Origin of the sequence: Streptomyces sp. ISL-11, from assembly GCF_018614525.1 — a bacterium.
Lineage (GTDB): Bacteria > Actinomycetota > Actinomycetes > Streptomycetales > Streptomycetaceae > Streptomyces.
In genome coordinates, this window is record NZ_JAGGOL010000080.1 from 1 (window position 1) to 55,199 (window position 55,199).

Annotated in this window: 45 protein-coding genes, 8 tRNA genes and 1 pseudogene; 23 read left to right on the forward strand and 31 right to left on the reverse strand. The window is 71.9% G+C overall.

The window, feature by feature from the left end; all coding sequences use genetic code 11:
- Positions 1 to 265, reverse strand: a pseudogene (locus tag J7E86_RS17750) (hypothetical protein); the annotation flags it as partial.
- Positions 266 to 430: 165 nt separating this feature from the next.
- On the reverse strand, positions 431 to 781 hold the full coding sequence (locus J7E86_RS17755) for a metallopeptidase family protein (protein ID WP_215082678.1): 351 nt from the start codon (positions 779 to 781) through the stop codon (positions 431 to 433).
- 197 nt (positions 782 to 978) lie between these two features.
- On the opposite strand from J7E86_RS17755, the gene J7E86_RS17760 reads away from it, so the two are divergent.
- The 3 genes from J7E86_RS17760 (at position 979) to J7E86_RS17770 (ending at position 1,296) form a co-directional block, all read left to right on the forward strand.
- Positions 979 to 1,051 (forward strand) — tRNA-Glu (locus J7E86_RS17760).
- Between the two features lie 39 nt (positions 1,052 to 1,090).
- Positions 1,091 to 1,165: transfer RNA gene (locus tag J7E86_RS17765), tRNA-Asp, on the forward strand.
- Positions 1,166 to 1,222: 57 nt separating this feature from the next.
- A tRNA-Phe gene (locus J7E86_RS17770) sits at positions 1,223 to 1,296 on the forward strand.
- 56 nt (positions 1,297 to 1,352) lie between these two features.
- On the opposite strand, the gene J7E86_RS17775 is transcribed toward J7E86_RS17770, so the two are convergent.
- The gene (locus J7E86_RS17775; RefSeq protein ID WP_215082679.1) at positions 1,353 to 2,432 is read right to left on the reverse strand and encodes an ABC transporter permease; all 1,080 of its coding nucleotides are present in this window, start codon (positions 2,430 to 2,432) and stop codon (positions 1,353 to 1,355) included.
- Between the two features lie 98 nt (positions 2,433 to 2,530).
- Between J7E86_RS17775 and hrpA the strand changes: the two genes are divergently transcribed.
- The 3 genes from hrpA (at position 2,531) to J7E86_RS17790 (ending at position 7,058) form a co-directional block, all read left to right on the forward strand.
- Entirely contained in the window at positions 2,531 to 6,499 is a 3,969-nt protein-coding gene (gene hrpA, locus J7E86_RS17780; protein ID WP_215082680.1) for an ATP-dependent RNA helicase HrpA, read from the forward strand.
- 119 nt (positions 6,500 to 6,618) lie between these two features.
- Positions 6,619 to 6,693: transfer RNA gene (locus J7E86_RS17785), tRNA-Asp, on the forward strand.
- A 107-nt stretch (positions 6,694 to 6,800) separates the two neighbouring features.
- A complete protein-coding gene (locus J7E86_RS17790; protein WP_251019287.1) occupies positions 6,801 to 7,058 on the forward strand; it encodes a DUF6274 family protein in 258 nt (85 codons plus the stop codon).
- Positions 7,059 to 7,571: 513 nt separating this feature from the next.
- Here the strand turns inward: J7E86_RS17790 and bldC are convergent.
- Both bldC and J7E86_RS17800 read right to left on the reverse strand, forming a co-directional pair.
- A complete protein-coding gene (gene bldC / locus J7E86_RS17795) occupies positions 7,572 to 7,778 on the reverse strand; it encodes a developmental transcriptional regulator BldC (protein ID WP_003949541.1) in 207 nt (68 codons plus the stop codon).
- A 499-nt stretch (positions 7,779 to 8,277) separates the two neighbouring features.
- Positions 8,278 to 9,114: a hypothetical protein gene (locus J7E86_RS17800; RefSeq protein ID WP_215082681.1), complete on the reverse strand. Its 837-nt coding sequence runs from the start codon at positions 9,112 to 9,114 to the stop codon at positions 8,278 to 8,280.
- A 214-nt stretch (positions 9,115 to 9,328) separates the two neighbouring features.
- Here J7E86_RS17800 and J7E86_RS17805 point away from each other — a divergent pair, with 214 nt between their 5' ends.
- Both J7E86_RS17805 and J7E86_RS17810 read left to right on the forward strand, forming a co-directional pair.
- On the forward strand, positions 9,329 to 10,471 hold the full coding sequence (locus tag J7E86_RS17805; RefSeq protein WP_374223816.1) for a Leu/Phe/Val dehydrogenase: 1,143 nt from the start codon (positions 9,329 to 9,331) through the stop codon (positions 10,469 to 10,471).
- Positions 10,472 to 10,838: 367 nt separating this feature from the next.
- The gene (locus J7E86_RS17810) at positions 10,839 to 11,096 is read left to right on the forward strand and encodes a DUF3073 domain-containing protein (protein WP_215082682.1); all 258 of its coding nucleotides are present in this window, start codon (positions 10,839 to 10,841) and stop codon (positions 11,094 to 11,096) included.
- A gap of 68 nt (positions 11,097 to 11,164) precedes the next feature.
- On the opposite strand, the gene purM is transcribed toward J7E86_RS17810, so the two are convergent.
- The 6 genes from purM to purS all read right to left on the reverse strand — a co-directional run bounded on the left by purM (position 11,165) and on the right by purS (position 18,196).
- Positions 11,165 to 12,262: a phosphoribosylformylglycinamidine cyclo-ligase gene (gene purM, locus J7E86_RS17815; protein ID WP_215082683.1), complete on the reverse strand. Its 1,098-nt coding sequence runs from the start codon at positions 12,260 to 12,262 to the stop codon at positions 11,165 to 11,167.
- Positions 12,263 to 12,302: 40 nt separating this feature from the next.
- Entirely contained in the window at positions 12,303 to 13,820 is a 1,518-nt protein-coding gene (gene purF / locus J7E86_RS17820; protein WP_215082684.1) for an amidophosphoribosyltransferase, read from the reverse strand.
- A 104-nt stretch (positions 13,821 to 13,924) separates the two neighbouring features.
- Positions 13,925 to 14,731 carry a sterol carrier family protein gene (locus J7E86_RS17825; RefSeq protein ID WP_215082685.1) on the reverse strand — a complete coding sequence of 269 codons (807 nt, stop codon included), beginning with the start codon at positions 14,729 to 14,731 and terminating at the stop codon, positions 13,925 to 13,927.
- 287 nt (positions 14,732 to 15,018) lie between these two features.
- Positions 15,019 to 17,268, reverse strand: coding sequence for a phosphoribosylformylglycinamidine synthase subunit PurL (purL, locus tag J7E86_RS17830; protein WP_215082686.1), 2,250 nt, complete (start codon positions 17,266 to 17,268; stop codon positions 15,019 to 15,021).
- The gene (gene purQ / locus J7E86_RS17835; protein WP_215082687.1) at positions 17,265 to 17,945 is read right to left on the reverse strand and encodes a phosphoribosylformylglycinamidine synthase subunit PurQ; all 681 of its coding nucleotides are present in this window, start codon (positions 17,943 to 17,945) and stop codon (positions 17,265 to 17,267) included. Before purQ ends, purL begins: the two co-directional genes overlap by 4 nt.
- A complete protein-coding gene (gene purS / locus J7E86_RS17840) occupies positions 17,942 to 18,196 on the reverse strand; it encodes a phosphoribosylformylglycinamidine synthase subunit PurS (protein WP_215082688.1) in 255 nt (84 codons plus the stop codon). The genes purQ and purS overlap by 4 nt, the downstream gene beginning before the upstream one ends.
- Positions 18,197 to 18,512: 316 nt before the next feature.
- On the opposite strand from purS, the gene J7E86_RS17845 reads away from it, so the two are divergent.
- The 9 genes from J7E86_RS17845 to J7E86_RS17885 all read left to right on the forward strand — a co-directional run bounded on the left by J7E86_RS17845 (position 18,513) and on the right by J7E86_RS17885 (position 23,703).
- Positions 18,513 to 18,830: an Lsr2 family protein gene (locus J7E86_RS17845; protein WP_215082689.1), complete on the forward strand. Its 318-nt coding sequence runs from the start codon at positions 18,513 to 18,515 to the stop codon at positions 18,828 to 18,830.
- A gap of 201 nt (positions 18,831 to 19,031) precedes the next feature.
- Positions 19,032 to 19,103: transfer RNA gene (locus J7E86_RS17850), tRNA-Gly, on the forward strand.
- A 47-nt stretch (positions 19,104 to 19,150) separates the two neighbouring features.
- Positions 19,151 to 19,222 (forward strand) — tRNA-Gly (locus J7E86_RS17855).
- Positions 19,223 to 19,300: 78 nt separating this feature from the next.
- Positions 19,301 to 19,373, forward strand: a tRNA-Gly gene (locus J7E86_RS17860).
- A gap of 149 nt (positions 19,374 to 19,522) precedes the next feature.
- Positions 19,523 to 20,530 (forward strand): ABC transporter ATP-binding protein, encoded by a 1,008-nt coding sequence (locus J7E86_RS17865; RefSeq protein WP_215082690.1) that lies wholly within the window; start codon positions 19,523 to 19,525, stop codon positions 20,528 to 20,530.
- Positions 20,530 to 21,306: an ABC transporter permease gene (locus J7E86_RS17870; protein WP_215082691.1), complete on the forward strand. Its 777-nt coding sequence runs from the start codon at positions 20,530 to 20,532 to the stop codon at positions 21,304 to 21,306. Before J7E86_RS17865 ends, J7E86_RS17870 begins: the two co-directional genes overlap by 1 nt.
- Before the next feature lie 46 nt (positions 21,307 to 21,352).
- Positions 21,353 to 22,825: a sensor histidine kinase gene (locus J7E86_RS17875; RefSeq protein WP_215082692.1), complete on the forward strand. Its 1,473-nt coding sequence runs from the start codon at positions 21,353 to 21,355 to the stop codon at positions 22,823 to 22,825.
- A gap of 176 nt (positions 22,826 to 23,001) precedes the next feature.
- A complete protein-coding gene (locus tag J7E86_RS17880; protein WP_308312630.1) occupies positions 23,002 to 23,598 on the forward strand; it encodes a response regulator transcription factor in 597 nt (198 codons plus the stop codon).
- A gap of 32 nt (positions 23,599 to 23,630) precedes the next feature.
- Positions 23,631 to 23,703: transfer RNA gene (locus tag J7E86_RS17885), tRNA-Gly, on the forward strand.
- A gap of 83 nt (positions 23,704 to 23,786) precedes the next feature.
- Here J7E86_RS17885 and J7E86_RS17890 read toward each other — a convergent pair.
- On the reverse strand, positions 23,787 to 25,181 hold the full coding sequence (locus J7E86_RS17890) for a HAMP domain-containing sensor histidine kinase (RefSeq protein ID WP_308312628.1): 1,395 nt from the start codon (positions 25,179 to 25,181) through the stop codon (positions 23,787 to 23,789).
- Positions 25,178 to 25,879: a response regulator transcription factor gene (locus tag J7E86_RS17895; RefSeq protein ID WP_215082693.1), complete on the reverse strand. Its 702-nt coding sequence runs from the start codon at positions 25,877 to 25,879 to the stop codon at positions 25,178 to 25,180. The genes J7E86_RS17890 and J7E86_RS17895 overlap by 4 nt, the downstream gene beginning before the upstream one ends.
- 121 nt (positions 25,880 to 26,000) lie before the next feature.
- On the opposite strand from J7E86_RS17895, the gene J7E86_RS17900 reads away from it, so the two are divergent.
- On the forward strand, positions 26,001 to 27,197 hold the full coding sequence (locus J7E86_RS17900) for a glycosyltransferase (RefSeq protein WP_215082694.1): 1,197 nt from the start codon (positions 26,001 to 26,003) through the stop codon (positions 27,195 to 27,197).
- A complete protein-coding gene (locus J7E86_RS17905; protein WP_215082695.1) occupies positions 27,194 to 28,222 on the forward strand; it encodes an SDR family NAD(P)-dependent oxidoreductase in 1,029 nt (342 codons plus the stop codon). Before J7E86_RS17900 ends, J7E86_RS17905 begins: the two co-directional genes overlap by 4 nt.
- A 4-nt stretch (positions 28,223 to 28,226) precedes the next feature.
- On the opposite strand, the gene J7E86_RS17910 is transcribed toward J7E86_RS17905, so the two are convergent.
- The 4 genes from J7E86_RS17910 to purD all read right to left on the reverse strand — a co-directional run bounded on the left by J7E86_RS17910 (position 28,227) and on the right by purD (position 34,091).
- Positions 28,227 to 29,126: a phosphoribosylaminoimidazolesuccinocarboxamide synthase gene (locus J7E86_RS17910; RefSeq protein WP_215082696.1), complete on the reverse strand. Its 900-nt coding sequence runs from the start codon at positions 29,124 to 29,126 to the stop codon at positions 28,227 to 28,229.
- A gap of 69 nt (positions 29,127 to 29,195) precedes the next feature.
- Positions 29,196 to 30,674: a N,N-dimethylformamidase beta subunit family domain-containing protein gene (locus J7E86_RS17915; protein ID WP_215082697.1), complete on the reverse strand. Its 1,479-nt coding sequence runs from the start codon at positions 30,672 to 30,674 to the stop codon at positions 29,196 to 29,198.
- Positions 30,675 to 30,808: 134 nt separating this feature from the next.
- Positions 30,809 to 32,479: a hypothetical protein gene (locus J7E86_RS17920; protein WP_374223817.1), complete on the reverse strand. Its 1,671-nt coding sequence runs from the start codon at positions 32,477 to 32,479 to the stop codon at positions 30,809 to 30,811.
- Between the two features lie 346 nt (positions 32,480 to 32,825).
- Positions 32,826 to 34,091, reverse strand: a complete 1,266-nt coding sequence (purD, locus tag J7E86_RS17925; RefSeq protein WP_215082699.1) for a phosphoribosylamine--glycine ligase — start codon at positions 34,089 to 34,091, stop codon at positions 32,826 to 32,828.
- A 262-nt stretch (positions 34,092 to 34,353) separates the two neighbouring features.
- On the opposite strand from purD, the gene J7E86_RS17930 reads away from it, so the two are divergent.
- Positions 34,354 to 35,082, forward strand: a complete 729-nt coding sequence (locus J7E86_RS17930; RefSeq protein ID WP_215082700.1) for an SLATT domain-containing protein — start codon at positions 34,354 to 34,356, stop codon at positions 35,080 to 35,082.
- Positions 35,083 to 35,100: 18 nt separating this feature from the next.
- Here the strand turns inward: J7E86_RS17930 and J7E86_RS17935 are convergent, their stop codons facing one another.
- The 4 genes from J7E86_RS17935 to J7E86_RS17950 form a co-directional block, all read right to left on the reverse strand.
- The gene (locus tag J7E86_RS17935; RefSeq protein ID WP_215082701.1) at positions 35,101 to 35,751 is read right to left on the reverse strand and encodes a hypothetical protein; all 651 of its coding nucleotides are present in this window, start codon (positions 35,749 to 35,751) and stop codon (positions 35,101 to 35,103) included.
- A 113-nt stretch (positions 35,752 to 35,864) separates the two neighbouring features.
- Entirely contained in the window at positions 35,865 to 38,309 is a 2,445-nt protein-coding gene (locus tag J7E86_RS17940; RefSeq protein ID WP_215082702.1) for a dolichyl-phosphate beta-glucosyltransferase, read from the reverse strand.
- Between the two features lie 143 nt (positions 38,310 to 38,452).
- Positions 38,453 to 39,124, reverse strand: a complete 672-nt coding sequence (locus J7E86_RS17945) for a GntR family transcriptional regulator (protein ID WP_215082703.1) — start codon at positions 39,122 to 39,124, stop codon at positions 38,453 to 38,455.
- A gap of 124 nt (positions 39,125 to 39,248) precedes the next feature.
- Positions 39,249 to 40,604: an aspartate aminotransferase family protein gene (locus tag J7E86_RS17950; protein ID WP_215082704.1), complete on the reverse strand. Its 1,356-nt coding sequence runs from the start codon at positions 40,602 to 40,604 to the stop codon at positions 39,249 to 39,251.
- A 336-nt stretch (positions 40,605 to 40,940) separates the two neighbouring features.
- On the opposite strand from J7E86_RS17950, the gene J7E86_RS17955 reads away from it, so the two are divergent.
- Both J7E86_RS17955 and J7E86_RS17960 read left to right on the forward strand, forming a co-directional pair.
- The gene (locus J7E86_RS17955) at positions 40,941 to 41,144 is read left to right on the forward strand and encodes a cold-shock protein (protein ID WP_215082705.1); all 204 of its coding nucleotides are present in this window, start codon (positions 40,941 to 40,943) and stop codon (positions 41,142 to 41,144) included.
- Between the two features lie 128 nt (positions 41,145 to 41,272).
- Complete coding sequence (locus tag J7E86_RS17960; protein WP_215082706.1) at positions 41,273 to 43,006, forward strand: serine/threonine-protein kinase; 1,734 nt, start codon at positions 41,273 to 41,275, stop codon at positions 43,004 to 43,006.
- A 62-nt stretch (positions 43,007 to 43,068) separates the two neighbouring features.
- Here the strand turns inward: J7E86_RS17960 and J7E86_RS17965 are convergent, their stop codons facing one another.
- Complete coding sequence (locus tag J7E86_RS17965) at positions 43,069 to 44,355, reverse strand: adenylosuccinate synthase (RefSeq protein WP_215082707.1); 1,287 nt, start codon at positions 44,353 to 44,355, stop codon at positions 43,069 to 43,071.
- Positions 44,356 to 44,530: 175 nt separating this feature from the next.
- On the opposite strand from J7E86_RS17965, the gene J7E86_RS17970 reads away from it, so the two are divergent.
- Positions 44,531 to 45,541: a hypothetical protein gene (locus J7E86_RS17970; protein ID WP_308312629.1), complete on the forward strand. Its 1,011-nt coding sequence runs from the start codon at positions 44,531 to 44,533 to the stop codon at positions 45,539 to 45,541.
- Between the two features lie 237 nt (positions 45,542 to 45,778).
- Here the strand turns inward: J7E86_RS17970 and J7E86_RS17975 are convergent, their stop codons facing one another.
- The 9 genes from J7E86_RS17975 to J7E86_RS18015 form a co-directional block, all read right to left on the reverse strand.
- Positions 45,779 to 46,444: a response regulator transcription factor gene (locus J7E86_RS17975; protein WP_215082708.1), complete on the reverse strand. Its 666-nt coding sequence runs from the start codon at positions 46,442 to 46,444 to the stop codon at positions 45,779 to 45,781.
- Complete coding sequence (locus J7E86_RS17980) at positions 46,441 to 47,727, reverse strand: sensor histidine kinase (protein WP_215082721.1); 1,287 nt, start codon at positions 47,725 to 47,727, stop codon at positions 46,441 to 46,443. The genes J7E86_RS17975 and J7E86_RS17980 overlap by 4 nt, the downstream gene beginning before the upstream one ends.
- Positions 47,728 to 47,885: 158 nt before the next feature.
- A complete protein-coding gene (kynU, locus tag J7E86_RS17985; RefSeq protein ID WP_215082709.1) occupies positions 47,886 to 49,091 on the reverse strand; it encodes a kynureninase in 1,206 nt (401 codons plus the stop codon).
- The gene (locus J7E86_RS17990) at positions 49,084 to 49,884 is read right to left on the reverse strand and encodes a tryptophan 2,3-dioxygenase family protein (protein ID WP_215082710.1); all 801 of its coding nucleotides are present in this window, start codon (positions 49,882 to 49,884) and stop codon (positions 49,084 to 49,086) included. Before J7E86_RS17990 ends, kynU begins: the two co-directional genes overlap by 8 nt.
- A gap of 342 nt (positions 49,885 to 50,226) precedes the next feature.
- Entirely contained in the window at positions 50,227 to 50,640 is a 414-nt protein-coding gene (locus J7E86_RS17995; RefSeq protein WP_215082711.1) for a DUF3151 domain-containing protein, read from the reverse strand.
- A 244-nt stretch (positions 50,641 to 50,884) separates the two neighbouring features.
- Complete coding sequence (locus tag J7E86_RS18000) at positions 50,885 to 52,372, reverse strand: MFS transporter (RefSeq protein ID WP_215082712.1); 1,488 nt, start codon at positions 52,370 to 52,372, stop codon at positions 50,885 to 50,887.
- A 95-nt stretch (positions 52,373 to 52,467) separates the two neighbouring features.
- Positions 52,468 to 53,490: a class II fructose-bisphosphate aldolase gene (gene fbaA / locus J7E86_RS18005; protein WP_215082713.1), complete on the reverse strand. Its 1,023-nt coding sequence runs from the start codon at positions 53,488 to 53,490 to the stop codon at positions 52,468 to 52,470.
- 194 nt (positions 53,491 to 53,684) lie between these two features.
- Positions 53,685 to 54,230 (reverse strand): orotate phosphoribosyltransferase, encoded by a 546-nt coding sequence (gene pyrE / locus J7E86_RS18010; protein ID WP_215082714.1) that lies wholly within the window; start codon positions 54,228 to 54,230, stop codon positions 53,685 to 53,687.
- 4 nt (positions 54,231 to 54,234) lie between these two features.
- Positions 54,235 to 55,035, reverse strand: a complete 801-nt coding sequence (locus J7E86_RS18015; protein ID WP_215082715.1) for an aldose 1-epimerase — start codon at positions 55,033 to 55,035, stop codon at positions 54,235 to 54,237.
- Positions 55,036 to 55,199 lie beyond the last annotated feature (164 nt).

Sequence of the window (55,199 nt, forward strand, 5' to 3'; positions counted from 1 at the left end):
CCGAGGAGGACGCGGCGGCCGCACCCTTCGCCGCCGGGCTTCCGCTCGCGCCGTGGGCCGCCTTCGCGTCCGGCCGGCCGGGGCGCCCGCCCGGCAGCCGTACGCCGCCGTCCGGCTCCGGACCGGCCTCGCGGCGCTTGTCCGTACCCGACGACGGAGCCGGCCGCCCCGGGTCGCTCACGCTCATGCACCCCCCGAGGGTCAGGGCCGCGACGGCGACGGCCGCGATCCTGGTGACGGCTGCGTGAGCTGAGGTGGGGCGCATGAAGGGGACCGCCTTCGGATCGCGTGGGACAGGCCCCCTGCCCAACTGGCCCCGCCCCGCGCAGGACACGCGCGGCGCGCGGTCACCCGGGGACGGACCGCACCGCACGGGACCGGGCGGCGCCCCGGGGCGGAATCCCCGGAAATACCGTCCCCCTCCCCCGCCTCACCCGTAACCGAGCGCGTGCAGCCGTTCGTCATCGATGCCGAAGTGGTGGGCGACTTCGTGAACGACCGTCACCTCGGTCTCCTCGACGGCCTCTTCCCGCGATGCGCACATCCGCAGCGTCGGACCCATGTAGATCGTGATCCGGTCCGGCAGCACGCCCGCGTACCACTCGCCGCGCTCGGTCAGCGGCGTCCCCTCGTACAGGCCGAGCAGCTGTGGATCATCCGTCGGGGGCTCGTCCTCGACGAACACCGCGACGTTGTCCATCAGCCGCGTCAGCTCCGGCGGGATCCGGTCCAGGGCCTCGGCGACCAGTTCCTCGAACTCCTCGCGCGTCATCTCCAGCACGCTCGCCATTGTCCGGCACGCGCGCGCCGGACGCCGTACCTCGCCGGATGCCGGCCCGGTGGTCCTCCGGCGGCCTCCCGGCACCCCGGCCGGGCGCCGCGCCGGGCCTGAGGGAAACCGTTTTGGCGATACCTCCTCGCATCCCATATGCTTCTCACGTCCCCGAGGCGCTGCGAAGCGCCCAGGCGGGCCATTCAGCCCTCATCGTCTAGTGGCCCAGGACGCCGCCCTTTCAAGGCGGTAGCACGGGTTCGAATCCCGTTGGGGGCACGCTGTAACGTGTGCGAGACTAGTGCTCGCACATAGCAAGGTCCTGTGGAGCAGTTTGGAGTGCTCGCCACCCTGTCAAGGTGGAGGCCGCGGGTTCAAATCCCGTCAGGACCGCTGTGATCACCCTAGGGTGATCGCTTCCCCTAGGTCTTCGACCTGGGGATACCCCTAGGCTGGGTAGCTCAGTTGGTACGAGCGTCCGCCTGAAAAGCGGAAGGTCGCCGGTTCGACCCCGGCCCCAGCCACAGCAGTCGTAAGGCCCCGATCCTCTTGGATCGGGGCCTTACGCGTATCCGGGCTCCTACGAGGCCGCCGCCGCCACCCTCTCGCGTCCGCCCGGATGGCGGTGCCGCCAGATCAGGAAGACCGCCGCGGACAGCACCGCCCAGCCGGTCAGCACCAGGAACGGGAAGGCGTGCTGGTGGCCGCCGAAGTAGACGGCGGTGTGCTGGGCGTTCACGGAGGCGCCCGGCGGCAGCCAGCGGCCGATGTGGCCGAGCAGCGAGGGCAGCATCTGCCAGGACACCGCGCCACCGGAGGACGGGTTGCCCAGCAGCACCATCAGTCCCCACGTGGGGAGCATGGCCCAGCGGCCGATGAGGGTGTTGAACATCGTGAAGACCATGCCGGACGTGAACATGGTCAGCGAAAGGATCATCCAGGACTCGCCGAACGGCAGATCCAGCGCGCCCAGCCCCCAGTCCGCGACGGCGGCGATCGAGAAGCCGCCGAGCACCGCGTACGCGAGGATGAAGGCGATGCGCTCGGCCGGGTTGAGCCGGCCGGCGTGGACGCTGAGCTGAATGGCGCCGATGAAGCCGATGATCACCGCGGCCAGGGAGATGTAGAAGAGGGCGAGCCCGCGCGGGTCACCGCGCTGGAGCGGTTTGATGTCCTTCACCGCGACCGGCACCCCGACCTCCTGGCCCACCCGGGGCGCCGTCTCGGCGAGCACCTGGGCCACGGCGGCGCCGGCGGCGCCCACCACCTCCAGGTCGACACCCGTCAACCGGCCCGCGTCGCCGCGCTCCCGCAGTACGGCGAAGACCCGCTGTTCGTCGACGTCCACGCGCGCGTGCGCGTAGGAGTCGTAGGCGCGCAGTTCGAGCGAGGCGTTGAGGGCCTTCTCCATGCCCTCGGTGAAGGCCGCGGCGCGGGGAGTGTCGCGCGCCGCGCCGACCACGGCGGCGGGGATGTGGTGCGGGGTGGGGTCGGCCATGACGTACGTATACGAGCCGGCGAAGAGGCCGGCGGCGGCCGAGAGGATGAACAGCAGCACGGTCGCCGGCAGAAAGGGCGATGCCTTGAACGCGGCCCAGCGCCCCGGCGGGCGTGTGACGGTGTCATTCCGGCCCGGAAATTCCTCCCGATCATCAGACATACCGACAACCTAAAGCACCTATCCGGGACAAACCTCCCCAGGCCCGGGCGACAATTCATTCGTCAGTCTTTTCCGCGGGGTGAGATCCTGGGTCCCGTATGTCCAGTCAGCCTGCCCCCGCCCTGCCCGCCCTCCTGGAGCGGCTCCCCGAGCTCATGCTGCGCGATCAGCAGCGGCTGGGCCGCCGACTCGACGGTGCGCGCCGCATCCGCAAGCCAGAGGCCCGTACGGCCGTCATGGCCGAGATCGCGTCCGACGTCGACGCCGCCGAGCTGCGCGTCGCCGCGCGGCGCGCCGCCGTGCCCGCGATCGTCTACCCCGAACAGCTGCCGGTCAGCCAGAAGAAGGACGAGATCCTCGCGGCCATCCGCGATCACCAAGTGGTGATCGTCGCGGGCGAGACCGGCTCCGGCAAGACCACCCAGATCCCCAAGATCTGCCTGGAGCTCGGCCGCGGGGTCAAGGGCCTCATCGGCCACACCCAGCCCCGCCGCATCGCCGCCCGCACGGTCGCGGAGCGCGTCGCCGAGGAACTGCGCTCGCCGCTCGGCGAGGCGGTCGGCTGGAAGGTCCGCTTCACCGACCAGGTGGGCGGCGACACGCTCGTCAAGCTGATGACGGACGGCATCCTGCTCGCCGAGCTCCAGACGGACCGCGAGCTGCGCCAGTACGACACGATCATCATCGACGAGGCCCACGAGCGCAGCCTCAACATCGACTTCATCCTCGGCTACCTGGCCCAGCTGCTGCCCCGGCGCCCCGACCTCAAGGTCGTGATCACCTCCGCGACGATCGACCCGGAGCGCTTCTCCCGCCACTTCGGCGACGCGCCCATCGTCGAGGTCAGCGGCCGCACGTATCCGGTGGAGGTCCGTTACCGGCCGCTGCTGGAGGAGGACTCCGAGGACTCCGACCGCGACCAGGTCACCGCGATCTGCGACGCGGTGGAGGAGCTCCGGCGGGAGGGCGACGGCGACATACTCGTCTTCCTCTCCGGCGAGCGGGAGATCCGCGACACGGCGGACGCGCTGGAGAAGAAGTTCGGCCGCGTCGGGGGTGCCGTCGCGCAGACCACCGAGATCCTCCCGCTGTACGCCCGGCTGTCCCACGCCGAGCAGCACCGCGTCTTCCAGCGGCACACGGGCCGCCGCATCGTCCTGGCCACGAACGTCGCGGAGACCTCGCTGACCGTGCCGGGCATCCGCTATGTGATCGACCCCGGTTTCGCCCGGATCTCCCGCTACAGCCACCGCACCAAGGTGCAGCGACTGCCGATCGAGGCCGTGTCGCAGGCCAGCGCCAATCAGCGCAAGGGCCGCTGCGGCCGTACGAGCGACGGCATCTGCGTCCGGCTGTATTCGGAGGACGACTTCCTCGCCCGGCCGGAATTCACTGACGCCGAGATCCTGCGGACGAACCTGGCCTCGGTCATCCTCCAGATGACGGCCGCCGGCCTCGGGGACATCGAGAAATTCCCCTTCATCGACCCGCCGGACCGCCGGAACATCAAGGACGGCGTCGACCTGCTGCACGAGCTCGGCGCACTCGACCCGCTGCAGAAGGATCCGAAGAAGCGGCTCACCCCGCTGGGCCGGAAGCTCTCGCAGCTGCCCGTGGACCCGCGGCTGGCCCGGATGGTCCTGGAGGCCGACCGCAACGGCTGCGTGCGCGAGGTGATGGTGATCGCGGCCGCCCTCTCCATCCAGGACCCGCGCGAGCGGCCCTCGGAGAAGCAGGCGCAGGCCGATCAGCAGCACGCCCGCTTCAAGGACGAGACGAGCGATTTCCTCGCCTTCCTGAACATGTGGCGCTACGTGCGCGAACAGCAGAAGGCGCTGTCCTCGTCGGCGTTCCGGCGCATGTGCAAGTCGGAGTTCCTGAACTACCTGCGCATACGCGAGTGGCAGGACATCTACTCGCAGCTGCGTACGGTCGCCAAGCAGATGGGCGTCCATCTGTCGGAGGAGGACGCGCCCGAGGACCGGGTGCACCAGTCGCTGCTGGCCGGTCTTCTCTCGCACATCGGGCTCAAGGAGACGGAGAAGAACGAGTACCTCGGTGCCCGCAGCGCGAAATTCGCGATCTTCCCGGGCTCCGCCCTTTTCAAGAAGCAGCCGCGCTGGATCATGTCGGCCGAGCTGGTGGAGACCTCCCGGCTGTGGGCGCGGGTCAACGCCAAGTTCGACCCGGAGTGGATCGAGCCGCTCGCCGAGCACCTGATCAAGCGCAATTACAGCGAGCCGCACTGGGAGCAGAAGCAGGCGGCCGTGATGGCGTACGAGCGGGTGACGCTCTACGGCGTGCCCATCGTGACCCAGCGGAAGGTCAATTACGGGCGGATCGACCCGGAGACCAGCCGTGAGCTGTTCATCCGCAACGCTCTCGTCGAGGGCGACTGGCGTACGCACCACCAGTTCTTCCACGACAACCGGAAGCTGCTGGGCGAGGTGGAGGAGCTGGAGCACCGCGCCCGCCGCCGCGACATCCTGGTGGACGACGAGACGCTCTTCGACTTCTACGACCAGCGGCTGCCCGACCATGTGGTCTCGGGTGCGCACTTCGACTCGTGGTGGAAGCACAAGCGGCGCGAAGAGCCGGAGTTGCTCAATTTCGAGCACTCCATGCTCATCAACGAAAACGCCGAAGCCGTCACCAAGGACGACTATCCGGACTCCTGGCGTCAGGGCCGGCTGAAGTTCAGGGTGACCTATCAGTTCGAGCCGGGCGCGGACGCGGACGGTGTGACCGTGCACGTCCCGCTGCAGGTGCTCAACCAGGTCTCGTCCGAGGGCTTCGACTGGCAGATCCCGGGCCTGCGCGAGGACCTGGTGACCGAGCTGATCCGCTCGCTGCCCAAGCCGATCCGCCGGAACTACGTCCCCGCCCCGAACTACGCCAAGGCGTTCCTCGACCGCGCCGTGCCGCTCCAGGAGCCGCTCGTCACCACACTGACCCGCGAGCTCCAGCGGATGGTGGGCGTCCGGATGGAGCCGGAGGACTTCGACCCCGGCAAGGTCCCCGACCACCTGAAGATCACCTTCCGGGTCATCGACGAGCGCAAGCGGAAGATCGCCGAGGACAAGGACCTGGAGGCGCTGCGGCTGCGGCTGAAGCCCAGGACGCAGGCCGCGATCACCAAGGCGTTCGAGCAGGCCACGGAGGCCACGGGCGACGGTTTCGGCCCGCGCGGGCCGGAGCAGCGCTCCGGGCTCACCCAGTGGACGGTCGGGACCCTCGCGCGCACCTTCGAGACCCGCCGGGCGGGCCAGCCTGTCAAGGCGTACCCGGCGCTGGTGGACGAGGGCGCGTCGGTGGCGGTGCGGCTCTTCGACACCGAGGCGGAGCAGCGGGAGGCCATGTGGCGGGGCACCCGCCGCCTCATCCTGCTCAACCTCCCCTCCAACCCCGCGAAATTCGCCCAGGACAAGCTCAGCAACCAGCAGAAGCTCGCCCTGTCGGCGAACCCGCACGGTTCCATCCCGGCGCTCTTCGAGGACTGCGTCTCCGGCGCGGCCGACAAGCTGATCGCCGCGCACGGCGGCCCGGCCTGGGACGAGGAGTCCTTCCGCAAGCTCTTCGACTCCGTACGGGCCGACATCGTCGACGCGACGCTGGACACGATCCGCAGGGTGCAGGAGGTGCTGGCGGCCTGGCAGGCGTGCCAGCGCCGGCTCAAGGCCACGACCTCGCTCGTGCTCGTACCGTCGCTGACGGACGTCAAGGAGCAGCTGGCCGAGCTGATCCGGCCCGGCTTCGTGACCGCCCACGGCGTGCGCCGGCTTCCGGACCTGCTGCGCTATCTGGTGGCCGTCGACCGCAGGCTGACGCAGCTGCCCACCAACGCCGAGCGCGACCGCACGCGGATGGCGAAGGTCAAGGAGATGCGGGACGAGTACGCCTGGCTGCTGGAGCAGTTCCCCAAGGGGCGGCCGGTGCCGCAGGAGGCCCTGGACATCCGCTGGATGATCGAGGAGCTGAGGGTCAGCTACTTCGCACATGCCCTTGGCACGGCCCATCCGGTCTCGGACAAACGCATCGTGAAGGCCATCGATCAGCTGGCGCCGTAGCCGCGGCGGCCGGGCCCGGGGACCCGCCGCCGGGCGGCTCCGGAGATCGGGTTCGACCGCACCCCCTGACCTGCTGTAGAGTCTTGTTTCGCAGCCCGCGAGAGCGGAAAGCGAAGCAAGGTCCTGTGGAGCAGTTTGGAGTGCTCGCCACCCTGTCAAGGTGGAGGCCGCGGGTTCAAATCCCGTCAGGACCGCATGAATTGAAGGCCCGGATCCCTTTCGAGGGATCCGGGCCTTCTCGCATCCGCGCTTGACTGGGACACGTGCCAGGGGTACCCAGACAGTGGAGGTGCTGCGCTCCATGACGACGACCACCCGCACCGATCCCACCCGGACCGATCTCCAGCGGACCGGCCCCAGGCGGGCCGAGAGCATCCGGCATGAGACGAGGGCGCTGCTGCGCGCCCACCTCTCGGCCGCCTCGGGGTATCGCCACCTGACCCGGCACTGCGCGGTGTGCCACCGCCTCCTGCGGCTCGCGCAGGAGGCACCCGGGAGCCCCATAGCCGGCGCCCAGGGGGCCCGGAGGGGCCGGGACGAAGGCCCCCTCGCCGGGTGACCAACGGCGGCTGTTCCGGCGGCAGTCGGCTGCCAGGCTGGAGGCGGCGCCCAGGGCGCCGGGAGCAGTCGTTCCCCCATTACCGCAGCGACACGGTGAGTGACAAGCACGTCGCGCTGTGACGGGAGTCACCGAAAGAGTTTCAGGAGTGAGGGAACTTACCCCTCCCCTACAACAGGTCAATTTAATATGTGCAATTGCACTCCACCCGAAAGGGCCCGCCGCGAGGCCGGGGATGCCCTGGTGTCACCCGGAGGACGCCCCGTCGGCGGCCCGCCGACGGGCCCGGGGAGCGATCAGCCGGGGGACGGCGGGGGCACGGCCGGGCATAAAAAAGATCGCGCTGGACCCGGCGGAGTCCAGCGCGATCGACGACTCGCCCAAGTCGGTGGGCAGGGAACCCGTTGGGGCGGGTCCCGGTCGCTTGCAGCTGTGGAGCTGGTGGAGCTTCAATTGGGCGTTCCACCGGGTTGGGGGCCCCGGAAAACGCCCGGCTGTGCGTCAGGCTGTGGTTCAGGCTTCGCTGCGCTGCTGCGGAATGCCCGCCAGCAGGGCGCGGACCTCCGCTTCGCGGTAACGGCGGTGCCCTCCGAGCGTGCGGATGGACGTGAGCTTGCCCGCCTTCGCCCAGCGGGTGACCGTCTTCGGGTCCACGCGGAACATCGTGGCAACCTCAGCCGGGGTCAGCAGCGGCTCGGCATCAGGGGTGCGAGCGGTCATGAGCGGCCTCCTCGGGAGAACCGGACTTGGAGTCGGTTCTTTCCTCTAAATTCTGCACCTTGACCCACGTTGCCCGAAATGGCGGACGCGGGCCGAGTCGGTTATAGGACGAACGGCTTGTCCTCGGCACTACAACTACACCATCTGTCCAGCCACGTCGGCCAAACCGATGGAATTGCCCTCTCAGGTGTTCAACCTCGACGGAAGCCGATGGACCATGCCATAGCGGACAGTCACGCCACCGTGACGATCAGTCACAGCGGGATCAGGGGTCACCAGACCCGTCAAGGAGTGCAATACCGATCTATCCGCCCGTACTTGGACGGAAGGAGTCCTTCCCGGACTCCTTGTCCTATTTTGCCACGAGGCCGGGCGATGGGCGCAAGACCTAACGTAAGTGCGTTAGGTCACGGTTGCGGCAATGGCCCGGATCGGGACCTAGGTCCTGCGGCGCCCGTCACACGAGCCCCGGCAACCTCTCCATCCCCGGTATGGGACTTCAGTTCGCATACTGACGGTTCCGTACGGCCGTCCAACGCTCCGTCAGCCGCTCGTACGCCTCGCCCGCCCGCGCCCCGTCCCCCTCGCGCAGCGCGGCGAGCCCCTCGGCCGTGTCGCCCGCGGAGTGGTCCTCGGCGAGGTCCGCCTCGGGCACCATGTGCACCAGACCGCCGTAGTCCAGCTCCACCAGGGAGCGCGGATGGAATTCCTCCAGCCACCGCCCCACGTCCACCAGGCCGTCGATCAGCGGGCCCTCGTCGATCGCGTCCTTGAGCGTCCGCAGGCCCCGCGCCACCCGGCGCCTGGCCTCCACCATGGGCGTGCGATAGCGCAGGACGAGCTCGCCCTCGCCCTTGCCGTACTCGCGCTCCTCGTCCGAGAAGAGGACGAACCAGCGCAGCGGCACCTGCCAGGTCGCCGTCCGGATCCACGGCCGGGCGTCGGGATTGCGCTCCAGCCAGTGCTCGTAGTCCACCTCCGCCTGGCGGCGCACCACCGGCGGCAGCGCGGCGTCCAGCACCGGGGCCGGCAGGCTCTCCGACAGCTCCTCCAGGGCGAGCCAGCCCCGCAGCCGGGTGCGCCAGGGGCAGACGCACAGCACGCCGTCGACGACCGTCACGAAGGCGTCGCCGCTCTCGTGCACCGGCACCGGCACCGCCGGGGTGGGCAGCAGGTCCGCGAGCGAGCGGCGGAGCTCCTCCTGGACGCCCGGGAGGGCCTCACGGCGGGCATAGCGCTCCCAGTGTCCGCGTTCGGGTTCCGGAAACGCGCCCAGAGGTTCGTAGACCCGCAGATACGCCGCGTACGGGACAGTCACCGATGACGCCGACCCCACACTCGCTCCCTCACTCGCCCCTCAAACGGGAGGACATTCCAGAGAGTTCGCCGATCCCTCCCCAGTACCGACCAGATCGTCCCATGGCGCCGCACCCCGGGAGAGTGATCCTCGGCACGGGACCGATCGCGCGGCCCCGCAGGTCTTACCCTCGTGCCAACCGGCCCTCCACCACCCCCGGAGGGCGACCTCCGCGACTTATGGAGTCACCACAGTGACTGACGTACGTCCCTCCCCCAAGCACTCCGTGCAGGGGGGATCCCCAGAAGCTGACGGCGTGCTGCACACCTTGTTCCGGTCCGACCAGGGCGGCCATGAGCAGGTCGTGCTCTGCCAGGACCGCGAGACCGGCCTCCGGGCCGTGATCGCCATTCACTCCACCGCCCTGGGCCCGGCCCTCGGCGGCACGCGCTTCTACCCGTACGCCTCGGACGAGGCGGCGGTGCTCGACGCGCTCAACCTCGCCCGCGGCATGTCGTACAAGAACGCCCTGGCGGGTCTCGATCACGGCGGCGGCAAGGCCGTGATCATAGGAAACCCGGACGAGATCAAGACTGAGCAACTCCTGCTCTCCTATGGCCGTTTCGTCGCCTCTCTCGGCGGCCGCTATGTCACCGCGTGCGACGTCGGCACGTACGTGCAGGACATGGACGTCGTCGCCCGCGAGAACCGCTGGACCACCGGCCGCTCCCCGGAGAACGGCGGCGCCGGCGACTCCTCCGTGCTCACCGCCTTCGGCGTCTTCCAGGGCATGCGCGCCGCCGCCCGGACGCAGTGGGGCGAGCCGACGCTGCGCGGCCGCCGGGTCGGTGTCGCGGGCGTCGGGAAGGTGGGCCACCACCTGGTGGAGCACCTGATCGAGGACGGCGCCGAGGTCGTCATCACGGACGTCCGCGCCGAGGCCGTCGAACGGATCATCGCCCGGCACCCCTCGGTGACCGCCGTGACCGACGCCGACGTCCTCGTGCGGACGCCGCTGGACGTCTACGCTCCGTGCGCCCTCGGCGGCGCGCTGGACGACGACACCGTCGCCGCGCTGACCGCCACCGTGGTCTGCGGCGCGGCCAACAACCAGCTCGCCCATCCGGGTGTCGAGAAGGACCTCGCCGACCGCGGGATCCTCTACGCGCCGGACTACGTGGTGAACGCGGGCGGCGTCATCCAGGTCGCCGACGAACTCCACGGTTTCGATTTCGACCGCGCCAAGGCCAAGGCGACCAAGATTTACGACACGACTTTGGCCATATTTGATCGCGCCAAGGCGGACGGTATTCCGCCGGCCGCGGCGGCCGACCGGCTCGCCGAGCAGCGCATGGCGGAGGCCCGGAAGGCAGCCGCGGGCCGGCCGGGCCACTGACCCGACCGGTCGGTACGGCTCGCCAGGGTACGGGCGTGTACAGGCGGTACCCGGTCGTACGCTCGGTACCCGCACAGTGGTCTCTACAGACCCGCCGAGGAGACGATGAGGGAGAGATCCCTCACCACCTCCTCGGCGGGTCGGCGCACAAGACACGTTAAAATCGCAGCTGACCAGCGGGGACGGGGCTCCCCACGGGTTGTGCTGCGTGGCACGTCATGCGGGCGACGTACCGTATGGCCGCGGAAGCAGGTACCGTTGAAGCCCTACAGGCCGGATCCTCACCGAGGGTCCGCTCTGACTCATGAACGTGAACGCGTGTCAAGACTCTGGGGCCGTCGAGCCCCGTCACTGAGGGGGTCGAGCCATGGGGCGCGGCCGGGCCAAGGCCAAGCAGACAAAGGTCGCCCGCCAGCTGAAGTACAACAGCGGCGGGACCGATCTCTCACGTCTGGCCAATGAGCTGGGCGCATCGCCGACGAAGCAGCCGCTGCCAAGCGAGCCGCTCGAAAAGGACGATGAGCTGGACGACGATCCGTACGCTCAGTACGCAGATCGTTACAACGATGAGGACGAGGACGAGCAATCGCCCGACCACTCCTCGACATATCGTCGCCGCGCTTGACGCTGTAACTCCCACCGACCCGGTCCAGGGCCCCGCCCCGGACCGGGTTCTGTGCTGCCCGGAAGGGCTCAGCCCGCGTGGTAGTCACCCGTCAGGGTCACCGCTTCGGCGTGGTCGCCGCGCTCGGTGATCCCACCCGCGACCCAGGCGTCCACGCCCCGGTCCGCGAAGGTGGCCAGCGCCACGTCCACGGATTCCTGCGGTACGACCGCGATCATGCCGACGCCCATGTTCAGCGTCTTCTCCAGCTCCAGCCGCTCGACCCCGCCCAGCTTGCCGACCAGGTCGAAGACCGCGCCCGGCGTCCAGGTGGAGCGGTCGACCGTCGCGTGCAGCCCGGCCGGCATGACCCGGGCGAGGTTGTTGGCGAGGCCGCCGCCGGTGATGTGCGAGAAGGCGTGCACCTCGGCCGTGCGGGTGAGGGCCAGGCAGTCCAACGAGTAGATCTTGGTGGGCTCCAAGAGCTCCTCGCCGAGCGTCCGGCCGAACTCCGGGACGTCCCGGTCCAGCGCCCAGCCGGCCCGGTCGAAGAGCACATGGCGGACGAGTGAGTACCCGTTCGAGTGAAGTCCGGACGAGGCCATCGCGATGACCGCGTCACCCGTACGGATGCGATCCGCGCCCAGTACCCGGTCGGCCTCGACGACACCCGTGCCGGCACCGGCCACGTCGAAGTCGTCGGCGGCCAGCAGCCCGGGGTGCTCGGCGGTCTCGCCGCCGACCAGCGCGCAGCCGGCCAGGACGCAGCCCTCGGCGATGCCCTTGACGATGGCGGCCACCCGTTCGGGGTAGACCTTGCCGACGCAGATGTAGTCGGTCATGAACAGCGGCTCGGCGCCGCAGACGACCAGGTCGTCGACGACCATGCCGACGAGGTCGTGGCCGATGGTGTCGTAGACACCCATCCGGCGTGCGATGTCGACCTTCGTGCCGACCCCGTCCGTCGCGGAGGCGAGCAGCGGGCGCTCGTACCGCTTGAGCGCACTGGCGTCGAAGAGCCCGGCGAATCCGCCGAGGCCGCCGACGACCTCCGGGCGGGTGGCCTTCTTCACCCACTCCTTCATCAGCTCTACGGCGCGGTCGCCCGCTTCGATGTCGACGCCTGCGCTTGCGTAGCTGGCACCGGTGCCCGTGCGCGTAGCGTGCTCAGAAGACCCAGCAGACATGAGTTTGAGAACTTTCGTGTCGTTCGGTACTGCGGAGGCGTTACGGGCGACGGAGCGCGTCGGCGGCGTCCGTGCCACCGGCCAGCTCGGTCTCCAGAAGCTGCTTGCCCAGCAGCTCGGGGTCGGGCAGCGGCATGGGGTACTCGCCGTCGAAGCACGCGCGGCACAGATTCGGCTTGGCGATGGTGGTCGCCTCGATCATGCCGTCAAGAGAGATGTACGCCAGGGAGTCCGCGCCCAGCGACTTGCCGATCTCCTCGACGGTCATGCCGTTGGCGATCAGCTCGGCGCGGGTGGCGAAGTCGATGCCGAAGAAGCACGGCCACTTCACCGGCGGCGACGAGATCCGCACGTGCACCTCGGCGGCTCCGGCCTCGCGCAGCATCCGCACCAGGGCGCGCTGGGTGTTGCCGCGCACGATGGAGTCGTCGACGACGACCAGGCGCTTGCCCTGGATGACGTCCTTGAGCGGATTGAGCTTGAGCCGGATGCCCAGCTGGCGAATGGTCTGGCTCGGCTGGATGAAGGTCCGGCCGACGTAGGAGTTCTTCACCAAGCCGGTGCCGTACGGAATACCGCTGGCCTCGGCGTAACCGACGGCGGCCGGCGTGCCGGACTCCGGGGTCGGTATCACCAGGTCGGCCTCGACCGGGGCCTCGGCGGCGAGCTTGCGGCCCATCTCCACGCGGGAGAGGTAGACGTTGCGGCCCGCGATGTCGGTGTCGGGGCGCGCCAGGTAGACGTACTCGAAGACACAGCCCTTGGGCCTGGCCTCGGCGAACCGGGAGGTCCGCAGGCCGTTCTCGTCGATGGCGATGAGCTCACCGGGCTCGACCTCGCGGACGAAGGAGGCGCCGCAGATGTCGAGGGCGGCGGTCTCGGAGGCCACCACCCAGCCGCGCTCCAGCCGGCCCAGGACCAGCGGGCGGATGCCCTGCGGGTCACGGGCGGCGTACAGGGTGTGCTCGTTCATGAAGACGAGGCAGAAGGCGCCCTGGACGTCCGGAAGGACCTTGGTGGCCGCTTCCTCGATGGTCAGCGGCTTGCCTTCGGCATCGGTCTGACCCGCGAGCAGGGCGGTGACCAGGTCGGTGTCATTGGTCGCCGCGACCTGGTTGGCACGGCCGTTCTCCCGGGGGAGAGCCGCGACCATCTCGGCCAGTTCGGCGGTGTTGACCAGGTTGCCGTTGTGACCCAGCGCGATCGAGCCGTTGGCGGTCGCCCGGAAGGTCGGCTGGGCGTTCTCCCACACCGACGCTCCGGTGGTGGAGTAGCGGGCGTGACCGACCGCGATATGGCCCTGGAGGGAGCCGAGGGAGGTTTCGTCGAAGACTTGGGAGACCAGTCCCATGTCCTTGAAGACGAGGATCTGGGAGCCGTTGCTCACTGCGATGCCCGCGGACTCCTGTCCACGGTGCTGCAGGGCATACAACCCGAAATAGGTGAGCTTGGCGACCTCTTCACCCGGAGCCCAGACACCGAAGACGCCGCAAGCGTCCTGGGGGCCCTTTTCGCCGGGGAGCAGGTCGTGGTTGAGTCGTCCATCACCACGAGGCACATGTCGAGTCTATGGCAGGTACGAGGTTCATCCGAACCGGGGACGACCGGGAATTCCTCACACCACGCACAGCCACTCGGCGCGTACAGCGAATCACCCTTTACTCATATGAGCAGCGGTAGTTGCGCGGAAAGGTCCGCGCGCTCACCACTGGCGGCGACGGCCGCTTGATCCACGGCCGTGGCCCAGTCCGTACGCCCGGTGGCGAGGCGGAGCCAGGTGAGGGGATCGGTCTCCACCACGTTGGGCGGGGTACCGCGGGTGTGTTTGGGCCCGGCGACGCACTGCACGACCGCGAAGGGCGGGATACGGACCTCCACGGAACCGCCGGGGGCCTTGGCCGCGAGCGCGTCGGCGAGCAGGCGGGTGACGGTGGCCAGGGCCTGCCGGCCGTGGGGCACGGGGGCGCCGGTGGCGGCGGCCAGGTCCTCGGCGTGGAGCACGGTCGTCAGCAGTCGCGCCAGCAGGAAATCGGTCACGGTGAGGGTGCCCGCGGGTGTCGTGACCGCGGCAGCACTGTGGGGGTCGTCGAGTGCGGCGGTCAGACGGGCCGCGGCGTCGTCCACGCGCGCGTGGAGGGGCTGTTCGGGGATTTCGGGGGCCTCGGCGGGCGCGTCGTCCGGAAGGCCTGCTGCCAGGTACTCATGGATGCCGGTGTCGGCCTTGGCGGGCGCGGAATCCGCGACGAGACGGCCGGCGGCCGCCTCCATGTCGCCGGCGAGGCGAAGAATCAGCTCACGGGCCGTGGGCGCCCCCGCACGAGGACGCCGGGCCAACAGGTCCGCCGCCTCGGGTGTGGCGCACAGAGCGCTCACGAGACCCCGTACGACCGCCATCTCGCCCGTCAGGGCGGCGCGCACCTTGGCGGGGTCGTAACTGCGGCTGCGGGGTCTGCGCGGGGCGGGAGGCATGGCCCGACCCTAATCCGCGCCGCCGCGCCCGGCCAGGAAGGCGTGCGGAGGTACGGGGTCTTGGCCCCCTGGGGCTGTGTCGTGCGCACGACCGCTGCGCGGTGGTGTCCGTGGTGTCCTCAAGCGCCGGACGGGCTGCTGTGCTGTGTCCTCAAGCGCCGGACGGGCTGAAGCGGCTGAGCTCAGCCGAATCAAACCCGTCCGGCGTTTGAGGACGCGCCCGCAGGGCGCTCGCCGCCGCAGGCGGCAACGACGGCCCGCGGCCGAAGACACCCGCCGGACACGGCCTAGGCCAGCAGGCCCGGGATCGTGGCCTCGTGCGCCGCGCGCAGTTCGGCCAGCGGGATGGCGAAGTGGCCCTGGATGTCGATCTCTTCGCCGTCCACGACGCCGATGCGGGTCGCCGGCAGGCCGCGCGCGCCGCACATGTCGCTGAAGCGCAGCTCCTCGCTGCGCGGCACGGCGACGACCGCGCGGCCCGCGGACTCGGAGAAGAGCAGGACGAACGGGTCCAGGCCGTCGGGGACGACGATCCGGGCGCCGTTGCCGCCGCGCAGGCACGACTCCACGAGGGCCTGGACCAGGCCGCCGTCGGAGAGGTCGTGCGCCGCGTCGATCATGCCGTCGCGCGAGGCGGCGATCAGGATCTCGGCGAGCAGCTTCTCGCGCTCCAGGTCCACGGCCGGCGGCAGCCCGCCGAGGTGGTCGTGGATCACCTGGGACCAGGCGGAGCCGCCCAGTTCCTCCTTGGTGTCACCCAGGAGGTAGAGCAGCTGGCCCTCCTCGGCGAAGGCGATCGGCGTACGGCGGTTGACGTCGTCGATGACGCCGAGGACCGCGACCACCGGGGTGGGGTGGATGGCGGTCTCGCCGGTCTGGTTGTAGAGCGAGACGTTGCCGCCGGTGACCGGGGTGCCCAGGGTCAGGCAGCCGTCCGCCAGGCCGCGGGTGGCCTCGGCGAACTGCCACATGACGGCCGGGTCCTCGGGGGAACCGAAGTTCAGGCAGTTGGAGATGGCCAGCGGCCGGGCGCCGGTGGCGGCCACGTTGCGGTACGACTCCGCGAGCGCGAGCTGCGCGCCGGCGTACGGGTCGAGCTTGGCGTAGCGGCCGTTGCCGTCCGTGGCGACGGCGACACCGAGGTTGGTGTCCTCGTCGATCCGCACCATGCCGGAGTCCTCCGGCTGCGCGAGGACGGTGTTGCCCTGCACGAAGCGGTCGTACTGGTCGGTGATCCAGGACTTGGACGCCTGGTTCGGCGAGGAGACGACCTTCAGGACCTGCTCGCGCAGTTCCTCGGGGGTACCCGGGCGGGCGAGCTTGTTCGCGTCGTCGGCCTGGAGGGCGTCCTGCCAGTCCGGACGGGCGTACGGGCGCTCGTAGACGGGGCCCTCGTGCGCGACCGTGCGCGGGGGGACGTCCACGATCTGCTCGCCGTGCCAGAAGATCTCCAGCCGCTCGCCGTCCGTCACCTCACCGATGACGGTGGCGATGACGTCCCACTTCTCGCAGATCTCCATGAAGCGGTCGACCTTGCCGGGCTCGACGACCGCGCACATGCGTTCCTGCGACTCGCTCATGAGGATTTCCTCGGGCGAGAGGGAGGAGTCGCGCAGGGGCACGGTGTCCAGCTCGACGCGCATGCCGCCGGAGCCGGCGCTCGCCAGCTCGCTGGTGGCGCAGGACAGGCCGGCGCCGCCGAGGTCCTGGATGCCGTCGACGAGGTTCTCGCGGAAGATCTCCAGGGTGCACTCGATCAGGAGCTTCTCCTGGAACGGGTCGCCGACCTGGACCGCGGGGCGCTTGGTGGGCTTCGCGTCGTCGAAGGTCTCCGAGGCGAGCACGGAGACGCCGCCGATGCCGTCGCCGCCCGTGCGGGCGCCGTAGAGGATGACCTTGTTGCCGGCGCCGGACGCCTTGGCGAGGTGGATGTCCTCGTGCTTCATCACGCCGACGCACAGGGCGTTGACCAGCGGGTTGCCCTGGTAGCAGGCGTCGAAGACGACCTCGCCGCCGATGTTGGGCAGGCCCAGGCAGTTGCCGTAGCCACCGATGCCGGCGACGACGCCGGGCAGCACGCGCTTGGTGTCGGGGTGGTCCGCGGCACCGAAGCGCAGCGGGTCCATCACGGCGACCGGGCGGGCGCCCATGGCGAGGATGTCGCGGACGATGCCGCCGATGCCGGTGGCCGCGCCCTGGTAGGGCTCGATGTACGAGGGGTGGTTGTGCGATTCCACCTTGAAGGTGACCGCGTACCCCTGGCCGACGTCGACGACGCCGGCGTTCTCGCCGATGCCGACGAGCATGGCGTCGTTCTCGGGGACCTTCTCGCCGAACTGGCGCAGGTGGACCTTGCTGCTCTTGTACGAGCAGTGCTCGGACCACATGACGCTGTACATGGCGAGCTCGGCGCCGGTGGGGCGGCGGCCGAGGATCTCGCGGATGCGGGCGTACTCATCGGGCTTGAGACCGAGTTCGGCCCACGGCTGGTCGGTGTCGGGCGTCTCGTCGGCGTGCTTGACGGTGTCGAGGGTCATGCGTTGACCAGCTTCTTCAGGATCGAGGTGAAGAATCCGAGCCCGTCGGTGCGACCGGTGCCCACGAGGGGCTCGACGGCGTGCTCGGGGTGGGGCATCAGGCCGACGACGTTGCCGGCGGCGTTGGTGATGCCGGCGATGTCGCGGAGCGAGCCGTTGGGGTTGCCGTCCAGGTAGCGGAACGCGACCCGGCCCTCGGCCTCCAGCTCGTCGAGGGTGCGCTCGTCGGCCACGTAGCGGCCGTCGATGTTCTTCAGCGGGATGGAGATCTCCTGGCCCGCCTCGTAGTCGGAGGTCCAGGCGGTGTCCGCGTTCTCGACCCGCAGTCCCTGCTCGCGGCAGATGAAGTGCAGGTGGTTGTTGCGGAGCATCGCCCCGGGCAGCAGGTGGGTCTCGGTGAGGACCTGGAAGCCGTTGCAGATGCCGAGGACGGGCAGTCCCTCGCGGGCGCCCTCGATGACCTTCTCCATCACGGGCGAGAAGCGGGAAATGGCGCCCGCCCTCAGATAGTCGCCATAGGAGAAGCCGCCGGGCAGGACCACGGCGTCGACCTGGCGCAGGTCTTTGTCGCGGTGCCACAGCGAAACAGGTTCGAGTCCGGCGATCCGGACGGCGCGCTGGGTGTCGCGGTCGTCCAGGGTGCCGGGAAACGTGATGACCCCTACACGAACGGTCACTGTGCTTCTCCGTCGACCTTCACGGTGAAGTCCTCGATCACGGTGTTGGCGAGAAACGTTTCCGCCATCTCATGGATACGGGCGAGGGCGGCGGCGTCGACCGGTCCCTCCACCTCGAGTTCAAAGCGCTTGCCCTGACGGACGTCGGCGATCCCCTCGAAACCCAGGCGTGGCAGCGCGCGCTGCACCGCCTGTCCCTGCGGGTCGAGGATCTCCGGCTTGAGCATGACGTCGACTACGACGCGTGCCACTGGCACTCCCGGTGGTGTGGTGCGTGAGCTGAAGCGGTGAAGCCAGCGTACAGTCCCAAAAAATCTACGCGCATAGATATGTTGGCCCTTCTGTCACGTTTACGCATCGGCCCGGTAAGAACGCATGGAAAATCCCGGGAAAAAGGTGCGGTCCTGATTGCCAGGAGCCACGCGGACGCAATTAACTGGGCTTCACTTTTCAATGCCCTTCGATGTACAAATGAATAATCATTGCTCCGGAACATCTCCGGGACATCCGGAACCCTTGCGTCTCCGCAGTTCACCGCGGCGATGCCCGGCCGAAAGGACCGAATTCGTGGCACAGCGCGTAGTGGTCACACTCTCCGACGACATCGACGGCGGGGCAGCCGCGGAGACGGTTTCCTTCGGCCTCGACGGCAAGTCGTACGAGATCGACCTGAACACTGCCAATGCGAAGAAACTGCGGGGCGTCCTCGCGCCTTACCTGGCGGCCGGCCGCAAGCAGTCGCGCTCCGGCAAGGTCTACCGCCACACCTCCGTCGCACCCGATCCGTCGGCGGTGCGCGCCTGGGCCCGCTCGCACGGCATGGACGTGCCCCCGCGCGGCCGGATCCCCAAGCGGGTCTACGAGGCGTTCAACGCGGCGGACTGAGGCCGTGGCAGTACCGCGGCGGGGGTGCGGTGCGGCAGCGGCGGAACCGCTGTGCGGCCGCGGCGGGGCCGCGAGGAGGTCGCGGCGCGGGCCGGCCCGGGCCCCCGCGGAGCGGAGTTGGCAAACGGCCCTGGTGATCAGCTAGAGTCTGGATCACGCCGAGGGGCACGGACGGGAAACCGGCCGGGACTTCGGGGTCATGCGGGTGTAGCTCAGTAGTAGAGCGCCCCCTTTCCAAGGGGGAGGCGCAGTGTGCGATTCCTGTCACCCGCTCTGATCGCTTCTTGGTCCACGTTTGTGGACCAAGGTCGGTGATCCATGCGGGTGTAGCTCAGTAGTAGAGCGCCCTCTTTCCAAGGGGGAGGCGCAGTGTGCGATTCCTGTCACCCGCTCTCATCACGTACCGACCACGCGAGTGGATCAGGTAGAGTGATGTCTCGCGCCGCCCGGTGAGAGCCGGTCGGAAGCATGCGGACGTAGCTCAGTTGGTAGAGCACCACCTTGCCAAGGTGGATGTCGCGAGTTCGAGTCTCGTCGTCCGCTCAGAGAACGAAGGCCCCGGTCATCCTGATGACCGGGGCCTTCGGCGTTTGTTTCCTGCTTGATGGCATTCCCGCTTGATGACATACGTCATCCGAGGTCATGACAGCTCGCACTGCCGCCGGGCGGGATCCGGCGGAAGCCTTGAAGGCATGGAGATCGGGGACAAGGACAGCGACAGCGTGATCGACGTCCAGGGGCTGCGGCGGCGCTACGGCCCGGACGGCGACAAGGGATTCGAGGCGGTGCGGGGCGTTTCCTTCGCCGTGGGGCGCGGCGAGTTGTTCGCGCTGCTGGGGACGAACGGTGCGGGCAAGACCTCCACGGTCGAGCTGCTGGAGGGGCTGGAGCGGCCCAGCGGCGGCCGGGTCCGGGTCCTCGGCCACGATCCGTACCGGGAGCGGAGCGCGGTGCGGCCGCGGATCGGGGTGATGCTCCAGGAGGGCGGCTTCCCCTCGGACCTCACGGCCGCCGAGACCGTGCGGATGTGGGCGGGCTGCACCACGGGAGCCCGGCCCGTCGACGAGGCGCTCGGCCTCGTCGGGCTGGCCGGCCGCCGGAACGTACGGATCAAGCAGCTCTCCGGCGGTGAGCGGCGGCGGCTGGACCTGGCGCTGGCGCTGCTGGGCCGGCCCGAGGTGCTCTTCCTCGACGAGCCGACGACGGGGCTGGACCCCGAGGCCCGGCACAGCACCTGGGAGTTGGTGCGCCGGCTGCGCGAGGACGGCACCACGGTGCTGCTCACCACCCACTATCTGGAAGAGGCCGAGGCGCTCGCGGACCGGCTGGCGATCATGCGGCAGGGCGAGATCGTCGCGGCCGGGGCGCCCGGCGAGGTGATCGGCGCGTATCCGGCCCGGATCCGGTTCGCGATGCCGGTGGGCTGGTTCGTCGGCGACCTGCCGCCGCTGGCCGAGCTGGGCGTGGAGCGGCATGAGGAGACCGACGGCCGAATAGAGCTCCAGACCAAGGAGTTGCAGCGGACGCTGACGGGTCTGCTGCTCTGGGCCCGGGACAAGGACATAGAGCTGGAAGGTCTGGACGCGCGGAGCGCCTCGCTGGAGGAGGCGTTCCTGGCGATAGCGGGCGACGGCGGGCCGGTGGGCGCGGAGGCCGGCGTGGGTGCGGGTGCGGGATTCGGTGCGGGGAGGGGTCGGTAATGGCGATGTCGATATCTGCTGCGGGGCCGCGGATGCTGGCGCTGGGGCGGGCGGAGCTGATCCTGCTCAAGCGCAACAAGATGGCGCTGTATGTGGCCTTGCTGATGCCGCTTTCCATGGTGTGGGCGATGCGCCGCACCATCGGCCAATTCGACCTCGACAAGACCGGAATGTCGGTCAACGACGTTTCCATGACCGGGGCCTTCGGCTTCATCCTCCTGTTCGTCGTCTATCAGAACCTGGTCAGCGCCTATGTGGCCCGGCGCGAGGAGCTCGTCCTCAAGCGCTTGCGTACGGGCGAGGCGGCCGACGCGGAGATATTGGCCGGCACGGCACTGCCGGCCTTGGCCATAGCGGTGGTGCAGGTGGTGCTGCTGCTGGTGGCGGGCACGGTCTGGCTGGATCTGCGGGCGGTGGCCCGGCCTGATCTGCTGGTGGTCGGGCTGCTGCTGGGCCTGGTGCTGTCCGTGGCGCTGGCCGCGGTGACCACGGCCTGGGCCAAGACGGTGGAGAGCGCCCAGTTGGTGACCACTCCCCTGCTGCTGGTGTCGTTGCTGGGGTCGGGGCTGCTCATACCGCTGAAGGTCATGCCGGACCTGGCGGCGGACGTATGCGAGCTGCTGCCCCTGACGTCGGTGATCGAGCTGATGCGCGGCGGTTGGATGGGCGGGCTGAGCACGTATGACGCCCTGGGACACGTGGGCACGGCGTTGGCCTGGATGGCTCTGGCCGTGTTTGCTGTAGGTCGGTGGTTCCGCTGGGAGCCGCGGCGGTGAGCCGACCGGACGGTGGGTGACGGACCGACAGGGGGCTTTGGGGGCCATGGGGATGTGGGCGCGGGTGCGGGACTGGCGGGGGCGCAGCAGGATCGCCAAGGTCGACAGCTACACGCGATGGATGCTGTATCTGCTGCCGTGCGCGTTCCCGGTGCTCAAGGCGGTCGAGCTGGTAGTCGATCCGGGCCGTCCCCATGCGATGGCGCTGACGGGGGTCGGCGTCCTCCAGGCCCTGCTGGGGATAGAGGTGCTCCGGCGGTCCATGAACCACTATCTCTGGCGGAAGCCGGCTCCCTGGTGGGGAGTGGCCGGACAGACGGTGTTGCTCGCCGGGGTCGTGGTGGCGTTCGTGGTGGCGGTGCGGGCGGACGGTGAGGAGCACGCCACCGAGAACACGCTCATGCTGATGCACGGCTGGCTGTCGGTCTTCGGCCCGCTGAGCCTGACGATGCGGCTGCGGAGGTACCTGGCCCTCTGTCTTGGGATGGCTCTCCTGCTGGGAGGTGCTCTCGTACCGCTCAGGGTCGGCTGGGGCCCGGTGGCGCTGGTGTCCTCGATGGTGTTCCTGATCGGACTGTGGAGCGCTTCCGTGGCACGGGTCTCCGGCTGGATGCTGCGGGTCATGTGGGAGCTGGAGGAGGCCCGGGACGCGCAGGCGCGACTGGCGGTGGCGGAGGAGCGGCTGCGGTTCGGGCGGGACCTGCACGACGTCCTGGGGCGCAACCTGGCGGTGATCGCGCTCAAGAGCGAGCTGGCGGTGCAGCTGGCCCGGCGGGGTTCGTCCACGGCCGTGGATCAGATGACCGAGATCCAGCGCATAGCCCGGGATTCGCAGCGCGAGGTCCGTGAGGTGGTGCGCGGGTACCGGGAGGCGGATCTGCACACCGAGTTGGCGGGCGCCCGGGGTGTGCTCTCCGCGGCGGGCATCGACTGCCGGATCGACGGCGCGGCGGGGGGCGAGCTGCCGGTTCCCGTGCAGTCGGCGCTGGCCTGGGTGGTCCGCGAGGCCACGACGAATGTGCTGCGGCACGCGGACGCCCGGCGGTGCGCGGTGCGGATGCGGGTCACGGAGGGGGTGGCGGTGCTCGTCATGGAGAACGACGGCGTGCCGGAAGCGGCGGCCTCGGGCGGCGGCTCGGGGCTCGGGGGCCTGCGGGAGCGGCTGGCCGCCTTGGAGGGCACGCTGACGGCCGAGCGCCGACCGCCGGCGGTGTTCCGGCTGACGGCGAGGGTGCCGGTGGCGGGCGGAGGCATGCCGGACACCGGCGGAGGCGATCCGGTCGGCGGGGGCGACGACCGGGTCGGAGCGCCTGCTTCGGCCGGCGCCGCAGCTACCACCGGCACGGCTGCTTCTCCGGGCGCGGCGGCTCCGGCGGGCGCGGCTGCTTCTGCGGACTCGCCGGCTCCGGCAGGCGCGGCTGCTTCTGCCGACGCGGCCGCAGCTGCCGGTGTGGTCGCCGGGGCGGTGGTCACGGCGGGCGGGGCGGGCATCGGCGGTACGGGGGGAGGCGCGGCATGACCGGGAAGGTGACAGGCGACGTGATGGACGGTGCGACGGGCAGTGGGGCGGACCCCGCGATGGGCGGTGCGAGGACGGGCGGCCCGGTGGAGGACGGCGTGGGCGGCCCGACGGGCGGCCACGCCCCCGGCCACGCCCCCGGCCCCGGCCCCGGCTCCGGCTCCGGACCCGTGCGGGTGTTGCTCGCTGATGACGAGCATCTGATCCGGGGGGCGCTGGCCGCGTTGCTGGGGCTGGAGGACGATCTTCAGGTGGTCGCGGAGGCGGCGTCGGGGCCCGAGGCGCTGGCGATGGCACGGACGTACCGACCGGATGTCGCGGTGCTCGATCTTCAGATGCCGGGGGCGGACGGTGTGACAGTGGCCACAGCGCTGCGGACCGAACTGCCTGAATGCCGGGCCATGATCGTGACGGGTCATGGCCGGCCCGGGCATCTGAAACGGGCGCTTGAGGCGGGGGTGCGGGGGTTCGTACCGAAGACGGTGTCGGCGCAGCGGCTCGCCGAGATCATCCGGACGGTGCACGGAGGAAGCCGTTATGTCGACCCCGAGTTGGCCGCGGACGCGATCAGCGCCGGGGACTCCCCGCTGACCGCGCGGGAGGCGGAGCTGCTGGAACTGGCCGAGGACGGCGCCCCTGTCGCGGAGATCGCCGAGCGCGCCTCGCTGACGCCCGGGACGGTCCGCAATTACCTCTCGGCGGCGGTGGCGAAGCTGGGCGCGGACAACCGTCACGCGGCGGCGCGCATCGCACGCGCTCAGGGTTGGCTATAGTGGTGTCCGCACCGCACGAGAGCGCGGGGCATGCGGACGTAGCTCAGTTGGTAGAGCACCACCTTGCCAAGGTGGATGTCGCGAGTTCGAGTCTCGTCGTCCGCTCAGAGAACGAAGGCCCCGGTCATCCTGATGACCGGGGCCTTCGGCGTCCCCCGGGACCATCCCCGGGACCTTCCCGGGGCCGTTCAGGAGGGCGGCGGCGGGAAGCGCAGGCGGAAGCGGGCGCCGCCTGTTTCGGCCTGTTCGGCCGTGAGCTCGGCGCCGTGGGCGCGGGCGATCTGGCGGCCCATGGCGAGGCCGAGGCCGGAGCCGGGCAGGGCGCGGGCCTGGCGGGAGCGGTAGAAGCGGTCGAAGACGTACGGCAGGTCCTCGGCCGAGATGCCCGGTCCGTGATCGCGGACGGTGAGGTCCAGGCCGCCGTCGTCCGTGCGTGTCAGCCCCACCTCGACCATGGCGCCGGGCGGGCTGAACTTGGCGGCGTTGTCGAGGAGGTTGGACAGCAGGCGGGCGAGGCGGGCGGGGACGCCCCGCACGGTGGCGTCGCCCGCGGCGGCGAGGCCGGCGACGAAGGGCGTGTCCGGCCAGTGGCCGCGGGCCTCGGCGACGCAGCGCTCGGCCAGCAGGTCGAGCCGGACCTGTTCGACGAGTTGTTGCGGCTCCTCGTCCCGAGCCAGTTCGATGAGGTCGTTGACCAGGCCCGTCACCTCGCGGAGCTGGCGGCCGAGGGCGGCGGAGGCCCGTTCGCGCTGGGCCGGGGTGAGCCGTTCGGCGCGGGCGAGGAGCTCGGCGTTGGTGCGGAGCGCGGTCAGCGGGGTGCGCAGCTCGTGCGAGGCGTCGGCGACGAGGCGGCGCTGGGCGGCGACGGCCTCCTCCAGCTCGCCGAGCATGGTGTTGAAGCTGTCGGCGAGGCGGGTGATCTCGTCCTGGCGGCGCGCCTCGTACGGCGGCAGCTCGATGCGGTGGGCGGGGTCGCGGGTGGCGGCGATGCGTTCGGCGGTCGCGGTGAGCCGGGTCACGGGCCGCAGGGAGGTCCGGGAGGCGAAGTAGCCGAGTCCGGCGGCGAGCAGGACCCCGCCGCCGCCCACGGCGCCCAGGAGCAGCCCGGCCTGGCGTACGCCCTTGTCGACGGTGTCGGAGCGGACCGCCACCTGCAGGGCGCGGTGGCCCTTGACCGGGGCGGTCAGCATGCGCATGTCCCGGCCGTCGAGGGTGATGTTGCTGTAGTACTCGCCGAGGGTGCCGGCCGCGACCCGCCGGGTGGCCCCGGTGACGGGCAGTACGAGGTCGCGCCGGCCGGGCGAGGCGGGGTCGGCGGTCACGGTCTGCGCGCAGGCGGGGGCGGCGAGCCAGGTGCATTCGCCGTAGAGCGGGCCGGTCGCGGCATCGCGGCTCTGCTGGGCGATGAGGGACGCCTGTTGCTTGAGCTGGAGGTCGAGCTGGCGCACGAGTTCGTAGCGGATGACGACATAGGCCGCCGCGAGGACGCCCAGCGCGACGACGGCGACGGCGGCGGAGGTGACGAGTGCCAGCCGGGCGCGCAGGGGTCTGCGGCCGAGCAGGCCGCGTCGCAGGGTCCTCACTGCTCCGCCAGGCGGTAGCCGATGCCGTGCACGGTGTGGACGAGGCGGGGCGCGCCGCCCGCCTCCAGTTTGCGGCGCAGGTAACCGACGTAGACGGCGAGCGAGTTGGAGTCCGTGCCGAAGTCGGTGCCCCAGACCCGTTCCTGGATCACCTCGCGCGGCAGGACCTGCCCCGGGTGGCGCATCAGGACGTCGAGGAGGGCGAATTCGGTGCGCGTGAATTCGAGGGGCACGGTGCCGCGCACGCCGGTGCGGGTCTCCGGGTCGACGGTGAGGTCGGCGAAGGTGAGCGGGGGTTCGTCCGCGGCGGGTTCGGCGGGGGCCGCGCGGCGCAGCAGGGCCCGTAGCCGGGCGAGGAGTTCGTCCAGGGCGAAGGGCTTGACGAGGTAGTCGTCGGCGCCGGCGTCCAGGCCCGCGACCCGGTCGGAGACGGCGTCGCGCGCGGTGAGGACGAGCACGGGCGTACGGTCGCCGAGGCCGCGCAGGCGGCGGCATACGGCGAGGCCGTCGAGTACGGGCATCGCGAGGTCGAGGACGATCGCGGCGGGTGGTTCGGCGGCGACGGCGGAGAGCGCTTCGAGGCCGTCGGCGGCGGAGCGCACCACGTATCCCTCGACGCACAGTCCGTCGACGACGGCGGCCCGCACCTCGGGGTCGTCGTCGACGACCAGGACGGTCGGCGGCTCGGCAGCGGACATTCGGGGCGTGGCCTCTCGCGCGGGTGCGGCGGAACAGCGCGTGTCCCGCCCGGTCTCTGCGCCCCTACCTTGGCAGACCGTGTCTTAGAAGGCTCTTAGACCGCCCCGCCACGCTGCGGCCATGGCTACAGCACACGACACCCTTTCGGTGGTCGTCGGAGCGGGCGGTACCGGCGGCCACATCTACCCCGGTCTGGCGGTGGCCGACGCGCTCCGCCGGGCCGTGCCGGACGCGGTCATCAGCTTCATCGGGACCGAGCGCGGTCTGGAGACCCGGCTCATACCGCGGGCCGGGTACCGGTTGCACACGGTCGACATGATCCCCTTCGATCCCTCCCTCGGTTCGCGCCGCTTCCTGCTCCCCGCCGATCTGCTCCGCTCGGGCGTCCAGGCGCGGCGCGTGATCGAGGAGCAGGGCGCGCAGGTCGTCGTCGGCATGGGCGGCTATCCCAGCGCGCCGGCCGTGCTGGGCGCGCGGATGGCGGGCCGGCCCGCGCTCGTCCACGAGTCCAATGCCGTGCCGGGCCGCGCGAACCGTTTCGCCACCGCGCTGACCCCGCATGTGGCGCTCGCCTTCGACCGCAGCCGCGAGCACCTCTCGGCGCGGGCCGGTGCCCGCGCCGAGACGGTGGGCATGCCGTTGGTGGGCGCGGTGGCGAGCCTGGACCGGGCCGCCCGCGCCGCACTGCGGCCGCCCGCCCGGCAGACCCTCGGTGTGCCGGACGCGGCGCGGCTGGTGCTGTTCAACGGCGGCAGCCTGGGCGCGGCGCGGCTGACGGAGGCCGCGGTCGAGCTGGCCGGTCGGTGGCGCGCCCGCCCCGACGTCCATCTGCTGATCAAGACGGGTCCCGCCGCCCTGGAGGAGGTCCGGGCCCGGCTGGCCGCCGCCGGCTGCGACCGGGTCGCCACGGCGGTCGGCTACCTCGACCGGATGGACCTCGCCTACGCGGCCGCCGACCTGGTGGTGTGCCGCGCGGGTTCGGCGACGGTCGCGGAGCTGGCGAACGTGGGCGTGCCCGCGGTGCTGGTCCCGTATCCGTACGCCCCGCACGACCACCAGACCCACAACGCCCGTGTGCTCTCGGACGCCGGCGCCGGACTGCTGCTCGCCGACGGCGACACGACCGGCGACCGGCTGGCCGCGCTGATCGAACCGCTGCTGGCGGACCCGGCGCGGCTGGCCGCGATGGGCCGGGCGGCACATCCGAGCACGCACGCGTCGGCCGCCGATCTGATGGCGGCGTGGGTGCTGCGGCTGGCGGGACGCGCGCCGGTCACCCCCTTCCCCTTCATGACTTCCGAGAGGACTTCCGCATGAACCCCTACAGCCCCGACAGCAACCCCGCCACCCCCCAGGACTGGACGGGCCGGACCGTCCTCGTCACCGGTGCCGAGGGGTTCATCGGCTCGACGCTCGTCGATCTGCTCGTCGAGCGCGGTGCCCGGGTGCGGGTGCTCGTCCACTACAAGCCGTACGCCGAGCGCGGCCACCTCGCCCGCTACCTCGGCCCCGGCTCCCCGGTGGAGACGCTCGCCGGTGACGTCCGCGACGCCGGGCGGGTGATGGACGCCGTCGCCGGGTGCGACACCGTCTTCCATCTCGCCGCGCTGATCGGCATCCCGTACAGCTACGCGTCGCCCGAGGCGTACGTGCAGACGAACGTGGCCGGCACGGAGAACGTCGCGGCGGCCTGCCGCCGCCATGGTGTGCGGCGCATGGTGCACACCTCGACCAGTGAGGTGTACGGGACGGCGCTGACCGCCCCGATCAGCGAGGACCACCCGCTCCAGCCGCAGTCGCCGTACTCCGCGTCGAAGATCGGCGCGGACATGCTCGCCCTGTCCTACGCGCACTCCTTCGAGCTGCCCGTCACGGTGGTGCGGCCCTTCAACACCTACGGGCCGCGTCAGTCCGCGCGGGCCGTGATCCCGACGATCCTCGCCCAGCTGCACGCCGGCGCCGAGGAGATCCGGCTCGGTTCGACGACGCCGACCCGCGACTTCACGTACGTCACGGACACGGCGGAGGGGTTCCTCGCGCTGGCGGACTGCGACCGGGCCGTCGGCCACGCGGTCAACCTCGGCACGGGCCGGGAGATCTCCGTCGGCGACCTGGCCGAGTCGCTGATCCGGGCGTCCGGGCGGGACGCGAAGGTCGTCGTGGACCCGTCGCGGCTGCGGCCGGCCGGCAGCGAGGTCGAGCGGCTGCTGTCGGACAACTCGCGGGCGCGGGAGTGGGCCGGCTGGCGGCCGCGGGTGGAGCTGGAGGAGGGGCTGGCCCGGACCTCGGAGTGGGTCCGGGACAACCTCCGGCTCTTCGCGGCCGACCGCTACCAGGTCTGAGGCCCTACGCCCAGTTCTTCCCGGTCAGCCGCTCGTACGCCTCGATGTACTTGCCCCGCGTCCGCTCCACGATCTCCTGCGGGAGCTCCGGCGGCGGCAGCTCGCCGTGGCGGTCCCAGCCGGAGGCCGGGGAGGACAGCCAGTCGCGGACGAACTGCTTGTCGAAGGACGGCTGGGGGCGGCCCGGCTCCCACTGCTCGGCGGGCCAGAAGCGGGAGGAGTCCGGGGTCAGCACCTCGTCGGCGAGGACCAGTTCCCCGTCCGAGAAGCCGAACTCGAACTTGGTGTCGGCGAGGATGATGCCCCGGTCACGGGCGATGGACCGGGCCCTGCTGTAGACGGCGAGGGTGGCCTGGCGCAGCTTGGCGGCGGTCTCGGCGCCGACCTGGCGGGCCACCTCCTCGTACGAGACGTTCTCGTCGTGCTCGCCGACGGCGGCCTTGGTCGCCGGGGTGAAGATCGGCGAGGGCAGTTCGGAGCCGTCGGCCAGGCCCTCGGGAAGGGCGAGGCCGCAGACGGTGCGGGACTGCTCGTACTCCGTGAGGCCCGAGCCCGTGAGGTAGCCGCGGGCCACGCACTCGACCGGGGCCATCTCCAGGGAGCGGCAGATCAGGGTGCGGCCGGCCCAGTCGGCGGGGGCGCCGGCGGGCAGCTCGTCGGAGATGACGTGGTGGGGCACCAGGTCGGCGAGGCGGTCGAACCACCACAGGGAGAGCTGGGTGAGGACCCGGCCCTTGTCGGGGATCTCGGTGGGCAGCACCCAGTCGTAGGCCGACATGCGGTCGGAGGCGACCATCACCAGATGGCCGTCCCGGTCGCGGTAGAGGTCGCGGACCTTGCCCGTGTGCAGGTGCTCAAGGCCGGGCACCTCAACCGGTTCGGGCTTCTCTACGAATCCGGACACGCGTCCTCCTGGTGGTTTGTCCAAGCACCACGATTCTGCCGTACGGACGCGCGGGGGCGTCGACGAGGGTCAGCCGCGCTTGCAGATCCGGTCCAGGAGGTTGGCCGTGGCCCGCTGGACGCGGGCGTCCGTGTGCCCGGGGCGGTCCAGGGCGGGCGACCAGGCGAAGGTGCCCGCGGCGAAGACGAGGGCGCCGCTGGGGGCGCGGTAGAGGGAGGTCTCCTGGTGGCGTCTCGCGCCCTCGCTGTCCAGGTACGGGGAGTGGGCGAGCAGGATGCGGCGGGTGTGCTCGGGCAGGGCCGTTCGGGGGTAGTAGCGGTCAGCCTCGCCCGCGACCAGGCCCGGCAGCTCGTCGCTCTCGCCGGCGCCGGTGGCGTCCCACAGCCAGTGGTCGGCGTTGCGGACGACCATGGGGGCCGGCTCGGGCACCCGCCCCGCGTACTGGATCCCCAGCAGCTGCTGCTCGGCGGGCGAGACGTCGCGCCAGAGCGCGGAGCGGCCGGGGCCGCGATGTTTTCGGCAGGTCAGCAGGTGGTCGGGGCCGGCCGGGGAGGGAGCCAGCTCGACCTGCCAGTACATGGTGTTCGCGGAGAGGAACACCAGGGACGTGCCGGAGTCGCGGGCCAGCTCGGCGGAGCGGCGCATGGCGGGCGACCAGTACTCGTCGTGGCCGGGGAAGACCAGGCCGCGGTAGCGCGAGGGGTCGACGCGGCCGGCGTGGAGGTCACGGGTGTCGGCGTAGGCGAGGTCGTAGCCGTAGCGCTCGGCCCAGCGGATGAAGTCGTAGGCGTGGCCGACGTGCAGCGGCAGGCCGGCGCCCGCGAAGGGGCGGTCGAAGGAGACGGTGGTGGCGGCGCCCTCCTCGCCCAGCAGCCGGCCGTTCTCGTCCCAGGCGTGGTAGAGGCTGGCGCCCGTGCGGCCGTCCTCGGGGTAGAGGTTGTACGCCTGCCAGGTGATGTCGGGCAGGACGAGCAGCAGGTCGGCTGGGTGGGTGTCGCGGACCAGGAAGGGGATGTGGCTGCGGTAGCCGTCCGCGGTGGTCAGGACGGCCACGTACGCGCCCAGGCTCCAGTAGCTGGGGATCTGGAGCCGCCAGGACAGCCACCAGTGGTGGCAGGAGACCGTGCGGTCGACGGTCAGCGGCGGGGGCTGGACGATGCCGGACAGCCGCGGGCTGGTGGTGATCTTCGCGGCGCCGTCGCCCGCGTAGTGACCGATGCGGTAGACGTCGATGCCGAACTGCTGCGGCGGGTCGACGGTGATCCGGAAGTCCATGGCCTCGCCCGGGGCGACCGCGCTGACGGAGGCGAAGCCCTTGATCTGCCGGTGGACGTCGTCGGCGGTGCGCGGGCGGCGGCTGCGGGGTGCGGGGACGCGGGAGCCGGCGGGTTCCGGGACGGGGTCGACGTACCAGGGGATGATCTGGCCGGTGTCGTCGAAGTAGCTCTCGCTGCCGCGCAGCCAGGGCAGCGGGCCCTGGCCGAAGGGGTCCGAGACGGCGTGCGCGAGTGCTCCCGACTCCCAGCGGCGAATCTGGTCCATCCCCATTGCGCTCCCTCCCTACGCCCCCCGACGCGTACTCGTGTCCAGTGCCGTTGGCGGTTCCCTTGCTGGTCCGTATGGGTGATGCGTCCCGGTGGAGGCGGCGGGCCGGCCCGCGGAGGGCACCGGCCGTACCGGCCTCACACCAGGCGGACCGGCTTCTCGGGGCGCACCCCGACCTCGCCGAGCCAGATGCGCAGCGGTTCGCCGTCGCCGTCCTCGATCAGGCTGAGGACCGTACGGCCCAGGTCGGCGCGGCGGGCGCCGCCGACCAGCAGGGCGGGGCCGTCGAGCCAGTCCAGGCCCGGGGCGGCCCCGGCGGTGTCGACGGCCGCACAGCACACCATGGCCGTCACGTGGTCGGTGAGCAGCTCCCTGCCGCTGCGCGGGGGTTGCAGCGGGAACAGCGGTGCCAGGCCGTCGACCCAGGGGTCGCCCGCCGTGCCGAACGCGCCGTGGTGGGCGGCGAGCTCCTCATGGGCGGCCTCGCGGGCCACCTCGGCGGTCAGGCGGGCCTCCAGCTTCTCCACGACGCCGGCGGCCGCCGGGCCGCTGAGCCGCTCCAGGACGCGGGCCACGGTGGGTGCGACGGTGAGCGAGGCGGGGACCGCCACGCCGACGGGCGCGGCCGCGGCGCCCGCTTCCGGGACGGCCGCGGTGACGGGCTCCGGGATGTCGCCCAGGGCGCGGTGCAGCCGGGCCGCCTCCAGCCGCCACTTGCGGTCCACGACCTCCTCCGGGTACTGGCTCCAGGCGACCGGCAGCCAGTCCGGGCCGGCCTCGGCCGGGCCGCCGTGGAAGAGGCGGGCGGCCAGCAGCGAGGCGGCCTCGTCGATGGCGCCGGGCTCCTCCAGCAGGTCGCACGCGGGCCGCTCGCCCAGCCGCGAGGTGAACCCTTCGGCGAGGCGGTCGCGCCGGGAGAGCTCGGTGAGCGCGGAGACGACGCCGGCGTCCAGGCGGGAGGGCCAGCGGCCCATCCGCCAGGCGGGCAGCGCGACCCGGTTGAGCAGGCGGTCCCAGCCGGCGTAGGCGAGGCCCACCTGTTCCTGGGCGACGATCCGCAGGCCGTAGTCGACGGTCTGGGCGCGCTCGGAGGCGGCCGCGGCCACCCCGCGCTCCATCTCGGCGGCGTGGTCCCGGCAGGAGTGCAGCAGCAGCCGGGCGACGCCGCCGACGAACGCGAGGGCCGGTCGTCCCGCGGCGACGGCCACGGCGGCGTCCAGGCCCCGGACGAAGCGGCGCGCGGCCGCTATGTCGGGGTTGGCGGACGGTCCCGTGCCCGCCACGACGGGCGCCAGCAGCGCCCGCAGCTCGGCGACCCGCATCCACCACAGGAACGGCGAGCCGATCACCAGCACCGGCGCGGCACCGGTCCGCCGCTGCGGGCGCGGCAGGCCGTGGCGGGCGCCGCGCGGCGGGCCCTGCGCGGGGTGCGTGCGGTCCTCCAGCCAGCTGTCGCAGTCCGGGGTCAGGGCCATGGCGGAGGGCGGGGGCACCTCCAGCCGCTCGGCCAGGTCGCGCACCAGGCGGTAGAGGTCGGGCGCGGTCTCCTCCGGGATGGGGACGGTGGGGCTCAGGGCGGGCCTGGCCCGGACGACCACGACGGTGACCGCGGCCGCCAGCAGCAGGGCGAGGGCCGCGGCACCGGAGACGGCCCAGCGGGCCGTGGACCAGCCGCCACCGTCCGGGAGGCGGCCCATGGCGATGCCGGCCAGCAGCACGACGGCGGCCGCCGCCGGCAGCAGGGCGACGGCCAGCGCGGCGCTGCGGATGCGCAGCACCGCGAGGGCTTGCGCACGCGCGACGAGCACGCCTGCTTCCGGACCTGCCACGAGACCGATCACCCCCTGTTGCCAGTGTGTGCCTGCCGAGGAGTGCGACAGTCGGGCGCGGCGCCTTCCGCCGCCCCTCCCCCACTGTGGCACCGGCCTCTGACATCGCAATGCCGGTGGGCCAGTTGCCGGATGCCCGGCAGTCGGCTTGCGCCGCACCCTAGTTGGGGGTGGGGCGCGCGTCAGCCGCTTGGACAACCGGTCACCCGATGGAATGGCTTTGGGTAAAGCCACCCGGAATCGGCGCCCCCGCCGCTCCGTCGTGCACCTGTCGGACAACAGGCAACCGGCCCGTACGCGCGCGTACGGGCCGGTTGTGGGATCGCTACAGCTCAGGGGCTCGCTCGGCGGCCGCGGCCCACTCGGCGATGTCGCCGCGGTGGTGGGAACCATCCAGCCGGACGCGCGAGACGCCCTCGTACGCGCGTTCCCGCGCGGTCGCGAGGTCGGGGCCGGTCGCGGTGACCGAGAGCACCCGGCCGCCGGCGCTGACCACCTGTCCGGCGGCATCGTGCGTGGTGCCGGCGTGCAGCACGTACGCGTGCTCCAGGGCCGCGGCCTCGGGCAGGCCCTCGATCACATCGCCGGTGCGCGGGGTACCGGGGTAGTTGTGCGAGGCGATCACGACGGTGACGGCGGCGCCGTCGCTCCAGCGCAGCGGCGGCAGGGAGGCGAGGGTGCCGGTCGCGGCGGCGAGCAGCAGCCCGGCCAGCGGCGTCTTGAGGCGGGCGAGCACGACCTGGGTCTCGGGGTCGCCGAAGCGGGCGTTGAACTCGATGACGCGGACGCCGCGCGAGGTGATCGCGAGCCCGGCGTAGAGCAGACCGGAGAAGGGGGTGCCCCTGCGGCGCAGTTCGTCGACGGTGGGCTGCAGGACGGTCCGCAGGACCTCGTCGACGAGCTTGGGCTCGGACCAGGGCAGCGGGGAGTAGGCGCCCATGCCGCCGGTGTTCGGGCCCTCGTCGCCGTCGAGCGCGCGCTTGAAGTCCTGCGCGGGCTGGAGCGGGACGACCGTCTCGCCGTCGGTGACGGCGAAGAGGGAGACCTCGGGGCCGTCGAGGAACTCCTCGATGACGACGCGGCCGCAGGCCAGGGCGTGCTCGCGGGCGGCGGCGAGGTCGTCGGTGACGACGACGCCCTTGCCCGCGGCCAGGCCGTCGTCCTTGACGACATAGGGAGCGCCGAAGGCGTCGAGCGCCTCGTCGATCTCGGCCGGAGTGGTGCAGACGTAGGCGCGGGCGGTGGGGACGTTCGCGGCGGCCATGACGTCCTTGGCGAACGCCTTGGACCCTTCCAGCGCCGCGGCCTCCGCCGAGGGGCCGAAGACCGGGATGCCGCGCTCGCGGACGGCGTCGGCGACACCCGCGACGAGCGGGGCCTCCGGGCCGACGACCACAAGGTCCGCGGCCAGCGAGACGGCGAGCTCCGCGACGGCCGTGCCGTCGAGGGCGTTCACCGGGTGCACCTCGGCGACCTCGGCGATCCCCGCGTTTCCGGGGGCGCAGTGCAGCGCGGTGACGTCGGGATCGAGGGAGAGTGAGCGGCACAGGGCGTGTTCGCGGGCGCCGCCGCCGATGACGAGGACCTTCACACCGGTCACCCTATTGCCTCGTCGACTGATCGACTCCCACGGTGCTCTCCCGACACCGCAGTAACGTCCCTGCATCGGCCCCGCACGGCCGACGAGCGGTACCGTCCGCCACACCACCCACTCTTTCGGGTGAGGCCGAACCACGCCCTATACCGGATTCCTCAGCGCTTACGGGCGGAAAACCATGGATCTTGGCTGCAAGACCGACCGTTCGGCGGTAGGAAGGTGATTCGCGATTCGCAGCGGCAGAGGGAGTGCACGGGTGAGCCAGCCGGAGATGCAGCCCGAGGGGCTCCCCCGCGAGCAGGGCGGGAGGCACCGCGGCGACTTGCGCGCCCGCACCTTCCCGCTCGGTGACTGGGGGGAGCCCGCGGAGCGTCTCGATGAGCTGTACCGATGGGTGGAGAACGGCGCGCTGTATTTGGTCGACTGGTATCTCGCGGACCGCGCCTGGAAGCGGCGCTGGGCGCGGGCGCTGCGCATCGGCGCGGCGGCGTGCGCCACGGTGGGCGCGGCACTGCCGCTGCTCCAGCTGACGAATGTGGTGCGCACCGGCTCGGCGTGGGGGTTCCTGGTCCTGCTCGGGGCGGTGGCGTGTGTCGCCTGTGACCGCTATTTCGGGCTGACGTCGGGATGGATGAGGGCCGTGGCGACGGCGCAGGCCGTGCAGCGGCGGCTGGAGGCGCTCCAGTTCGACTGGGCGTCGGAGTGCGTGCGCGAGGTGCTCGGCCCGACCGAGGGCACGGCCAGCGAGGCGGCGGAGCGGTGCCTGAGCGTGCTGCGCCGCTTCTCGGAGGACGTGTCGGAGCTCGTACGGGCTGAGACGGCCGACTGGATGGTGGAGTTCCGGGCCGGGCCGACACCGCTGGTGACGCAGTCCCTGGTCTCGTGGGGACCGCGTGGGGAGGGTGGCGGCCCGCTGCCGCGCTTCCTGCCGCCGGGCGCCCGGCCGAACATGCCGCGGCAGCGGCCCCCGGAGCCGCCGCGCTGACGCCCCCGGGGAACCGCCTCAGCTGAAGACGATCATCGAACCCTGGCCGAGGCTGCGCGTCGCCGCCGCGTGCAGTCCGAGCCAGACATGGCGTTCCCGTGCGAAGGGGCTGTCGTCGTGCGGGCCGGGCGCCGCGGGCTCCTCCAGGCCGGTGGGCCGGTCCGGAGCGGCGGGCGGCGCGGGTGGATTGCCCGGGTCGATGCCCAGGACCGGTGCCACCGCGTGGAGTTCCCTCAGCAGTCCCTGGCTGGACCCCAAGGGGCCGCCGCCTTCGAGGAGTTCGTCGCTGGAGAGCGGGTGGGGGAAGTCCACGGGCACGTACGCACCGGCGTGGTCGTAGTGCCAGACCAGGTGCGACTGCTGGGCCGTGGTCTCGAACATCTCCAGCAACTGCTCGTAGTCGCCGCCGAGTTCGTCGACCGGGGTGACGGCGAGACCGCAGAGGTTGAGCAGGTGGGCGCGGCGCAGGAAATGCAGCGCGTCGTAGTCGAAGCCCGCGACCGGGGCGACGTTCCCCGACAGTCCCGGCATGTAGCCGAAGACGGGGACCGGCGGCAGCCCGGCCTCGCCAAGGGCCTTGTCGTACGCGGCGATCTCCTCGGCGAAGGGGTTGTCGGGGCTGTGGCACAGCACATCGACGAGGGGAACAAGCCAGAGGTCACAGGCCACGTGAACTCACTCTCGGTCGCGTGGAGGCGATGGTCGGGCCAGAGTAGTGCCGCCGGGCCGCTTGTCATACCGGGCCCGGGGCCGGCCGCGGCGAGCCGCCGGCGTTCCCGTTCTCATCCCCGCGCGGCCACGTCCCACACCCACACGTCGCCGATCCGCTCCGGCTCGCGCCCCACCAGCCGGGTCACGGTCTCGCGGAGCGCGGCCGCGTGTTCTTGGGGGTCCAGGACCAGGACGTCGGCCCGCCAGAAGCGCAGGTCCATCCGGAACTCGCGGCGCCGTCGGTCGTCGACCGCGGGGATCCGGCCGGTGGTGTGGACGCCGTGCAACAGGTCGGAGGTGGGGCGCGGCTCCGGCCCGTAGACGCCGGTCCGGTCCGGTCCCCAGGGGCCGTTGAAGTAGCCGCCGGGGATGGCGAAGCCGAGGCCGGCGCGGACCTGCCAGCCGAGGGCGGCGGTGTCGGTGGGGCTGGGCACCGGCACGGGCACCAGCGTGCGGCCGGGCCGTACGTGCTCGCGCCAGGTGCCGTCCGCGACGAACGCAGGCACCGGCTCCCGTTCGACGGTCCGGTACGGCGTGGGGAGGAGCGGTACGAGCGCCACGGCGAGCGCCGCGCAGCCCAGCAGCCGGTGCGAGCGCTCCCGTTCGCTGCGCAGTCGGCGCGTGGCCAGCCGGTCGCAGGCGAGGGCGAGGAGGATGCCGAGGGCGGGCGCGCAGACCAGGGCCAGCCGCGATTCGATGACCGACTCGAAGAGCGGCAGCCCGGCCATCAGCCGCCAGGGGCCGGGGAGCGTCCGGTCGGTGCCGGGCAGCGGGATGTTCTGTCCGAGCGAGAGGACGGCGGCGGCCAGCGCCGTGAAGCCGAGGGCGCGCACCTGGGGGCGGCACCGCATACGGACGACGAGGACGACGGCGAGGACGGCGAGGGGCCAGCCGAAGAAGGCGTTCTCCTCGGTGCGGTTGACCGACAGCGACGCGGCGATGTCCGCGTCGCCCGCCAGTGAGCGGGTCGCGAACTCCAGCAGCGCCATCGGGTGGTTGCCGACCTGGCCGTGCAGCACGCTGCGGTAGCTCTGCGGGCCGAGGAACTGCCAGGCCAGCGGGCCGATGGTCATGGGCACGGCGACGAGGGCGGCGATGGCGAGGCCGCGCAGCAGCGGCCGGGCGACGGCCCGGGCCGCGTCCGGGTCGGCGACCGCGTGGCCGAAGGCGTAGAGCGCGAGGCCGGTGACGGCCAGCAGCAGCGGCTCCTCGCCGAGGAAGACCTGGTACGCCAGGAAGAGGCCGAGCAGCACGGCGTCCCGGCGCGGGGCCCGGCCCTCGCACAGCCGCAGCGCGCGGTCGATGATCGGCGGGATCATGAAGAGCACGACGAAGTTCGGGTGGGCGTTGCCGTGCGAGATCATCGGCGGCGCGAAGGCGCAGAAGCCGCCGCCGAGCGCGGCCGCCCAGCGCGAGCGCACGAAGCGCTTGGCGATCAGCCAGTACCAGGAGCAGGCGGTGGCGGCGAGGCCGCCGGTGAGCACGATCGCCCAGGTGACGTGGGCGCCGAGGGCCAGCGTGACGGGCGCGAGCGGGACGGACAGCCCGAGCATGGAGGTGTTGGCCATGAGGTTCACACCGTCGGGGACGTTCTGGAGCTGGGTGAAGAACGGATTCCGCAGGTGGGCGACGTTGTCGGCGGCGACCCGGAAGAACCACTCCCACTGCGTCTGGTCGGAGGCCGAGTCGACGAGGTAGCGGCCGCCCGGCGAGCTCCACAGTCCGGCGTAGAGCAGGAAGGCGAGCAGCACGTAGAGGGCCGGGACCGCGAGGCGGACCCGGTCCGCCGAGCGCGCGCGGATGCGGACGAGGTCGGCGAGCGTGGTGGCGTAGGCGAGCGGGCGGACCTTGGAGCCGGGCCGGTGGGACCAGCGGACGGGGACCTCGACGACCTGCCAGCCGGCCTGGTGGAAGAACCGCAGGATCTCGACGTCGTAGCTCCAGCCGTCCTGGCGGGAGCGGGCGAAGGCGGTACGGACCTTGTCGCCGTCGAAGAGCTTGAAGCCGCACTGGGTGTCCCGGATGCCTGGCACGGCGGCGGCCCGTATGAGCCGGGCGCCGGCCCTGCCGAGGAGCTCGCGCAGGGCGTGCTGGCGGGCGTCGATGCGGGAGCCGGGCAGGGCGCGGGAGCCGACGGCGGCGCCGGCGCCCTCGTCCAGGTGGCGCGTGAGGCGGTCGAGCTCCTCGATGGGGGTGGCGAGGTCGGCGTCGGTGACCAGGACGCGGCGGCCGCGGGAGGCGAGCACGCCGGTGCGGACGGCGTGGCCCTTGCCGCGGTTGGCGGGGGTGCGCAGCAGCCTGACGCGCGGCTCGTCGCCGGCGGCGGCCTCGGCGACGTCCGCGGTCGCGTCCGTCGAGCCGTCGTCGACGACGATCAGCTCCCAGCTCCGGCCCTCCTCCTCCAGGCGGGCGAGGTGGGCGCGGACCGCCTCCAGGGTGGGGCCGAGCCGGCTCTCCTCGTCGTAGGCCGGAATGACGACGGTGAGGTCGACCGGTGCGGGAGGGGTGGATTCCATACGGTGGGGCGAAGGGAATGGAGTCGGTGAGGAAGGCGGCATCACGAAGCTGGACGCCCGCGACCCGTTGTTGGTTGCACGTTCGTCATTGCTTTCATTTGCGATTCCGTCCCATTAACCGATGACCGTATGCGGCGCTGCCCCTATTCGGTCAATCTCGCGATCAATGCCATGGAATGTTCGTTGTAGCCAGCAATGATCTGTTCCACGAGGGCGGCGTCCCGGGCGGCGACCGCCTCGACCAGTTCGCCGTGGCCGTGCCACAGGCGGCCGCTCAGCGACGGCATCCGGCGCAGGAGCGGCACGGTGAAGATCCATGCCTGGACGCGGACCCGGTCCAGGAAATCCGATATGTAGGGATTGCCGACCAGGCCGGCCAGCTCGCGCCAGAACCGCAGGTCGTAGCCGATGAGGATGTCCAGGTCCCCGGCGATCGCGGCCCGCGACGCCTCCTCCGCCCGGCGCCGCACGGAGGCGAGGGCGAGCGGGGGGACGCAGGCCAGGGCGCGGTCGGCGGAGCGGCGGAAGATGCCCTCGACGATGAGGGCGCGGGCCTCGGCCATGTCGCGGAAGTCGGCGTAACTGAACTCACGGACGCGATAGCTCTTGTGCAGCTCGACATCGAGCAGCCCCTGCGAACAGAGGTCGAGCAGGGCCTCGCGGACGGGCGTGGCGGACACCCCGTACTGCTCGGCGATCTCCTTGACGGTGAACTGGCGCCCCGCCGGGAGCCGCCCCGCGATCACCTCGTCGCGCAGGGCGTCGGCGATCTGCGAACGCAGCGTCGTGCGTCGGACCGTCTCGCTGCCGGGCATCGTCGTCCGTCTCCCCTTCCATGACCGGGCCCCGCGTGCGAACGGCCCTCGCAACAAGATAGGCGAGGGCCGTCGCGGAGCGTACGGGCGTGCGCGCGGGAAGGACGTACGCTACCTGGCCGCGTCAGACCGTGTGCGCGTCGGCCGCCGTCAGGGCCTCGTCCAGAAGGGCCAGGCCCTCCTTCGCCTCGGCCTCGGAGACGGTGCAGGGCGGGACGACGTGGGTCCGGTTCATGTTCACGAAGGGCCACAGGCCGGACGTGCGGCAGGCCGCGGCGAAGGCGGCCATCGGGGCGCCCGCCTCGCCCGACGCGTTGTACGGGACGAGCGGCTCGCGGGTGGTGCGGTCCTTGACCAGTTCGAGCGCCCAGAAGACGCCCAGGCCGCGCACCTCGCCGACGCTCGGGTGGCGCTCGGCGAGCTCGCGCAGGCCGGGGCCGAGGACGTCCGCGCCGATCCGCGCCGCATGCTCCACGATGCCCTCCTCGGCCATCGCCCCGATCGTCGCGATCGCGGAGGCGCAGGCCAGCGGGTGCCCGGAGTAGGTGAGGCCGCCGGGGTAGGGCCGCTGCTCGAAGGTCGCGGCGATCTCCGCGGAGATGGCGACGCCGCCGAGCGGTACGTAGCCGGAGTTGACGCCCTTGGCGAAGGTGAGCAGGTCGGGGGTGACGTCCCAGTGGTCGGCGGCGAACCAGCGGCCGGTGCGCCCGAAGCCCGCCATGACCTCGTCGAGGACGAAGACGATGCCGTACCGGTCGCAGATCGCGCGCACGCCCGCGAGGTAGCCGGCCGGCGGCACCATGATCCCGGCGGTGCCGGGCACGGTCTCCAGGAGGATCGCGGCGACGGTGGCCGGACCCTCGAAGACGATGGTGTCCTCCAGGTGGCGCAGGGCGCGCTCGCACTCCTGCTCCTCGCTCTCCGCGTGGAAGGGCGAGCGGTAGAGGAACGGCGCCCAGAAGTGCACGACGCCCGCCGAGGCGGTGTCCGAGGGCCAGCGGCGCGGGTCGCCGGTGAGGTTGATCGCGGCGGCGGTCGCCCCGTGGTACGAGCGGTAGGCGCTCAGCACCTTGGGCCGGCCGGTGTGCAGCCGGGCCATGCGGACCGCGTTCTCGACCGCCTCGGCGCCGCCGTTGGTGAAGAAGATCTTGTCGAGGTCGCCGGGGGTGCGCTCGGCGATCAGACGGGCGGCCTCGGAGCGTACGTCCACGGCGAAGCCCGGCGCGATCGTGCACAGCCGCGCCGCCTGCTCCTGGACGGCGGCTACCACCTTCGGGTGCTGATGGCCGATGTTCGTGTTGACGAGCTGGGAGGAGAAGTCGAGGTAGCGGTTGCCGTCGTAGTCCCAGAAGTACGAGCCCTCGGCGCCCGCGACGGCCAGCGGGTCGATGAGTCCCTGAGCGGACCAGGAGTGGAAGACGTGCGCGCGGTCGGCGGCCTTGACGGCGGCGCCGGTGCGGGGATCGGGCTGCGTGCTCAACGGCGTACCTCGGATCGGGTGGCGTTCGGGGCGCGTTCCCGGTCAGCGTAGGGAGCACGGCCGGGGCCGGGACACCGGCACTGTGTATGGCGCTCGCCACGCCCCCGGACACAGTGCCGGGTGCGGCCGGGGGCGAACAGCGGCGCCGGCCCGGGCGCGGCGACCCCGCGAAATTCCCGGCCGCGAAATCCACCGGCGCAACGGACCGCGTGCTACCGTCATTTCGCGTTGCAGTTTTGGACCCATTTTCGGCGCCTGACGGTCTGTGACCGCGGGCGCCGTTGCATTATTCCGCGCTGTGTGGAATTTGGGTACTGCCCTATTGAGGAGATTGTCTTGGCTACCGGCACCGTGAAGTGGTTCAACTCGGAAAAGGGATTCGGCTTCATCGAGCAGGACGGCGGCGGCGCCGACGTCTTCGCCCACTACTCCAACATCGCCACCCAGGGCTTCCGTGAGCTCCAGGAGGGCCAGAAGGTCTCCTTCGACGTCACGCAGGGCCAGAAGGGCCCGCAGGCGGAGAACATCCTTCCCGCCTGACCCTTCCTCCGGGGTTCAACAACGAGCCGGGTCCGCGTACTTTCAAGGTGCGGGGGCCCGGCCGTTTGCCGTCCCGCTATTCTCCGGCCAGGAACATACGGGGGACATCGGGGGAGGAGATCGGCGCCATGGAGAATCTCGACGGCCTGCGGCCGGAGGATCCACGCACGCTCGGCGCGTACCGGCTGCTCGGCAGGCTGGGTTCGGGCGGCATGGGCCGCGTCTACCTGGCCCGCTCGGACCGGGGCCGCACGGTGGCGGTCAAGCTCGTCCACACCGAGCTGGCCGGCCAGGAGGAGTTCCGGCGCCGCTTCCGCGCGGAGGTGCGGGCCGCCCGGCAGGTCGGCGGCGAGTGGACGGCGCCCGTCCTCGACGCGGACACCGAGGCGGAGATCCCCTGGGTGGCCACCGGCTACATCGCCGGCCCGTCCCTGCGCCAGGTGGTCGACCACGACTTCGGGCCGCTGCCCGAGCGCTCCGTGCGCATCCTCGGCGCGGGCCTCGCCCGCTCCCTGGAGGCCATCCACGCCGCGGGCGTCGTCCACCGCGACCTCAAGCCGTCGAACGTCCTGATCACCCTGGACGGCCCGCGCGTCATCGACTTCGGCATCGCCCGCGCGCTGGAGACCGTGACCGACGGCGGCGACCTCACCCGTACCGGCGCGGCCGTCGGCTCGCCCGGCTTCATGTCGCCCGAGCAGGTGCGCGGCGCCCGGGTCACCCCCGCGAGCGACGTCTTCTGCCTCGGCTCGGTGCTGGCCTACGCGGCCACCGGCCGGATGCCGTTCGGCACGGCGGACAGCGGGGTGCACGCCCTGATGTACCGCATCGCCGAGGAGGAGCCGGACCTCTCCGACGTCCCCGCGTCGCTGCGGCCGCTGATCGTCGCCTTCCTCGCCAAGGACCCGGCCGAGCGGCCCACGCCCGCCCAGGTCCTGGAGCGCACGGGCGTCGAGGAGTTGCTCGGTGACCTGCGGTCCGCGGACCCCTGGCTGCCCGGCGGCCTGGTCGCCCGGCTCGGCCGGCACGCCGTGCAACTGCTGGACGTGGAGGAGCCGGTGGGGACGCCGGGCCCCATGCCGCCGGAGCGGACCGCACCGGCCCCGATGCCGGAGCCGACGCTCATAGTCCGGCAGGACCCGCCGACCATGACCGCCGGGCACCCGGTCGGAGCGCCCCTGCCGCCCCCCGCGCCCGTCTACGGCTACCCGCACGCGGGCCCGTACGGCGGCAATCCGTACGGCACCGGCACGCACACCATCAACCCCTACGGCCCCGCACCGCGCCGCTCCCGTACGCCCGTGGTGCTGGCCGCGGTGGTGGCGGGCGGGCTGCTCGCCGGGGGCGGGACGGTGTTCCTGCTCAACAAGCAGCAGAACGACAAGAGCGGCGGCACCCAGGCCGGGAGTGCACCGTCCGCCTCCGCGCCGCAGAACTCCGTGCCCACGCCGCAGTCGGCGACCCCCTCCCCCGGCGGCGCCACGGCCGGTGCCGGCCCCGGCGCCGTGCCGCAGGGGTTCCTGGGCACCTGGCAGTCCGACTTCTCCACCGACGCCGGCTCGCACTCCCGCAGCGTCACCCTCCGCCAGGGCCCGCTCGGCACGACCGTGGCCGACATCAGCGGCAGCGGCACCGACAAGGACGGCCTGGCCTACCGCTGCGCCTGGACCGCCGACCTGACCGGCGGCGGCGAGGCGGGCACCCCGCTGCACCTCGGGCCGTCCCGGGTGACGCTCGCCCAGCCCGCCGCCGACTGCCAGCCGGGCCCGCGCAGCGAGCTGACCCTGTTGTCCGACGGCGGCATGCGCCGCGAACTCGTCGGCAAGGCGGAGGCGCCGCTGACCTACCGCAAGGTCGGATGAACGCGGAACGCCCCGACGGCCGAAGCCGTCGGGGCGCCGCGTACGCGCCGTGCGCGCGGGACCTACGAGAGGAACGAGTTGATCTCGATCGTCTCGGTACGGCCCGGGCCGACACCGATCGCGGAGATCGGGGCGCCGGACATCTCCTCCAGCGCCTTCACGTACGCCTGCGCGTTCTTCGGCAGGTCGGCGAAGGTCTTGGCCTTGGTGATGTCCTCGGACCAGCCCGGCAGCATCTCGTAGATCGGCTTCGCGTGGTGGAAGTCGCTCTGGCTGTAGGGCAGCTCCTCGACGCGCTTGCCGTCGATCTCGTACGCGACGCAGACCGGGATCTGCTCCCAGCCGGTGAGCACGTCGAGCTTGGTGAGGAAGAAGTCCGTCAGGCCGTTGACGCGGGTCGCGTAGCGGGCGATCGGCGCGTCGAACCAGCCGCAGCGGCGGTCACGGCCGGTGGTCACACCGCGCTCGCCGCCGATCCGGCGCAGGTCCTCGCCGTCCTGGTCGAACAGCTCGGTCGGGAACGGCCCGGCGCCCACGCGGGTGGTGTACGCCTTGAGGATGCCGATCACGCGGCTGATCTTCGTGGGACCGACGCCCGTACCCGTGCAGGCGCCGCCCGCGGTCGGGTTGGACGAGGTGACGAAGGGGTACGTGCCGTGGTCGACGTCGAGCAGCGTGCCCTGGCCGCCCTCGAAGAGGACGACCTTGCCCTCGTCGATGGCGTTGTTGAGGATCAGCGTCGTGTCGGCCACGTACGGCTTGATCTGCTCGGCGTAGGTGAGCAGCTCCTCGACGATCGCGCCGGCCTCGATGGCCCGGCGGTTGTAGAGCTTCGCGAGGATCTGGTTCTTGAAGTCGAGAGCGGCCTCGACCTTCTGGGTCAGGATCGACTCGTCGTAGAGGTCCTGGACCCGGATGCCGACGCGGTTGATCTTGTCCGCGTAGGTCGGGCCGATACCGCGGCCCGTGGTGCCGATCTTCCGCGAGCCGAGGAAGCGTTCCGTCACCTTGTCGACCGTCGTGTGGTACGGCGTGATCAGGTGCGCGTTACCGCTGAGCAGCAGCTTGGACGTGTCGACGCCGCGCTCGTTGAGCCCGCTCAGCTCGGAGAGCAGGACCGCCGGGTCGACGACGACTCCGTTGCCGATCACCGGGGTACACCCCGGCGAGAGGATTCCGGAAGGGAGGAGATGCAGCGCGTATTTCTGGTCGCCGACGACCACCGTGTGGCCGGCGTTGTTGCCACCTTGGTAGCGCACCACATAATCCACGGATCCACCGAGGAGGTCGGTGGCCTTTCCCTTGCCCTCGTCACCCCACTGAGCACCGAGCAGCACAAGTGCGGGCACAGGCGTACACCCCTTCCGGGCGGGGCATGTCCAACGTGCGTGGTGGTGTCACCCCGCTTGCTCAGGGCGTACACCAACGCTAGAGCCGTCGAACCGGTGCCCCGGATAGACGAAGCCCCTGGCGCAACAGCGACAGGGGCTCTTGCACCGAGAGATTACCTGAGGAAGGACCGAGGTGTCGGCTCCAGACTCCACCGGGCAGCCTCTGCTCGTGGTCATCGACCCGGTCGCCCGACGCGTGGACGGCGAGTCCGTACGGATCGCGAGGGACGTCCTGTGCGCTGGCGCGGTGGCGAAAATATGTCTTCCGGACGGGCCCGAGGACGTCGAGCGCGCCCTGGCCAGACGGGGTCGCAGAAGGCCCGTCGTCATCGGCGACGACCGGGCGCTGCTGCAGGCCGTCAGAGTGCTCCACCGCCGCCGTGAGCTGCCGGAAGTCCCTGTTTCGCTGGTGCCCGTGGGCACGCTGCCGGCCGTCTCGCTGGCCCGTACGCTCGGCGTGCCGCTGGGTTCGGTGGCCGCCGCGCGGGCGGTTCTGGACGGCGCGGAGCGGCGCATGGACGCGCTCCTCGACGACAGCGGCGGCATGGTGCTGGGCGGGCTGTGGATCCCCGGCGCCAATGGCTTGAACCGATCGGTCGACGCGCGGGAAACCCGTGTGAGGAATGAGCCGAATGGGGCGGACATCACGCCTGAAGGCGGCGAAACGAGCGCGCTGCGGCTCGATGACGTGCCGGCTCCGGCGAGCGCTCCCGAGGGAGCGGGTGTACCGGCCGTCGCGGAGCGGCCGGACACGCCGGCCGTCACGGGCACCGGCGGTCAGCAGCCGTGGTGGTCCCCCGCCGCCCGTACGGCGCGCTCGGCGCTGACCCTGCTCACCGGCCCGGCCGCGCGCCTCCAGCTGCCGTCGTGCACCCGGCTGCGGGTGGAGGCGGACGGGGTGCTGCTCGCGGACCTCGACCAGCCGGTGGCCCGCGTCGCCGTCTCCACGGTGGTGGGCGGCCTCGCCGAGGTGGTGATCCACACCCATGCCGCCGGCCGGCCGGTACGGACGAGGGCCCGCCGGGTCACGGTCTCGGGACCGGGCTTCGGCTACCGGGCCGACAACGTCCTGACGGGTCCGGTCCGCACGCGGACGTGGACGGCGCACGAGGAGGCGTGGCGGTTGGTCCTGCCGAGGGGATAGGCGGGGCTTGTGAGGGGGAGCCGTTCGGCCGCGGGCCGCCAGCTTTGCCGCCTGCGGCGGCGGGCGCCCTGCGGGCGCGTCCTCAATCGCCGGACAGGCTTGATTCCGGCTGAGCTCAGCCGCTTTCAGCCCGTTGGGGGCACCCCCAGCGGTAGCTGGGGGAGATTGAGGACACCACCGCGCAGCGGTGGTGCGCACGCCACGGCCCGCTCACATGACCCGCCGGACACCACCGCGCTAGCCGCCCGGCGTGACCAGCCCCGCCTCGTACGCGAAGACCGCCGCCTGCGTGCGGTCGCGCAGGCCCAGCTTCACCAGGATCCGGCTGACGTGCGTCTTGACCGTCGACTCGGCGACGACGAGCCCCGCCGCGATCTCGGAATTGGAGCGGCCCTGGGCGACGAGGACCAGCACCTCGGTCTCCCGCTCCGTGAGGTCGCCGACGCGCTCCTGCGTGGGCGGCCGGGGCGTGCCGAGGCGGGAGAACTCCTGGATGAGGCGCTTGGTGACCGTCGGGGCGAGCAGCGCCTCGCCGGACGCGACGACCCGGACGCCGTCGGCGAGCTGCTGCGCCGAGGCGTCCTTGAGCAGGAAGCCGCTCGCTCCCGCGCGGAGCGCCTGGTAGACGTATTCGTCCAGGTCGAAGGTGGTCAGCACCAGGACCTTCGCGTCGGCGTCGGCGGCGACGATCTCGCGGGTCGCCTCCAGGCCGTTGAGCACGGGCATGCGGATGTCCATCAGGACGACGTCGGGGCACAGCTCCGCGACCCGCTCGACGGCCTGCCGCCCGTCCACCGCCTCACCGACGACCTCGATGTCGGGCATGGCGTTCAGCAGGACGGAGAAGCCCTCGCGGACCATCATCTGGTCGTCCACGATCAGCACGCGGATGGTCCGGCTCACGCGGCGGCCTCCGCCGGGGCGACCGGCAGGAACGCCGTGACCTCGTAGCCGCCGTCCTCCGTGGCCTCCGCCGTCATCTCCCCGCCGAGCATCCCGACGCGTTCGCGCATGCCGAGCACGCCGTGGCCGGCGCCCGGGGAGGGCTTGGCGAGGCGGTTCGGCGGGCCGTTGACGACGCGCAGGCCCAGGCCGCCGAGGACGTACGCGATCTCGACGCGGGCCTCGGCGCCGGGCGCGTGGCGCAGGACGTTGCTGAGCGCCTCCTGGACGATGCGGTACGCCGACAGCTCGACGCCCTGCGGCAGCTGCCGCACCGAGCCGGTCCTCACCAGCTCGACGCCCAGGCCGGCGGAGCGGACGTTGTCCAGCAGCCCGTCCAAGGCGGCGAGGGTGGGCTGCGGGGCCTCGGGGCCGGCGAAGGCGTCGGGGTTCTCCGACCGTACGACGCCGAGGACGCGGCGCAGCTCGGTCAGCGCGGCGACGGCGTTCTCCCGGATCGTCTGGAACGCGGCGGCCAGCTCCGGCGGGGTGTCCTGGACCCGGTAGGGCGCGGCCTCGGCCTGGATGGCGACGACGGACATGTGGTGCGCGACCACGTCGTGCAGCTCGCGGGCGATGGTCGTGCGCTCCTCCAGCACGGTCCGCCGGGAGCGCTCCACCTCGGTGACGGCGGCCTGCGCGGCGACCTGCTGCTTGGACTCGCGCAGACCGCGGACGGCGAGCACGACGAAGAGCAGGATCCCGGCGATGACCAGCAGCTGGAAGAGGTCGGAGACGAAGTAGCCGGAGGCGTAGGGGCCGGGCGCCCTGAGGACCGCGAGCACGGCCCCCACCGCGCCGGTGAGCAGCCACATCTCGGCCGCCACGCGCGGGCGCGTCCGCAGGGACACCACCAGCATCACGAAGAGGTGCGAGACGAAACCGCCCGGCGACCACGGGCCGAAGCCGTAGTGGCTGAGGAACACGCCCGCGAACAGCAGCGCGCCGATCGACAGCCACCAGGCGCCGACGGGCCGGAACAGCGTGGTCACCATCGGCACCCCGATGATCAGCGCCGTGAGGATCCCGGACAGCCCGCCGCCCTCGCGCGCGAGGCTCGCCAGCATGACGACGCCGATGAACCCGACCATGACCGCGTGCGGGAGCCACCGCGTACAGCGCGCGACCTTGCGCGGCAGCAACCGCACCAGCCGGTGATCGGCGCGGAGCGGCGGCAGCGGGCGGAAGGCGAAGGCATCGTCGAACAGATCCTTCCGCAGGCTGCCCAGGGCACTCTTCGCCATCCGCAGCTCGTTGCGCGGGGTGGTCTCATACGTCTCGGTCACACCGACAACGGTAGGCAACGGAAAAGCGGACGGCGTCCCCACGGGTGGGGATCTGTGGGGGTCCCTCTGAAGTACTACGTCGTCTCCGGTGGGTGGCGTGGGACGTGTGCGCGCCGTCACAGGGGCCCGGCCAGCACTTCCCCCAGCACGCGCGCAGCCCGCTCCGTTTCCGTGAAGGTGGTGTACAGCGGGGCGAAGCCGAAGCGCAGGACGTCCGGGCGGCGGAAGTCGCCGGTGACGCCCCGGCGGATCAGCTCGGCCATGGCCTCCCCCGCGCCGGCGGCACACCGCAGGGACACCTGGCTGCCGCGTTCCGCGTGCGCGGCAGGCGTGAGCGGCTCGACGGTGCCCTCCGGTACGTACGCCCCGACGCAGCGTAGGAAGAAGTCCGTCAGGGCGAGGCTCTTCGCCCTGACGGCCGGGAGCGGGACGCCGTCCCACACGTCGAGCGCCGCGTCCAGCGCGAGGAGCGAGAGGATGTCGGGCGTGCCGACCCGGCCCCGGGCCGCCCCCTCGGCGGGGGCGTAGGCGGAGCTCATGCCGAAGGGGTCGGCGTGGGAGTTCCAGCCGGGCAGCGGGGAGTCGAAGCGGGGCTGTAGCTCGCGGCGTACGTAGAGGTAGGCGGGCGCGCCGGGGCCGCCGTTGAGGTACTTGTACGTGCAGCCGACCGCGAGGTCCACGCCGTGCGCGTCGAGCCCCACCGGCAGCGCGCCCGCGCTGTGGCACAGGTCCCACACGACGCGCGCCCCGGCCGCGCGCACGGCGGCCGTCGTGCCCGGCAGGTCGTGCAGGCGGCCGGTGCGGTAGTCGACGTGGTTGGCGACGGCGACGGCGGTACGGGGACCCGCCGCGGCCGCCATCGCCGCGGCCTCGACGACCCGTACGCGGCAACCCGTCATGCGGGCCGCGGACCCGGCGAGATAGCCGTCCGTGGGGAACGTCGCCGCGTCGACCAGCACCTCGTCCCGGCCCTCGCCGGCCATCCGTACCGCGGCGACGACGGCCTTGAAGACGTTGACGCTCGTGGAGTCCCCGACGACGACCTGCCCGGGGCCCGCGCCGACGAGCCGCCCGACGCGGTCGCCGACGCGCTCGGGCGCCGTCCACCAGCCGGATTCCGCCCAGGACCGGATGCGCAACCGTCCCCACTCGCGTTCGACGACGTCGGCCAGCCGCCCGGCGACCGCGCGGGGCAGCGCCCCGAGGGAGTTCCCGTCGAGATAGACGGTGTCGTCGTCCAGCGCGAACTCGGCGCGCTTGGCGCGCAGCGGGTCGGCGGCGTCGAGGGCGCCCGCCTCGTCGGCGAGGGCCCCGTCAGACACGGCTGCGGGCCGTCCACAGCTCGGGGAAGACGTGCTGGGCCGCCCGCTTCTCCAGCCAGGCCACCCCGGGCGAGCCGCCCGTGCCCACCTTCGCGCCCATCGCCCTGCGGGTGGCGACGAGGTGGTCGTTGCGCCACCGCCACACCAGTTCCGCGATCTCGGTCAGGGCCTCGCCCAGCCGGCACGCCTCGCTGTTCTGGTCGCCCGCGTAGACCCGCTGCCAGACCTCCTCGACGGCCGGATCGGCGGCGTACCGTTCGCTGACGTCGCGGTCCAGGACGGCGGCCGGCATGCCGTGGCCCCGGCGCGCCAGGTGGCGCAGCACCTCGTCGTACAGGCTCGGTTCGCGCAGCGCCTTCTCCAGCTCCGCGAAGGTCTCCGGGGCGCCGCGGTAGGGCACCAGCATCGCGGGCGACTTCTCGCCGAGCAGGAACTCCAGGCGACGGTACGTCGCGGACTGGAAGCCGGACGCCTCGCCCAGCGCCGAGCGGTACGCGTTGAACTGAGTGGGCGTCAGATGCGCGAGCGGCTTCCAGGACGAGTTGAGCGATTCCAGCTCGTAGACGGAGCGCCGCAGGGCCGCCATCGCCACCGGCAGGTCGTCCGCGCGCAGCGCCCGCGCAGCGGTCTCCCACTCGTGCACGAGGACCGTGAACCACAGCTCCATGACCTGGGTGGTGACGAGGAACGACATCTCGCCGGGATCGTCGGAGAGGGGTTCCTGGAGCCGGCTGAGCACGGAGGCCCGTACGTACTCCTCGTAGGGGGTGGTGCCCGGGAAGTCGACCTTCATCGCGGATCTCCTCGGCGATACGTGCTTCCGGGTAGCGGTCCGCCCCTTCCTGTCGGCTTCGGAGCCCCGGTCCCCTGCCCGCATCATCCGTCCCTGACGCCGCTCGCGGCAAGGGGGTGACAGCGGGGGCTGCGGGCTCGTGTCGTGCGCACCACCGCTGCGCGGCGGTGTCCTCAATCGCCGGACAGGCTGAAATGGGCTGAGCTCAGCCGAATCAAGCCCGTCCGGCGTTTGAGGACGCGCCCGCAGGGCGCCCGCCGCCGCAGGCGGCAAAGACGGCTCGCCCCGCCGCAGGCGGCCACGCGGCAAAGCGGCCCGCAGCCGAAGACCCGCCGGACGCGGCTAGCCCAGCGTATTCGCAGCCGTCGGCGAGCTGTCCCGCAGGAACGCCGAGCAGCGCTCGTACTCGTCCTGCTCACCGATCGACTGCGCGGCCCGCGCGAGCGCGTGCAGCGCCCGCAGGAAGCCGCGGTTCGGCTCGTGCTCGAAGGGCACCGGGCCGTGGCCCTTCCAGCCGCTGCGGCGCAGGGCGTCGAGCCCGCGGTGGTAGCCGGTACGGGCGTAGGCGTACGACTCGACGACGCGGCCGGCCTCGAACGCCTCGTCGGCGAGCTGCGCCCACGCGAGCGAGGACGACGGGTACTTCGCGGCGACCTCGGAGGGAGCCGCGCCGGACGCGAGGAGCTCGCGCGGCTCGGGGTCGTCGGGCAGGTGGGTCGGGGGCGGGCCCCCGAGGAGGTTCTCGTGAATGGACATGGGCCCAGTCTGCCTTGTCGCTGCGCTGGGCTTGCAGGGTCGGTTCTCACCGTTGCCCGGTGCGGGCGCGCTTCCCGCTGCGCGGGGCGGTGTCCGCTGCGCGGGGCGGTGTCCGCTGCGCGGGGCTGGTCAGGTGCGGGGGGCTGGTCAGGGCTGCTTCGCTTTACGCCCTGACAACAGGCCCGCTCCGGCCCGCCCCCTTCCGTGGGGGTGGGAAGAAAACGGTCGGTGGTTGCGGTGTCTTCTATGCCACATCCCCCAGGTCCAGCGGTGGTGACGAGACCCCGCAGTGGTACTTGCACTCCGGGTGGCAGGGCTGTTCTCCCGTGGGGCGGGTCTTCAGTGTTGTCGGCCTGACCGACAGCCATGCCAGGATCCCGCCGAGCGCGAGCGACCCCGCGCACCAGAGCATCGCCCTGCGGAACGTGTCCTCGAAACCCGTCGGGTCCCGGTAGACGTCCGGGCCCATGCCCGCCAGCAAGGGCAGCGCGGCCACCGCGATGAGGCCGGCCGCGCGGGCCGCCGCGTTGTTGATGCCGCTCGCCAGCCCCGCACGGGCCACGTCGACCGAGGCCAGGACCGTCGCGGTCAGCGGTGCCACCAGCGCCGTCATGCCCAGGCCGAGCACGGTGAGCGCGGGCAGGACGTCGCGCCAGTACACCGCGCCCGGCCCCACCCGCGTCATCAGCAGCATGCCCGCCGCGCACAGCAGCGGGCCCACCGTCAGGGGGATCCGCGGGCCGATGCGCTGCGCCAGCCGGCCGGAGCGGGCGGAGAGCAGCAGCATCAGGACGGTCGTGGGCAGCAGGGCCGTGCCCGCGGCGAGCGCGGACCAGCCGACGACGACCTGGAGCTGGATCACCGACAGGAAGAAGAAGCCGCTGAAGGCCGCGTAGATGAAGAGAGTGACCCCGTTGACGGCCGTGAACATCCGGCTGGAGAAGATCTCCGGCGGCAGCATCGGGTCCGTACGGCGCTTCTCCAGGCGGACGAAGGCCACGCCCAGCAGTACTCCGGCGACGGCCGGTCCGATCACCCAGGGCGAGGCGCCCTGGTCGGGGGCCGCGATCAGGGCGTACGTCACGGCGCCGAGGGACAGCGCGCCCAGCGTCGCGCCGAGCACGTCGAAACGGCCGTGTGCGCCGGGGTCGCGGGTCTCGGGTACGTGCCGCAGGGCCACCGGCACGCAGATGGCCGCCAGCGGCAGGTTGATCAGGAACACCCAGCGCCAGCCCGGTCCGTCGACCAGCCAGCCGCCGACGAACGGCCCGACCGCCGAGGCCACGCCGCCCAGCCCGGACCAGGCGCCGACGGCTCCCGCCCGGTCGTCGGGGTGGAAGATGGCCTGGATCAGGGCGAGGGATCCGGGGGTGAGCAGCGCTCCGCCGACGCCCTGGAGGGCCCGTGCCGCGATCAGTACGGTGGCGTCGGGCGCCAGCCCGCACAGCAGCGAGGCGGTGGCGAACCAGACGGTTCCGATCACGAACACCCGCCGCCGGCCGAACCGGTCGCCCAGCGCACCACCGAGCAGGATCAGCCCGGCGAGCGTGAGCATGTACGCGTTGACGGTCCACTGGAGTACGGCCAGGTCGGCGTCGAGGTCACGGCCGATGTGGGGCAGCGCCACATTGACGACGGTGCTGTCGAGCATGGCCAGCCCCGAGCCGAGCACGGCCGTCAGCAGCACCCAGCGCCCGGCGGGCGTGCCGAGCCGTACGGGCGTATCGCTCATACCGGGATCATCCCCGCGCGGGCCGGGTCCGGCCACCGGCGGACGGCCAAGGGCCCGGCACACGGGGTGTGCCGGGCCCTTCGGACGCTGAGGGGTTACTTCAGCTTCGTGCCCGTGGCGCGCAGGTCCGCGCACGCCTTGGTGACGCGCTCGGCCATGCCGGCCTCGGCCAGCTTGCCCCAGGTGCGCGGGTCGTACTTCGACTTGGTGCCGACCTCGCCGTCGACCTTCAGGACACCGTCGTAGTTGCGGAACATGTGGTCCGCGACCGGGCGGGTGAAGGCGTACTGGGTGTCGGTGTCGAGGTTCATCTTCACGACGCCGTTCTCCAGCGCGGTGCGGATCTCCTGCTCGGTGGAGCCGGAGCCGCCGTGGAAGACGAAGTCGAACGGGTCGGCCTTGCCGGCCTTGGCGGCGAGGCCGTCCTGGAGCTCACGCAGCAGCTCCGGCTTGAGGACGACGTTGCCCGGCTTGTAGACGCCGTGGACGTTGCCGAAGGAGGCGGCCAGCAGGTAGCGGCCGTGCTCGCCCAGGCCCAGGGCCTCGGCGGTGCGCTCGACGTCCGCGACGGTGGTGTAGAGCTCGTCGTTGATCTCGTGCGAGACGCCGTCCTCCTCACCGCCGGTCGGGGTGATCTCGACCTCAAGGATGATCTTCGCCTTGACGGCCTCGGCGAGGAGCTCCTTCGCGATGGCGAGGTTCTCGTCGAGCTTCTCGGCGGAGCCGTCCCACATGTGGGACTGGAAGAGCGGGTTCTGGCCGGCGGCGACGCGCTCCTGCGAGATGGCCAGCAGCGGGCGGACGTAGCCGTCCAGCTTGTCCTTCGGGCAGTGGTCGGTGTGCAGCGCGATGTTCACCGGGTACTTCTTCGCGACGACGTGCGCGAACTCGGCGAGCGCGACGGCACCGGAGACCATGTCCTTGCTGTACTGGCCGCCCAGGAACTCCGCACCACCGGTGGAGATCTGGATGATGCCGTCGCTCTCCGCCTCGGCGAAGCCGCGCAGCGCGGCGTGGAGGGTCTGCGTCGAGGTGACGTTGATGGCCGGGTAGGCGAACTTGCCTGCCTTCGCCCGGTCGAGCATCTCGTTGTAGACCTCGGGGGTTGCGATGGGCATCTGTCCGCTCCTTGTGATGTGCGGGTACGGGCGAAATACGGGCCCTGACCTAGGGGGCGACGGTCATCGTCGAAGCCATCCTCCCAGATACCCCGCGACGCTACACATGAGGTCTGCCCCGCTCATATGCGAAGGGCGCGTGGTTTCACGTGAAACCACGCGCCCTTCGGCGACGCTTTTGGAGAACGAGCAGGTCAGGAGAGGTCGAGGTCCCCGAGCGAGTAGCCCGTCACATAACGGAGGCCCGCGCCCTCGATGGCCGACTCGGCACCGCGGTCGACGATGGTCGCCACGGCGACGACCTCCGCGCCCGCCTCGCGCGCCGCCTCGACGGCGGTCAGCGGCGAGCCGCCGGTGGTCGAGGTGTCCTCGACCACCAGGACCCGGCGGCCCTTGATGTCCGGGCCCTCGATGCGGCGCTGCATGCCGTGGGCCTTCTGCGCCTTGCGGACGACGAACGCGTCGAGCTTGCGGCCGCGCGCGGCGGCGGCGTGCAGCATCGAGGTGGCGACCGGGTCGGCGCCCAGGGTGAGGCCGCCCACGGCGTCGTACTCCAGGTCCGCCGTGGCGTCCAGCATCACCTGGCCGACCAGGGGCGCCGCCTCGGCGTCCAGGGTGATCCGGCGCAGGTCGATGTAGTAGTCGGCCTCCTTGCCGGAGGAGAGGGTCACCTTGCCGTGGACCACGGCCTTGTCCTTGATCTGCTGCAGCAGGGCGTCACGCGCATCGCTCATGGGCATGAGCTTAGGCCAGGGTGCGCCAGGTCCACGTCGTGGAGGTCTCCAGGGGATCGATCGGCGTGACGAGGCGCGGCAGGGTGTTGAGCCCGTTCGGGGGGCCGGACTGGGGCTCCACGCAGACGGCCTCGGCCTGCTCGTCGTAGATGACGACCCACTCGTCGTGGCTGGTGACCTTCAGCTCCAGGGCGCCGGGCCAGGTGAGCGTGACGTCCACGCCGTCGGGCATGCCGAAGCAGTCGTCCCAGGGGCCGGGCCGGGGGTCGATCCGGCGGCCGGTCGGCAGGTGGTCGTCGCCGCGCTCCTCCTGCCACGCGGCGTCGAAGGTGAGCTCGACATCGCCGCCGGTGCCGAGGCTGCGCAGGAACCAGGGGTGCCAGCCGGCCTGGGCGGGGAAGGAGTTGTCGTAGGTCTCCACGCCCATGGTGAGCGCCAGGGAATCCTCCGCCAGCTCGACCAGCTGGGTGACCCGGCCGCTGTACGGCCAGGGCGCGGTGAGGTCGTGGGTGAAGGCCGCCGACGTGCCGTCCGCGCGGACCGTGCGCCAGACGCCGTCCCGGGCGGTGCCGTGGATCGCGTGCGGCCCGGCGTTCAGGGGCATCTGGTGGCGTTCGCCGCCGTTGCGAAACTGCCCCAGCTCGATGCGGCCGCACCAGGGGACCATGGGGAAGGCGCCGTACTTGTCGCCCTGCCGCAGGAGCTCCGTGCCGCCGAGCCGGAAGCTCGTGATCCGGCAGCCGTTGCGCGGGTCCACGGTCAGCTCGGCGTCGCCGGCCTTCAGTACGGTCTTCGTGTCGTCATTGCTCACGTCCCCGACATTACGGGCTGGGGCGCGCCCGGCACCTCCTCGGCCAGGGCTCGCGGGCACCCGTATGACGCGGGGTCAGCGGCGCCGGCGCAGCACCCGTCCCACCACCACCGCGGACGCCAGGGCCACCGCGGCCGCCGGCGCGGCCCAGCGCAGGGCCGCCG

What these genes read in the sequence shown, in the direction of transcription:
- J7E86_RS17775 (WP_215082679.1), bottom strand. Translation starts at nt 2,432, where the DNA reads ATGTCTGATGATCGGGAGGAATTTCCGGGCCGGAATGACACCGTCACA.
- hrpA (WP_215082680.1), top strand. Translation starts at nt 2,531, where the DNA reads ATGTCCAGTCAGCCTGCCCCCGCCCTGCCCGCCCTCCTGGAGCGGCTC.
- J7E86_RS17790 (WP_251019287.1), top strand. Translation starts at nt 6,801, where the DNA reads ATGACGACGACCACCCGCACCGATCCCACCCGGACCGATCTCCAGCGG.
- bldC (WP_003949541.1), bottom strand. Translation starts at nt 7,778, where the DNA reads ATGACCGCTCGCACCCCTGATGCCGAGCCGCTGCTGACCCCGGCTGAG.
- J7E86_RS17810 (WP_215082682.1), top strand. Translation starts at nt 10,839, where the DNA reads ATGGGGCGCGGCCGGGCCAAGGCCAAGCAGACAAAGGTCGCCCGCCAG.
- purM (WP_215082683.1), bottom strand. Translation starts at nt 12,262, where the DNA reads ATGTCTGCTGGGTCTTCTGAGCACGCTACGCGCACGGGCACCGGTGCC.
- J7E86_RS17825 (WP_215082685.1), bottom strand. Translation starts at nt 14,731, where the DNA reads ATGCCTCCCGCCCCGCGCAGACCCCGCAGCCGCAGTTACGACCCCGCC.
- purL (WP_215082686.1), bottom strand. Translation starts at nt 17,268, where the DNA reads ATGACCCTCGACACCGTCAAGCACGCCGACGAGACGCCCGACACCGAC.
- J7E86_RS17865 (WP_215082690.1), top strand. Translation starts at nt 19,523, where the DNA reads ATGGAGATCGGGGACAAGGACAGCGACAGCGTGATCGACGTCCAGGGG.
- J7E86_RS17870 (WP_215082691.1), top strand. Translation starts at nt 20,530, where the DNA reads ATGGCGATGTCGATATCTGCTGCGGGGCCGCGGATGCTGGCGCTGGGG.
- J7E86_RS17875 (WP_215082692.1), top strand. Translation starts at nt 21,353, where the DNA reads ATGGGGATGTGGGCGCGGGTGCGGGACTGGCGGGGGCGCAGCAGGATC.
- J7E86_RS17895 (WP_215082693.1), bottom strand. Translation starts at nt 25,879, where the DNA reads ATGTCCGCTGCCGAGCCGCCGACCGTCCTGGTCGTCGACGACGACCCC.
- J7E86_RS17900 (WP_215082694.1), top strand. Translation starts at nt 26,001, where the DNA reads ATGGCTACAGCACACGACACCCTTTCGGTGGTCGTCGGAGCGGGCGGT.
- J7E86_RS17905 (WP_215082695.1), top strand. Translation starts at nt 27,194, where the DNA reads ATGAACCCCTACAGCCCCGACAGCAACCCCGCCACCCCCCAGGACTGG.
- J7E86_RS17915 (WP_215082697.1), bottom strand. Translation starts at nt 30,674, where the DNA reads ATGGGGATGGACCAGATTCGCCGCTGGGAGTCGGGAGCACTCGCGCAC.
- J7E86_RS17940 (WP_215082702.1), bottom strand. Translation starts at nt 38,309, where the DNA reads ATGGAATCCACCCCTCCCGCACCGGTCGACCTCACCGTCGTCATTCCG.
- J7E86_RS17945 (WP_215082703.1), bottom strand. Translation starts at nt 39,124, where the DNA reads ATGCCCGGCAGCGAGACGGTCCGACGCACGACGCTGCGTTCGCAGATC.
- J7E86_RS17960 (WP_215082706.1), top strand. Translation starts at nt 41,273, where the DNA reads ATGGAGAATCTCGACGGCCTGCGGCCGGAGGATCCACGCACGCTCGGC.
- J7E86_RS17980 (WP_215082721.1), bottom strand. Translation starts at nt 47,727, where the DNA reads ATGGCGAAGAGTGCCCTGGGCAGCCTGCGGAAGGATCTGTTCGACGAT.
- J7E86_RS17990 (WP_215082710.1), bottom strand. Translation starts at nt 49,884, where the DNA reads ATGAAGGTCGACTTCCCGGGCACCACCCCCTACGAGGAGTACGTACGG.
- J7E86_RS17995 (WP_215082711.1), bottom strand. Translation starts at nt 50,640, where the DNA reads ATGTCCATTCACGAGAACCTCCTCGGGGGCCCGCCCCCGACCCACCTG.
- J7E86_RS18000 (WP_215082712.1), bottom strand. Translation starts at nt 52,372, where the DNA reads ATGAGCGATACGCCCGTACGGCTCGGCACGCCCGCCGGGCGCTGGGTG.
- fbaA (WP_215082713.1), bottom strand. Translation starts at nt 53,490, where the DNA reads ATGCCCATCGCAACCCCCGAGGTCTACAACGAGATGCTCGACCGGGCG.
- pyrE (WP_215082714.1), bottom strand. Translation starts at nt 54,230, where the DNA reads ATGCCCATGAGCGATGCGCGTGACGCCCTGCTGCAGCAGATCAAGGAC.